A 57,671-nucleotide genomic window follows, 5' to 3' on the forward strand; every position below is an offset into this window, starting at 1 on the left:
GATTGCTCCTGTACTTGCATTGATTGATAATCCTGCGGTTGAACTAAAGGTGCCTCCGCCTAATCCAGTTACGGTTGGTGTAGGGTCTGAATCATTAGTACAATAAGCCGCTGCCGAATAATTAAAGCTAGCATCGTCTAAAGCATTAACGGTTACGTTAACCGGTTCTATTTGAAAACATCCACCTGCACTTTCTAACCTAATATAATAAGTACCGCTAGTTGTCACCGCATTAGGATTAGCTAGAGTTGATGTTGCTCCTGAATCTGTCCAATACGTTAACGTACCTGAACTACTTCCTGCTGTAACACTTGAATCTGTAATATCAACATTTTCGCAAGCAGCTGGTGGGTCTGTAATAACTAAATTTAAAGGATTTGATGTAGTACTTTGTCCTGTACCTTGACCTTGATCTGCACCTACATCAGCACTACCTCCTGAATTAACTAAATTAGGAACACCGTCTCCATCAACTGTACCTGATATTCTATCAGCACCATCTAATTGTGCTTCCGTTATATTTTCATCACCTTCAACTGCATCAGGACATCCATCTCCATCACTATCGTTATCTAAATGATCGGGTATTCCATCTCCATCAGAATTTTTAGCTACACAATATGACATTTCATATAACTGCATAGTTACCGCTCCCGCATTTCCATTATTTTTACCAGCTACTATTACAACTTCATCAACCGGTGTATTAAAACTTACTGATAAACTATTGTTAGGAGCATTAGCTCCTCCTGCTGTACTTACAGCAAAGTTTTCTACAATAGTAACATTTGCCCCTAAATTTATATCTGAAATAATAATTCTACTAGCATCAACAGGATTACCATTATAGGTTGCCGTTACTCTTATGGCATCTTGATTATCCATACCACCCCATTTAAAGTTCAAATTATAAACGGTTTCTGAGAAAGTGTATGTATATTCTGCTACATCACCATTTTGAAAATTAGTGGTATTAGGTTGTGTATTTAAATAATTTCCATCAGGTGCTATAGATCCATTATTTAATATTCTAACTCCTGATTGCCATACTGCTGTTCCTAATAGTTGATAGCTAAAATCAAAACTTGATCCTGAAAATGCTCCTAAACCTGTTAAAGGTGATGATGCTGAGTAATCAGTATTTAACGCATAGCCATTATTAATAGGTACATTAGTAACACAGTCCATTTCATCAACATCTAAAATACCATCATTATCATCATCTAAATCACAAATGTTACCGATGGTATCTAAATCAGAATCTATAAAATTTATATTATTTGAGTCACATGGATCACAAATTGTTGATCTTGTATTTATATCATATGCACTCACATTATTTTGACCTGTAGTGCCTGCCCCTGCTGTTCCTGGTCCAACAGGTATTCCGTTGTCATTTACTGAATTATTAATAGAGCCATCAGTATTCAATTGCGTATATAAGATACCTCCATCACCTTCTAAGGCATCAGGACATCCATCATCATCACTATCTAAATCTTCTCCGTTAGGAATACCATCATTATCAATATCATTGTTACAACTAGTAGTAAATTCAAAATTAAAAGTATAACTCCCAATGTATCCAAGGTTTGTAAATCGTATTTCAACTTGGTCTCCTGCGTTAATAGTTTGAGATACTGGAATTGCTGGCGAAGATGCACCACAACAAAAACCTATAAAACTAACCCTAGTACCATTAATAAAAACTTCAAGAATATCATCAATACCAAAGCCTACACCTCCATAATTTAATTGACCAGCTAATGTAAATTGTCTTTTAAATATGGTTTGGTAGTATGGTTGAAATGGTACATTATCTACATTAGTACCAACATAATTGCTAGGCACTAAACCTGTGCTTGTATTGGTATCAAATGGTCCTAATTGGTTGTAAGACCTTGAATCTGTAAAAGAAAAAGAATTTATTCCTAAATAAGCTTCGCCCCTAAAAACTGGTGTACCTGGAGTTCCGTTTAATTGACTATTTTGATTACTATTTCCGAACGTAGAGCCTGCTATAGCAAAATGTCCTTCGTAATATTCTGCATCCCAGTAACCTATTCCAAAACTACCATCTTCAACACCGTCAGGTAATACATTACCTGGATTTGATTCATGACATTCATCAACATCTAAAATACCATCATTATCATCATCTAAATCACATCCATCTGGATAAGCATCTCCATCAGTATTAACAGTGTCATCAAAACCTTGGCAAATATCGGCACTGTTAATAACACCGTCGCCATCATCATCACATTCTCCACCTGTTACTGAGGCATTTGTGCTACTAACATCATTTTGCCCTCCTGCGCCTACTGCATTTGGAACACCGTTTGTATATGGGCCATTTATTTGCCCATTACCATTTACTTGAGTTAATGTTATTGCTCCATCTGCTTCTAGAGCATCAAAACACCCATCTCCATCACTATCATTATCTAATTGATTTGATATTCCATCACCATCGGTATCTGGACAAATAGTTACTGAAAATAAATCTATAAAATTCCCCGTAGCTATACTACCTCCAGCTGTAGATACACTTTCAAAACCAAAACGCGTTGTTGTTTGTCCTGCTGGTACTGTGTAAGTTCCTGTATAATTAACCCAAGCAGTATTATCTGTGCTCATTAATTGTTGAACTACAAGAGTTCCTCCAGCAGGCCCAATTAACACGTTAGCCTCATCTGTACCTCTTCTTCCTCTATGCCAAATAGACCATGTTATTATTGAACCAGGTGAAGTTGCTACATCTTGAAATAATTGTGAATTTGATGTTGCATTAATCTCAGCGTGCGAGCCTCCATCAAAAGAAGGTGTTGGTGCTGGGTCTCCTCCATTATGGCCAGATTCCCATATTTCAATATAATTATCACCTGATGTAGTTTCCCATCCATTAACATTTGTTTCATCAAATAAAAATGATCTGTTAGGCGCAGTTCCATATGTAATAACTGCATCAGAAACATTATAATCCTCAAAACTATCATTAATTAGAGCGCCTTCTGTACATTCATCAACATCTAAAATACCATCATTATCATCATCATCATCAGAACTATTAACAATACCATCATTATCACAGTCATTTAAAGGGCCTGTACATTGAGCGTTAGTTAATTGAATACTTGAAAATAAAAACAAACACAATAAAAGTACCCTGTAATCTTTTATTACACTCAATTTCAATACATAGTATAGCTTATTCATATTAATTAATTTTAAAAGAGATGGTAAATTTATTATAAACTTACTTAATATTATTTTTTGTTGTTCGAACAGCAATTTAGTGATGTTGAGAAACTATTTTCTATAGATGAAAAGATTCTCTTATTTTCAAAAATATTCTTTTTTAACAAATAATTATGATTTTATGACACCAAAAAAAAATAAAGTCACAATTATTTAAGTATAGCTACTAAAATATCTAGCCCGTATTTCTTTTACTTATATAAAACTATTAAACACTAATAAGTGTAGACCAAATGCACTTATGTGTAGATGAATGGAAAACCAGTAAATCCTACATTTTAACAAAAAGTATTTATATTACTTTAAGGTAGCAAGTATGCTACTTATTTATATTTTTGCATACTTTAAGATAGAACATGGAATTTTTAAAAGAAATAAACCGCAGGCGAACATTTGGCATCATATCGCACCCCGATGCTGGTAAAACAACTTTAACTGAAAAACTGTTACTTTTTGGTGGCGCCATACAAGAAGCTGGTGCTGTAAAAAGTAATAAAATAAAAAAAGGAGCCACCAGTGACTTTATGGAAATTGAGCGCCAGCGTGGTATTTCGGTAGCTACATCGGTTTTAGCTTTTGAGTATAATAACATAAAAATTAATATTTTAGATACGCCTGGGCATAAAGATTTTGCTGAAGACACCTTTAGAACTTTAACGGCCGTAGATAGTGTTATTGTAGTTATTGATGTTGCAAAAGGTGTAGAGGAACAAACTGAAAAATTAGTTGAAGTTTGTAGAATGCGCAACATACCCATGATTGTTTTTATTAATAAACTAGATAGAGAAGGTAAAGATGCCTTTGATTTGCTTGATGAAGTAGAACAAAAACTAGGTTTAAAAGTAACACCGCTTAGTTTCCCAATTGGTATGGGTTATGAGTTTAAAGGTATTTATAATATTTGGGAAAAAAACATTAATCTTTTTAGTGGTGATAGCCGAAAAAATATTGAAGAAACCATAAAAATATCAGATTTAGAATCTGCCGAATTAGACGAATTGGTTGGTGAAAAAGCTGCAAATACTTTAAGAGAAGAATTAGAATTAGTTCAAGGTATTTATCCTGATTTTGATAAAGAAGCTTATAAAAAAGGTGAGCTTCAACCCGTATTTTTTGGTTCGGCATTAAATAACTTTGGTGTTAGAGAACTTCTTGATTGTTTTGTAAACATAGCACCTACCCCCAGAGCAAAACAAAGTGATACGCGTTTGGTAAAACCTGATGAAAAAAACTTTACAGGTTTTGTTTTTAAAATTCATGCCAACATGGATCCTAATCATAGAAACAGGTTAGCTTTCGTAAAAATTGTTTCTGGAGAATTTAAACGTAACACCCCTTATTTACACGTTAGAAATAATAAAAAAGTAAAATTTTCTAGTCCTAATGCCTTTTTTGCTGAAAAGAAAGAAATTGTAGATATATCATACCCTGGAGATATTGTTGGTTTACAAGATACTGGAAGCTTTAAAATAGGTGATACACTAACGGAAGGCGAAATTTTAAATTATAAAGGTATTCCTAGTTTTTCACCTGAGCATTTTAGATATATAAATAACGCCGACCCCTTGAAATCTAAACAACTTTTTAAAGGCATTGACCAATTAATGGATGAAGGTGTAGCGCAATTATTTACACTAGAATTAAACGGAAGAAAAGTTATTGGAACCGTTGGTGCGCTTCAATATGAAGTTATTCAATATAGATTAGAGCATGAATACGGCGCTAAATGTACCTACGAAAACTTAAATGTAGCTAAAGCATGTTGGGTTGAACCCGAAGATGAAAAAAATGCCGAATTTAAAGAGTTTAAGCAAGTTAAACAGCGTTTTTTAGCTAAAGACAAACAAGGGCAACTTGTGTTTTTAGCCGATTCTCAATTTTCATTACAAATGACACAACAAAAATACCCAAGTATAAAATTTCATTTTACTTCGGAGTTTGATTAAAAACAAGAAACTATCGCATTTGAAAAATTTATAAATAATTACCCTAAAAAATCTACTAATGGAAGTAAATGCTAAAAAATTTAGTAATAAAGATATTACGGTTACTTATAACCCACAAAAATGCACACTATCTGGTATTTGTGCTAAAGAACTTTCAGAAGTTTTTAGCGACTCAATAATACCTTGGGTTAATTTAGATAATACCGAAAACTCAAAAATTATAGCACAAATTAAACGCTGCCCATCTGGAGCCCTACAATATTTTAAAAAAAAGGAAGAAGCATTGGTTTAATATTAAAAATGCCCTTTATAAATATTTATAAAGGGCATTTTTTTGATAAAACACCAAAAAATTATTTTAAACGCTTTTAACAGTTAAATAAAAACAAAACAATGATTTGTATACTGAATGATTTAAAATAAATTAAAACGCGTTTAAATAACTTGTTTCATATAAATTATACATATAAATAAATTAATATTCATAATATTAATTTATAATTTTATTTTTTAAGCTTCACCCGTAGGACCAAAATTTAGCGGTATTGGTGGTTGTTCATAATCTTTAATTTCACCATGCGCATTTTCAAATCTGTTTACATTATCGGCCAATGCATTAAGCAATCTTTTAGCGTGTTGTGGTGTTAATATAATTCTAGACTTTACTTTATTTTTAGGTACACCAGGCATTATGTTTACAAAGTCTACCACAAATTCAGATACAGAATGGTTTATAATTGCCAAGTTAGAATACGTGCCTTCTGCAACTTTTTCATCTAACTCTATGTTTAATTGCCCTTGCTTAGGCTTATTATTATCGTCTGCCATAGAAATTTTTATTTTTTAATTTCCACAAAAGTAGAAATATTATTAATAACTTAATTGTTTTACTTATACCTACAAGCTTAAAACCCTTGTATGAAATGCGTAATAAAAAAGCCTTCAAGTATTTTAATACATGAAGGCTTTTTGTTTTTATATTCTCGCCTTACTCATTGATACTTACCCTCATAATAAGGTGTTCGTGAATCTTAGATTTCGCGAGAATAACAAATATTAGTTGTAGTTCAACTCTTGTTTTACTTGCATCATTTCATCAAATTCTTCTTTTGACCCCACAATAATGTTAGAGTAGCTTCTCATACCTGTACCTGCTGGTATTCTATGACCAACAATTACATTTTCTTTTAAGCCTTCTAACGTATCAACTTTACCAGCTACAGCTGCTTCGTTAAGTACTTTTGTAGTTTCCTGGAATGATGCCGCAGAAATGAATGATTTAGTTTGAAGCGAAGCTCTTGTAATACCTTGTAGTATTGGCGTAGCTGTTGCAGGTTGCACATCTCTTGCTACTACAAGTTGTTTGTCTTCTCTTCTTAAAATTGAATTTTCATCTCTTAATTGACGTGGTGATACTATTTGACCTGCTTTAAGGTTTGTAGAATCTCCTGCATCTTCAACAACTTTCATTCCAAAGATATCATCGTTTTCTTTAATGAAATCTGCTTTATGAACTAATTGATCTTCTAAGAAAATGGTATCACCAGAATCTATAATTCTAACTTTACGCATCATCTGTCTTACAACAACCTCAAAGTGCTTATCGTTAATTTTCACACCTTGTAAACGGTATACTTCTTGTACTTCGTTTACTAAATATTGTTGTACTGCTGAAGGACCTTTAATATTTAAAATATCATTTGGCGTTATAGAACCATCAGATAATGGCATACCTGCTTTTACATAATCATTTTCTTGAACAAGAATTTGATTAGATAGTTTCACCAAGTATTTCTTAACATCACCTGTTTTAGATTCTACAATAATTTCACGGTTACCGCGCTTAATTTTACCAAATGATACAACACCATCAATTTCACTTACTACTGCTGGGTTTGATGGGTTACGAGCTTCAAATAACTCGGTAACACGTGGTAAACCACCCGTAATATCACCTGCTTTAGCAGATTTACGAGGTATTTTAACCAACACCTTACCTACATTAATTTTCTCACCATCATCAATCATTAAGTGTGCACCAACTGGTAGGTTGTATGAACGGATTGTTTCACCATTACCATCTTCAATATGAATAGTTGGTATAAGCTTTTTATTTCTAGATTCTGAAATTACTTTTTCTTGGAAACCAGTTTGCTCATCAATTTCAACTTGGTATGTAATACCTTGTTCAATATTTTCGTATTTAATTTTACCAGCAAACTCTGAGATGATTACACCGTTGTATGGATCCCAAGAACAAACAACATCTCCTTTACTTAATTTTTGTCCGTTTTTAATCATTAAATGCGAACCGTAAGGAATATTGTTAGTACTTAAAGTAATACCTGTTTTCTCGTCAATTAACTTAATTTCTGATGTTCTTGAAATAACAATATCAACTTCGTTACCATCGTTATCTGATCCTTTAACCGTTTTTAAGTCTTCAATTTCAGCAACACCATCAAATTTAACGGCTAATTTATTTTCTTCAGAAATGTTACCAGCAATACCACCTACGTGGAATGTACGTAATGTTAACTGCGTACCAGGTTCTCCAATTGATTGTGCAGCAACAACACCAACAGCTTCACCACGTTGTACCATTTTACCTGTAGCTAGGTTACGGCCGTAACATTTAGCACAGATACCTTGTAATGCCTCACAAGATAATGGCGAACGTACTTCAACACTTTCTATTGGCGTATCTCCAATAGCTTTTGCTATTTTATCATCAATTAAATCACCAGCTTTAACTAGTAATTCATCTGTTAATGGGTTATGTACATCGTTTAATGAAACACGTCCAACAATTCTATCTTCAAGTGTTTCAACAATTTCATCATTTTTCTTTAATGGTTCAACTTCAACACCTCTTAAAGTACCACAATCTTCAGTGTTAATAATAACATCTTGAGATACATCAACTAAACGACGTGTTAAGTAACCTGCATCGGCTGTTTTTAATGCCGTATCTGCAAGACCTTTACGAGCACCGTGTGTTGAGATAAAGTATTCTAAAATTGAAAGACCTTCTTTAAAGTTAGAAAGAATTGGGTTTTCAATAATTTCACCACCTCCTGCGTTAGATTTTTTAGGCTTAGCCATTAATCCACGCATACCGGTTAACTGACGAATTTGTTCTTTAGAACCACGCGCACCAGAATCAAGCATCATAAACACCGAGTTGAAACCTTGCTGATCTTCACGAATACGTTTCATAGAAAGCTCAGTTAATTCAGCGTTGGTAGATGTCCAAATATCAATAACCTGGTTATAACGTTCGTTATTGGTAATAAGTCCCATGTTATAGTTACCCATAATACCATCAACTAAACCATTGGCTTTATCTATCATTGTTTGTTTTTCAGCAGGAATAATAATATCTCCTAAACTGAATGATAAACCTCCTTTAAAAGCGAAGTTGAAACCTAAAGTTCTAATAGAATCAAGGAAATCTGCCGTTTCAGGTACCGATGTAACTTTAAGAATATTACCAATAATATCTCTTAATGATTTTTTAGTAAGTACCTGATTGATGTAACCTGCTGCTTGTGGTACGTGCTGGTTAAATAATACACGTCCAACTGTAGTAGCAAGAACCATAGGTGCTAACTTACCATCTTCATTAATATCAATAACTCTTACTTTAATACCAGCATTTAAATCTACTCGTTTTTCGTTAAAAGCAATTTCTACTTCCTCTGGCGAATAGAATGTTAAACCTTCACCTTTAATAGGTACTTCTGGTGTAGATTTACGTTCTTTGGTCATGTAATAAAGACCAAGAACCATATCTTGAGATGGTACTGTTACTGGCGAACCATTGGCTGGGTTTAAGATGTTATGTGATGCCAACATTAATAATTGACACTCTAAAATGGCTTCTGGCCCTAATGGTAAGTGAACCGCCATTTGGTCACCATCAAAATCGGCATTAAATGCCGTACACACTAATGGGTGTAATTGAATTGCTTTACCCTCAATTAATTTAGGTTGAAAAGCTTGAATACCCAAACGGTGTAATGTAGGAGCACGGTTTAGTAATACTGGATGCCCTTTTAGAACATTTTCCAAGATATCCCAAACTACTGGCTCTCTTTTATCTATAATTTTCTTTGCAGATTTTACAGTTTTTACAATACCTCTTTCAATTAATTTTCTAATTACAAAAGGTTTGTAAAGTTCTGCTGCCATATTTTTTGGCAATCCGCACTCAAATAATTTTAATTCTGGCCCAACAACAATTACAGAACGTGCTGAATAATCTACACGTTTACCAAGTAAGTTTTGACGGAAACGCCCTTGCTTACCTTTTAAACTATCTGATAATGATTTTAACGGACGGTTAGAATCTGTTTTTACTGCTGAAGATTTACGTGTGTTATCAAATAAAGAATCTACAGATTCTTGTAACATACGTTTTTCATTACGTAATATTACCTCTGGTGCTTTTATTTCAACTAACCTTTTTAAACGGTTGTTACGTATAATTACACGACGGTATAAATCATTTAAATCTGAAGTAGCAAAACGGCCACCATCTAATGGTACTAACGGACGTAATTCTGGTGGAATTACTGGTACAACCTTCATAATCATCCATTCCGGACGGTTTTCACGGTTATTGTTAGATTCGCGTAATGCCTCAACTACTTGTAAACGTTTTAATGCTTCAGTTTTACGTTGTTTAGATGTTTCAGTATTTGCTTTATGACGTAATTCGTATGATAACGTTTCTAAATCAATTCTGGCTAAAAGTTCAATTAAACATTCGGCCCCCATTTTAGCAATAAACTTTTCTGGGTCTGAATCATCTAAATATTGATTTTCTTGTGGAAGCGATTCAAGAATATTTAAGTATTCTTCTTCTGTTAAGAAATCCATTTTTTGTAATGGTTCACCTTCTTCATTTTTAGCATTACCTGGCTGAATTACTACATAGCGTTCGTAGTAAATAATCATATCTAATTTCTTAGACGGCAACCCTAATAAGTAACCAATTTTGTTTGGTAAAGAACGGAAATACCAAATGTGTGCAACAGGCACAACTAAATTTATGTGACCAACTCTGTCTCTACGAACTTTCTTTTCAGTAACTTCAACACCACAACGATCACAAACTATACCTTTATATCTAATACGCTTATACTTACCACAAGCACATTCATAATCTTTTACAGGACCAAAAATGCGCTCACAAAATAAACCATCGCGTTCTGGTTTATGTGTACGGTAATTAATAGTTTCTGGCTTTAAAACTTCACCTCTAGATTCTGCTAAAATAGATTCTGGAGAAGCTAAACCAATTGAGATTTTATTAAATCTCTTAACTGTATTTTTATCTTGTTTTCTTGCCATGTTTTTTTAAGTCTTCAGTATCCAGTTTTCAGTACGCAGTGCTTACGGCATACTGAAAACTGTGAACTATTAATTTTACTCTTCTAATCTAATGTCTAATCCTAAACCTTTTAATTCATGCATTAATACATTGAATGATTCTGGTAAACCAGGATCTGGCATTGGTTCACCTTTAACAATACTTTCGTATGTTTTAGCTCTACCAATAACATCATCAGATTTTACAGTTAATATTTCGCGTAAAGTACTTGATGCACCGTATGCTTCAAGTGCCCAAACTTCCATCTCACCAAAACGCTGACCACCAAATTGTGCTTTACCACCAAGTGGTTGTTGCGTAATTAATGAGTAAGGCCCTATAGAACGTGCGTGCATTTTATCATCTACCATGTGGCCTAATTTAAGCATGTAAATTACCCCTACAGTAGCTGGCTGATCAAAACGTTCACCTGTTCCTCCATCATATAAATATGTATGACCGAAACGTGGAATTCCTGCTTCGTCAGTCAATTCATTAATTTGATCTAATGATGCGCCATCAAAAATTGGTGTTGCAAATTTGCGTTCTAATTTTTGACCTGCCCAACCTAAAACGGTTTCATAAATTTGACCAATATTCATACGCGATGGTACACCTAATGGGTTTAATACAATATCAACCGGTGTTCCATCTTCTAAGAATGGCATATCTTCTTGACGAACAATACGTGCTACAATACCTTTGTTACCGTGACGTCCTGCCATTTTATCACCCACTTTAAGTTTACGTTTTTTAGCTATGTAAACTTTAGCAAGTTTAATAATACCTGCTGGTAATTCATCACCAACAGAAATGGTAAACTTCTCACGGCGTAAAGCACCTTGTAAGTCGTTTTCTTTAATTTTATAATTGTGAATTAAATCTGCTACTAACTGGTTAGTGTGGTCATCTGTAGTCCATTTACCAGATACTAAGTGTGCATAATCATCAACAGCATTTAACATTTTTAATGTGAACTTTTTACCTTTTGGTAATACTTCTTCACCTAAATCATTATAAATACCTTGAGCTGTTTTACCATTTACAATAGCAAATAGTTTATCAACTAATACATCTTTTAATTCATCAAATTTTCTATCGTATTGTGCTTCTAAAGCTAAGATATCATCTTTATCTTGGGCACGTTTACGTTTATCTTTAACGGCTCTTGCAAATAATTTTTTATCAATTACCACACCGTTTAATGATGGTGATGCTTTTAATGATGCATCTTTTACATCACCAGCTTTATCACCAAAAATAGCACGTAATAATTTTTCTTCTGGAGTAGGATCAGATTCTCCTTTTGGTGTAATTTTTCCAATTAAAATATCACCTGGTTTTACCTCTGCACCTACACGAATCATTCCGTTTTCATCTAGATCTTTAGTTGCTTCTTCAGATACGTTAGGAATGTCATTAGTTAACTCTTCGTTACCTAATTTTGTGTCTCTAACTTCTAATGAATACTCATCAATATGAATAGATGTGAAGATATCTTCACGAACAACTTTTTCAGAAATTACAATGGCATCCTCAAAGTTGTAACCTTTCCAAGGCATGAAGGCTACTTTCATGTTTCTACCTAAAGCTAATTCACCTTGTTGGGTTGCATAACCTTCACATAACACTTGCCCTTTAGTTACTTTATCTCCTTTAATCACAATTGGTTTAAGGTTAATAGATGTACCTTGGTTGGTTTTTCTAAACTTAATTAATGGATATGTTTTAACATCAGAATCAAAGCTTACTTTAGCTTCATCTTCTGTTCTATCGTATCTAATTTTTATTTCGTTTGCATCAACATATAATACTTCACCAGTTCCTTCGGCATTAATTAATACCCTAGAATCTTTAGCTACTTGACGTTCTAAACCAGTTCCTACAATTGGAGAATCTACTCTTAATAAAGGTACTGCTTGACGCATCATGTTTGACCCCATTAATGCACGGTTTGCATCATCATGCTCTAAGAATGGGATTAACGATGCTGAAATTGACGAGATTTGGTTTGGTGCAACATCAGTGTAATGTAAATCAGATGGATCAATTACAGGGAAATCACCTTCCATTCTGGCAATTACCTTATCGTGTAATATTTTACCATCGTCATCTACATTTACAGTAGCTTGTGCAATTAACTTCTCTTCTTCTTCTTCAGCACTTAAATATGTTGGCTCATTTTTAATATCTACAACACCTTCTTCAACTTTTCTGTAAGGTGTTTCAATGAAGCCCATTGAGTTAACTTTAGCATATACCGAAAGTGACGAGATAAGACCAATGTTTGGCCCCTCTGGTGTTTCAATAGGACAAAGTCTTCCGTAGTGTGTATAGTGAACGTCACGAACCTCAAAACCTGCTCTTTCACGAGAAAGACCACCTGGACCTAAAGCTGATAAACGACGTTTGTGAGTGATCTCAGCTAATGGATTTGTTTGATCCATAAATTGAGATAACTGGTTGGTACCAAAGAATGAATTAATTACAGACGATAATGTCTTTGCGTTAATTAAATCTATTGGTGTAAATACTTCATTATCACGAACATTCATACGTTCACGAATGGTACGTGCCATACGAGCTAAACCAACACCAAACTGCTGGGATAATTGTTCACCAACTGTACGTACACGACGGTTTGATAAGTGATCAATATCATCAATCTCTGCTTTAGAGTTGATAAGCTCAATTAAATATTTTATAATAGTTATGATATCTTCTTTGGTAAGCACTTGCTTGTCCATACCGATATCTAACTGTAATTTTTTATTCATTCTGTAACGACCAACTTCTCCTAAAGAGTAACGTTGATCTGAAAAGAATAACTTGTCAATTATACCACGAGCAGTTTCCTCATCTGGCGGTTCTGCATTACGTAATTGACGGTAAATGTGTTCAACAGCTTCTTTTTCAGAATTTGTTGGGTCTTTTTGAAGCGTGTTATGAATGATGGCATAATCACCTTGTTCAGAACTTTCTTTGTGTAAAAGAATAGTTTTAACATCGGCTTCAATAATTTCTTCAATATTATCTTTATCTAAAATAGTATCACGATCAAGCACAATTTCGTTACGCTCAATTGACACTACTTCACCAGTATCTTCATCAACAAAATCTTCGTGCCATGTGTTAAGTACACGTGCCGCAAGTTTTCTGCCTAAATACTTTTTTAATCCCGTTTTTGATACTTTAACTTCTTCAGCTAAATCAAAAATTTCTAAAATATCTTTATCGCGCTCAAAACCGATAGCACGGAAAAGCGTTGTTACAGGTAATTTTTTCTTTCTGTCAATGTAAGCATACATTACTTGGTTGATGTCTGTAGCAAACTCAATCCAAGAACCTTTGAAAGGAATTACCCTTGCTGAATATAATTTTGTTCCGTTAGCATGGAATGATTGTCCGAAAAACACACCTGGAGATCTGTGTAACTGAGACACAACAACACGTTCTGCACCATTGATAACAAATGTACCACTAGGTGTCATGTAAGGAATAGTACCTAAGTAAACATCTTGAACAATGGTTTCAAAATCTTCATGTTCAGGGTCTGTACAATATAACTTTAACCTTGCTTTTAAAGGAACACTGTATGTTAGTCCTCTTTCAATACACTCATCAATAGCATACCTTGGTGGATCTATAAAGTAATCTAAAAATTCTAAAACAAATTGGTTTCTGGAATCTGTGATTGGAAAATTTTCCATGAAGGTGTTATAAAGGCCTTCATCACCGCGTTCTTCAGACTTTGTTTCTAATTGGAAAAAATCCTGGAAGGATTTGATTTGAATATCCAAGAAATCTGGATATTCTGTTCTATTTACAATAGACGAGAAATTTAATCTTTCAGCTTGTGTTGACAACATCAATGAACGGAATTTTGATTAAAAAAAAATTATAAAAACGTATATACTTTTATATACGCAAAATGGTTTAGGTCTTTGAGAGGCACTCTCAAGACCTAAACCTTTGTTCTGTTTGGTTGTTAAGCTTACTTAAGCTCAACCTCAGCTCCAGCCTCTTCTAAAGAAGATTTTAAGCCTTCAGCTTCATCTTTAGATACACCTTCTTTAATTGCGCTTGGTGCATCATCAACTAATCCTTTAGCTTCTTTTAAGCCTAAACCAGTTAATTCTTTAACTAATTTTACAACTGCTAATTTAGAACCACCAGCTGCTTTAAGGATTACGTCAAATTCAGTTTTTTCTTCAGCAGCTTCACCACCACCAGCAGCACCTCCACCAGCAGCAACAGCTACAGCTGCAGCAGCAGGCTCAATACCGTACTCATCTTTTAATATAGTAGCTAACTCATTAACTTCTTTTACTGTTAAGTTAACTAATTGTTCTGCGAAATCTTTTAAATCTGCCATTTTTCTATCGTTTTAATAATTTTTTAATTTAATATAATTGTAATAAGTGCGTACTGCTTTGAACTATCCTTCTTTTTCAGATAGTGTTTTAATAATACCAGCAAGTTTTCCACCACTTGATTGAAGTGCTGAAACAACGTTTTTAGCAGGTGATTGTAATAATGTAACAATTTCACCAATAAGTTCTTCTCTAGACTTAATATCTACTAATGCGTCTAACTGATTATCGCCAATGTAAATAGCTTCCTCAATAAAAGCACCTTTTAATAAAGGTTTTTCAGATTTTTTACGGAAGGTTTTAATTAACTTTGCTGGTGCATTACCTGTTTCAGAATACATCACAGATGTATTTCCTTTTAAAACAGTAGGAAGGTCTCCAAAATCTTTATCTGAAGCTTCCATTGCTTTTTCAAGTAATGTATTTTTTACTACAGCCATTTTTACGTTTGCTTTAAATGCAGCACGACGTAAATCTGAGGTTGTTCCTGCGTTTAGGCCACTAATATCTGTTAAATAGATATTTGTGTTATTAGCTAATTCACCAGTTAACTCCTCAATTACTTGTGATTTTTCTTCTCTTGTCATAATAAAAGTTTTAACGAGTTTTATTAACCAATTTTAGGATCAACAGCAACACTAGGACTCATTGTTGAAGACATAAAAATGCTTTTTACGTAAGTTCCTTTTGCAGCAGTTGGCTTAAGTTTCATTAATGTTTGTAATAATTCATTTGCATTACCTGCAATTTTATCAGCGCTAAATGATGCTTTACCAATAGCAGCGTGTACAATACCGGTTTTATCAACTTTAAAGTCAATTTTACCAGCTTTTACTTCTGTAACTGCTTTAGCAACATCCATAGTTACTGTTCCTGTTTTTGGGTTTGGCATTAAACCACGAGGACCTAACACACGTCCTAAAGGACCTAATTTACCCATAACACTTGGCATGGTGATAATTACATCTACATCAGTCCAGCCCCCTTTAATTTTATCAAGGTATTCATCTAAACCAACATAATCTGCACCAGCTTCTTTAGCTTCTGCTTCTTTATCTGGAGTAACTAATGCCAATACTTTCATATCTTTACCAGTACCGTGAGGTAATGAAACCACACCACGTACCATTTGATTTGCTTTTCTAGGATCTACACCTAAACGAACAGCAATATCAACTGATGCGTCAAACTTAGTATTGGTAATTTCTTTTATTAATGCTGAAGCTTCATCTACTGAATAAAGTCTTCCTTTTTCAATTTTCGCTACAGCTTCTTTTTGTTTTTTTGTTAATCTTGCCATTTTTGAATGTTTTAAAGATTAATTAGGGAATTGCCCTGTTACAGTTATTCCCATAGATCTTGCTGTACCAGCAACCATTTTCATAGCAGATTCAATTGTAAATGCATTTAAATCTTGCATTTTATCTTCTGCAATGGTTTTAATTTGATCCCAAGAAACTTTCGCTACTTTTTTTCTGTTTGGTTCACCAGAACCCTTTTTCACCTTGGCCGCTTCTAATAATTGTACTGCAGCTGGAGGGGTTTTAATAACAAAATCAAAAGATTTGTCTTTATAAACCGATATAACAACTGGTAATACTTTACCAGCTTTATCTTGGGTTCTAGCATTAAACTGCTTACAGAACTCCATGATGTTAACACCAGCAGCACCTAGAGCGGGTCCAACCGGTGGCGAAGGATTCGCTGCACCTCCCCTAACTTGTAGCTTAACTACTTTACTTAACTCTTTTGCCATTTTTAATAATTTATTTTGATACTAAATCTTAAATGTTGGAAGCTAAAGATTGTGTATCTATTTAGTGTAACAATTATTATACTTTTTCAACCTGCATATAACTTAATTCTAATGGTGTTTTTCTTCCAAAAATTTTAACCATTACTTCAAGTTTACGCTTTTCTTCATTAATTTTTTCAATGGTACCATCAAACCCATTAAATGGACCATCAATAACCTTAACGGTTTCACCTTTTGTGTAAGGTATAGCCACGTTTGTTGTTTCTTCAACAGATAACTCATCAACCTTGCCTAACATTCTGTTTACTTCAGATTGTCTTAAAGGCACAGGATCACCACCTTTAGTTTCACCTAAAAAACCTATTACGTTAGTAACAGATCTAATAATATGAGGAACCTCTCCTGATAAATTGGCTTGTATCATTATATAACCAGGAAAATAAACTTTTTCTTTGCTTATTTTTTTTCCGTTACGTATCTGAATAACCTTTTCTGTAGGCACCAATACTTGGTCAACATAATCTTGCATTCCTAATCGAGCAATTTCATTCTCAATATAGGTTTTGATTTTGTTTTCTTGACCACTTACAGCCCTAACTACATACCATTTTTTTTCACTTACTTCAGACATACTCACCTTACATTTAACTAGTTTATCAAATCAAAATAAGCCGAAATAACCTTACTAAAAACTGTATCTACTCCCCATATAGCTAATGAAAAGATTATAGAAAAAACAGCTACTAGAACTGTTAAGTTTTGAGCTTCTGCCCAAGTAGGCCAACTTACGTTGGTTTTAAGTTCGTTAAATGATTCTTTTATATAATTTACAAATCCTGCCATTTATATACTTATTTGCACGGGTTGCGAGACTCGAACTCACGACACCTGGTTTTGGAGACCAGTGCTCTACCAACTGAGCTAAACCCGTAAATATAAATCAAGATATTCCAAACAGGAATATCTTGATTTATTATATTTAACTGTATTAGTCTAAAATTTCTGTTACCTGACCAGCACCTACAGTTCTACCACCTTCACGGATTGCGAAACGTAAACCTACGTTCATTGCAATTGGTTGAATTAATTCAACAGTAATAGTTAAGTTATCTCCAGGCATTACCATCTCAACACCATCTGGTAAAGAAATATTACCAGTTACGTCAGTTGTACGTACGTAGAATTGTGGACGGTAGTTATTATGGAATGGCGTGTGACGACCACCTTCTTCTTTTTTAAGGATATAAACCTCAGCCTTAAACTTAGAATGTGGCGTTACAGATCCTGGTTTAGTTATAACCATACCTCTTGAGATTTGAGTTTTCTCAATACCTCTTAATAAGATACCGGCGTTATCACCAGCTTCACCTCTATCTAATATTTGACGGAACATTTCAATACCTGTAATAGTAGAAGTTAATTTCTCAGCACCCATACCAATAATCTCTACAGGATCACCAGTTTGAGCAATACCAGTTTCTATTCTACCAGTAGCAACAGTACCACGACCTGTAATAGAGAATACATCTTCAATTGGCATTAAGAAAGGCTTATCCATATCACGAACAGGCTCTTCAATCCACTCATCACAAGCTTCCATTAATTCTAATACTGTATCTACCCATTTTTGCTCACCGTTAAGTGCACCTAAAGCAGAACCAGAAACTACAGGACCATTATCTCCATCATATTCATAGAATGATAATAAATCTCTAACTTCCATATCAACAAGCTCTAAAAGCTCTTCATCATCAACCATATCAACTTTGTTTAAGAAAACAACGATACGAGGAATACCTACTTGACGACCTAATAAGATGTGCTCACGAGTTTGTGGCATTGGACCATCTGTTGCAGCAACAACTAATATAGCACCATCCATTTGAGCAGCACCAGTTACCATGTTCTTTACATAATCGGCGTGACCTGGACAGTCAACGTGTGCGTAGTGACGCTTTGCTGTTTGATACTCTACGTGCGAAGTATTAATAGTAATACCTCTTTCTTTTTCTTCAGGAGCATTATCAATCTGATCGAATGATCTTGCTTCAGAGAAACCTGCATCAGCTAATACTTTAGTAATAGCAGCTGTTAAAGTTGTTTTACCGTGATCTACGTGTCCAATAGTACCTATATTTAAATGTGGTTTTGAACGATCAAAAGTTCCTTTTGCCATGTTAAAATAATTTAATCTTAGTTATATAATAATATTAGTGTATCCTAATTAATTTTTCTTTTTTTGAGCCAATGACGGGATTTGAACCCGTGACCTCTTCCTTACCAAGGAAACGCTCTACCCCTGAGCTACACCGGCCTTTCATTTACGAATACCGATTTTTATTTTACGACTTTGTAATTTTCGTAATTCGCAACTTTTTTTGAGCGGGAGACCGGGTTCGAACCGGCGACATTCAGCTTGGAAGGCTGACGCTCTACCAACTGAGCTACTCCCGCATTATGCAAGCTTTAAAACTTGCTTGGTTTTATTAAGGATTCGCTCACTTTGTTCGCGCATCCTGTTCGGGTAACCCCGAACATAAAATTTTATTAAAAAGTCTTACAAAAGCGAACTTCTGATGACTTCTGAATCTGATGACTTTTGAATAAAATTTCAAGTGGGAAGAGCAGGATTCGAACCTGCGAAGGTAAAAACCAACAGATTTACAGTCTGTCCTCGTTGGCCGCTTGAGTATCTTCCCAATTTTCCAATATTTTAAAGAACTTGTTTTCTTTTTGAGCCGATAGAGGGACTCGAACCCACGACCTGCTGATTACAAATCAGCTGCTCTAGCCAGCTGAGCTATATCGGCGTTTTTTATACATTTTTTCGCATAAAAAAAGTCCGCTATTTCTAACGGACTGCAAATGTATTGATTTATTTCTTTATTCAAAACATTTTTTGAAAAATTTTACTTAATTATTTGTTATGAATATGCTCTTAATTTTTCTTTTCGTTTTTTTAATTGCCTTTCTAAGGATGATGCTGCCATATCTGCGCCTTCTTCAAAAGATTTACATTGCTTTTTTACAACGAAACTATCTCCTGGTACGCTTACTCTTGCTTCAAACACTTTGTTGACTTTGTCATTGGTATTTTCTAATTTTAAATACACATCAGATTTAATGACTTTGTCATAAAACAAATCTAATTTATCCATTCTTTTTTGAATGAAGTCTATTAATTTTTTGTCTGCATTGAAGTTAACAGATTGTGTGTTTACTTTCATACTCTTTATTTTATGGTTAGACAATATTTTTTGCTGTTATTTTTTACTTCTTGGGTGTGCTTTTATATGTACTTTTTTTAGTTCTGCTATACTGTTATGTGTGTAAACTTGCGTAGCAGCTAAGCTAGAGTGACCCAAAAGTTCTTTTACAGCATTTATATTTGCACCTTGATTAAGTAAATGTGTTGCAAATGAGTGCCGCAGTATGTGAGGACTCTTTTTAACTTTTGAAGATGCCCTACTAAAATAGCTATTTATTATTCTGTAAACAAGTGTTTCGTAAATTTTAACGCCTTTTTTTGTTAAAAAAAAACTATCAACATCTTTTATTTCACTTAATTGATTCCTTAGCGTTATATATTTTTTTGCTGTTTGTTGTACTGTTTTTAATAACGGCACAAAACGCTCCTTATTTCTTTTACCTAATACTTTTACCGTTTTATTATTGAAGTTTATATTTTCTAACTTTAAATTTACTAGCTCTATTCTTCGTATTCCTGTTGAGTAAAATAATTCTATTATTAATTTGTCTCTAACACTTTCAAAATCTGTTTCATCATAAAAATCATCTAAAACTGTGGTTATTTCTTTTTCTGAAAAAGGTATTTGAACTTTTTTAGTTGTTTTTAGAGTTTTATGTTTTGCTAAAGGATTACTATTAATAAGCCCCGTTTTTAAAAGAAATTTATAATAGGTGTTTAATGCTGATATTTTTCTATTGACTGTTTGATTTGATATTCCGTTTTCAACCAACTCAACTATCCAACGTCTAATTTGGGCATAATTAACAGTGTTTATCTGGTTGTTTTGATATTCATTTGATATAAAACTACTAAAGCTTTCTATATCATTTTGATACGCATTTACTGTTAATTGCGAATAGTTTTTTTCTAATAATAAATAATCTGTAAATGCAGCTAAATTCATTTTAAAAAATAGTTGTTAGTTTTGAATATACAAATACTAGTTTAATTTTAGGCAAAAAAAATCCCGCTTAGTTAAGCGGGATTTTTTTTATTAGTGTGCTGTTATACTTCTTCAGCATCTCTTAAGCCTTGTATATATTGCGCTTTTTGTACTTGCGCTCTACGAGCTACAGAAGGTTTTGTAAACTGCTTACGTGTTTGTAATGCGCGTTTTGTACCTGTTCTGTCAAACTTACGCTTGTAACGTTTTAACGCTCTATCTATATTTTCGCCTTCTTTAATAGGTATTATTAACATAGTATCTTAACCTCCTCTCTTTTAAAGATTTCCGTTTTTTTACGTAACGGGCTGCAAATGTAAAAATTATTTAATAAGTAACAACTATAAAAATATTTTTTTAAGTAGCTGGTTTATAATCTTTACCGTCTATAATTATTTTTGAGAGTATTTCTCTTAAAATTTCTGAGGTTCCGCCACCAATTGGTCCTAATCTACTATCTCTAGAAAGTCTTGCCAACGGGTACTCTTCCATGTAGCCGTAACCACCTAAAAACTGTAAACATTGATAGATTACATCATCGGCCATTTGTGTTGATTTTAATTTAGACATGGTAGCTTCTTTCACAACATACTCACCTCTATTCAATCTGTAGATTACTACATAATTAAATTGTTTACACACCTCCATTTCAGTGTATAAATCTGCCAGTTTATGCCTTAATGCTTGAAACTTATCAATGGTTTTTCCAAAGGCAGAACGTTCTGCCATGTATTTTTGGGCGTATTCTAGTGCAAATTCTGCTCGTGCATGAGCATTTACTCCCATTATTAAGCGTTCTAATGAAAAATGCTGCATTATATATGAGAAGCCTTTATTTTCTTCGCCTAATAAATTAGTTGCTGGTACTTTTACGTTATCAAATGCAATTTCACCAGTATCAGATGCTCTCCAACCTAATTTATCTAGTTTTGTAGCGCTTATTCCGGGAGTATTTCTATCTAAAACAAAAATACTTATGCCTTTATTACCAAGCTCTGGGTTTGTTTTTGCTGCAACTACTAAATAATTACTGTAAACACCATTGGTAATGAATGTTTTTGAACCATTAAGCACATATACATTGTCTTGTTTAACAGCCGTTGTACGCATGCCTGCTACATCACTTCCGCCAAAAGGTTCTGTTATACAAAGGCAACCAACTTTATCTCCAGAAATACTTGGTACTAAATATTGTTGTTTAATGGCCTCGTTCCCTTCGGCATTTAAATGCGTCATAGCTAGGTATATGTGAGCCCAAACAGCTGCTGCAAACCCTCCTGAATTAACTTTTTGAAGTTCTTCTAAGAGAATAACCATGTAAAACATATCTAAATTTAAACCGCCGTAGGTTTCAGGATAACTTATACCTAAAAAACCCATATCACCAAGTTTCTTCCAAATAGAAGTATCAATTTCCCCTGTTTTTTCCCATGTATTTACATGAGGAACTACTTCTTTTTGTAAAAAATCTTTTAAACTTTCGCGGAAGAGATTATGTTCTTCGCTGAAGTACATATTGTTCATTTGCATTTTTTTTAATAGAACGACAAATATAATTTAATTATATCAATTTTGTTTAACGGAAAACTCTTAACTTTCAACAATTGTTCAAAGTTTTTATAGCCTTCAAGTAAAGTTCGTTGTTCTATAATGTTATGAGCTACTTCATAATCTATGTATTGAATAGTAACTAGCTCATTAACAGTGGCGGTATTTATATTTATTTTTTTTATTTGTCTTGGTGTTTTTACAGTAAATTTTTGCTTAATATTATTAATAACTTGGGATGTTAAGCCATACACCTCTTGCAGTTGCACATCTGCAATAAAACCGCCTGCAAATTTATTTCTGTATTTAATAATACGTTTTGAAAGTACATTGCCTACCCCGTTTACGGTTTGCAATTGAATAGCAGTTGCTTTATTTAAATCTAGTTTTTGATTAGATGTTTTTGATGTTTTTTGTGGGTATTTATGTAAACTATTTGAAGTTGTATGACGCTTCCACTCTGGGAATTTAAAATATGGTGAAATAATATTTAAAAGTGAATCTGAAACCAAGGTTACTTTTTGAAAATCTTCTGAAGAATTAACCCATTTATCTTGCTTTCGGTATGCCAATAACCTGTCTATTTCTTCATTAGTCATTCCTAAAGTTTCTGCTTTAAAATCGGTTATAAAATTAGGATTAAATGGAAATATTTTAGGTGTTCTAGCTGCAAGTTCTGCTTGCTTTAAAGAATCTATTTCTTTTTGAAATGCATTATATAAATTTTTGTCAACCGCTATTGATTTTGCTGTATGCGGTATAAAAAAATAAACTGTTTGTAATGCGGCTATAATTAACAATAATAAAAAAATCCCATTTCGTTGTTTTTTTGTGAACGTGAAATGGGATTTCATAATATTTATAATTTAAATTAATTACATATGCTTTGTAAGGTCTTCGGCACCTTCATCTAAAGCTTCTTCCTTTACATTAATGGCTTTCATGTACTTTTTCAATTCTTTACTAATTATTGGTGAAAGTACAATTACACCTATGATGTTTGGAACAACCATAGCGAATATCATGGCGTCTGAAAAATCAACCACAGCACCTAAGCTAATTGATGCTCCTAAAACTACGAAAAGTAAGAATAAAATTTTATATACTAAATCACTAATTTTCCCTTTTCCGAATAAAAATATCCAACCTTGCATGCCGTAATAAGACCATGAAATCATGGTTGAAAAAGCAAACAGTATAACAGCTATAGTTAACACAATTGAAAAATGTGGTATTACGGTATCAAAAGCAGTTGCTGTAAGTTCTACACCTTCTTTAATTGGCACACCGTACTCCATAAACTGACCATCAAAATTGGTAATTACAATAACTAAAGCCGTCATTGTACAAATAACAACAGTATCAACAAATGGCTCTAAAAGCGCTACAATACCTTCACTTGCTGGATATTTTGTTCTTACGGCAGAATGCGCTATAGCTGCACTACCAACACCAGCCTCATTTGAGAAAGCACCACGCCTAATTCCTTGAATCATGACACCAATTAAACCACCTGCAATACCTAAACCAGAAAAAGCACCTTCAAAAATAAGCCCAAAAGCATCATCAATTAAATGCCAATTAGCACCTAAAATTATTAATGCAGCCAACACATAAATTCCTGCCATAAAAGGCACTACTTTTTCTGTTACTGAAGCAATACGCTTTATACCACCAATAATTACGATGGCCACTAAAAATGCCATTACAATACCAAAGTACATACCAGCATTAGAGTTTTCAAAATTAAAAAGCTTTGTAAACTGAGCAGCAGCTTGGTTGGCCTGAAACATATTACCGCCACCAAAAGAGCCTCCAATAACAAAAATGGCAAATAAAACAGCCAATACTTTACCAAAACCTTTCATACCCTTTTCACCAAAACCTTTGGTTAGGTAATACATTGGGCCTCCGTAAACGGTACCATCTTCACCAACATCTCTATATTTAACACCTAATGTACATTCTGCAAATTTAGAGGCCATACCTAATAAACCGGCAAGTATCATCCAAAAGGTAGCTCCTGGGCCACCAATTGATAATGCTACTGCTACACCAGCAATATTACCTAAGCCAACAGTGGCAGACAATGCTGCTGTTAGTGCCTGAAAGTGAGACACTTCACCATGCGCACTATCATCTCTTAATGTCTCTATTATATTATGGTCTTCGTTTGGAGTTTGGTCACCATACAAAGTATCTGCACCATGTTTTTCTATATCTTCATATTTACCTTGAACCACTCTAATAGCGGTTCTAAAACCTGTTATATTAATAAACCTAAAGTATATTGTAAAAAAAAGGGCGCCACCTATTAAAACGATTAGCACCCACGGAATTTTGTATGTTTCAGAAAACGGAATTTCGTAAAAAATGGCTTCAACAAACCAACCTGTATAGTCTTTAAAAGCACTATCAATTTTTTCAGAAGTTGTTTCTTGTGCAAATGTTAATAATGGAAAAATAATTGAAGTTATTGCTAGAAGATATTTCTTCATTTGAATATTATAATTAGTAAGTTTTTGTTAATAAATTGTTATTAATGGTAGCAAGATGCTAAAAATTATTGAATATTTAAAATAAGTAACGTTAATTATGGTGCTTCAATGTCAATATCAAATGTTGAATTAAGCTCATTAATTTGTTCTGGGCGGCCTAAAACTATTATTTTAGAATTTGGTTCTAACACCATTTCTGCTTCAGGATTTACAGTATAAACTCCTTTTGAGTTTTTGTAACCTATTATATTACAGCCAGTTCTTTTTCTAATATCTAAATCTTTAATTGTTTTTGGTATTTTAGATTTATAAAGTTTTTCAATACTAACTTCTTCAATATTAATATTGGCTTCGCCTACTATAGATAAATTATCAATAAACTCCATTAAACCTGGTACAACTACTAAAGATGCCATGTGGTCTCCACCAATCATGTCTGGCAAAATAACATTATTTGCACCTGCAAGTTTTAATTTATTATATGATGATTCTTGCGACGCTCTACTTATTATATTGATATTTTTATTCATTTGACGAGCTGATAGAACTACAAATAAATTATCGGCATCATTGGGTAAGGCAGATATAAAGTTTGAAGCCCTATCTACACCTGCAAGCTGCAATATTTCATCTTCATTGGCATTACCAATAACGTATGGAATATTATCTGCTCTTAATTTTTCTTCAATTTCTTTATCTTTTTCAATAACCACAAAAGATTTATTATGCACCATTAATTTTCTTGCAGCCTGTTTACCATTTCTTCCGTACCCGCAAATAACTACATGGTTTTTAAAACTATCAATTTGTTTTTGCATCTTTTTATGTTTTAGTTCTTCAACATCATTTTTGCTTAAAATATATTCAGTTATAATAGAAATGGCGTAACCAACAATTACTACACTTGCTAAAATTAAAAATATAGTGAACACTTTGGCTTGGTCATCTAATGGCACAACTTCACCAAAACCAACAGTAGTCATGGTAATAACCGTCATGTAAAGTGCATCTACCCAAGTATAACCCGAAATAAATTTATAACCAACAACACCTACCAACATTAAAATTAAAAGTAAGGTTAGTGCTGTGTATATTTTAGATCTGAAAAGTCTTATTAACGGATTCATACAATTATAAATCAAAAACCGATGAGCGTTTGGTATAAATTAAGTCTTTAATACGCATCCAAAAGGCTAAAAACAAGTATAAAGCAAAACCAAAACCTACTGTTACAAAGGTTAAATACATAAAAGATAACCTTACTACTTTTGCCCTAATGCCTAACCTATCTGCAATACGTTGGCACACATAGTAACCATGTTTTTGAAAAAAATATAGTGGCTTGTACTTATTCATGCCTGCAATTTAAAATTTAGTTTACTAATTTAGAAGTTTATTTATTTAAAATTGAATTACCTATAGCACACTGCAAGCATTTATTTTTATTACAGTACTCTTTTTTAAGCTGTAATAGTGCCTGAGATTGTAGTGCAGATTTTGACACTTTTTTTAAATTATTAAATGCCGAAATAATACTATTCTTTTCTGAAGTTATGGCTAGAGCAATTTCAATAATTTCATCATTAATAACGTTGCCTTTTTGCTTAGCATAGCAAAACTTTATTGGCAAAATAGTATTTATTAATAGTAAGTCTATAAACGATTTTGTTAGTGCTTTTTTAGTTTCTTTTGATGTTTTTTGAAAGGTATAATGTGTTTTCCAAAATTCACTTGTTTCTACTGAAAACAGGTTGTAAAAATCTTCAAGTGTATTATTTTCAATTACTTTTGAAAACAAATTTTGATGTTTGTTATATAAACTAGCCAATTGTGATAACCTTATGGTAGGAAAATTTAATGGCCTCAACCTAAAAAACTGCACAGGAAAAACGCCTGTATTGCTTAAACCAAACTTTTGTTTTAAAAACGTATAATGATTTTGCAAATTTATGTAATAAGGTTCTTGTACCGTATCTTGCAATAAACCTGCTTGCCCAAAAAATAAAGCCTCTAAGTATTTTTTGTTATTTTGCGTTTTTCGTATAACTGAAAAATCTACAGATTGTGCAATGCTAAAAAAAGCATCGGCATTAACTTTGAGGCCAAAATTTTTTGCTAATTGATTAAATAAAACAGCCTCCCAATTATTTTTTGATGTTTTTAGTAAAGCTTCAATAGCTTCTGTTTTTTGCTGTAAACGTTCAAAAAATAAGCGTTCTAACCAATTATTTAATAAAAACACATCGGTTTTTGCAAAATCATGCTGGCAATTAATCCATTTATCTTCTTTACTAAAAAGCGCTCTGTAGTCGTTTAAAATACTTTCACCTATGTACTCTTTTAATTGTAGTGTTGGTATTGTAGTGTTATCACTTCTAAAAATCTCAGTATCATCTTCCCAAACTACATGCAATATAACATTATCATAATTTTTATCGGTTTCATGATTATGCAAAAACCAATCTGAGGCTTTTACATGAATTTCAACATTACCTGCCCATAATTGGTTGTTAATGGTTATTTGTGCATTAAAAAAATCTGGACCTGTATTAGTATTATATTGCCCAACACGGTTTATTGTAACAGTTTCTCCTTGGGTTGTTAGCAACTTAGAGCTATTAATTTTTTTATGTTTCCAGAGGTAATGTAAAAAATTTTCTTGCATGCTTCAATATAAATAATTTATACTTTCTGTTTTAATTATACTGAAAACAAATTGTATTTTTAAATTAAAAATTACAATTTTTAAGTTTGTAACTTTGTTGTAAATCACATTTTTAATGGAAGCACTTACACTAACTACACCTGCCTTATTATTTTCGGCAATATCATTAATTATGCTAGCCTATACTAACAGGTTTTTAGCTTACGCTGCCATAATTAGAAGTTTACACGATAAATATACTGTAAACAAAAACAGTGTTTTAAAAGCACAAATACAAAATATAAAAAAAAGATTATACTTAACACGGTCTATGCAAATATTAGGCATTACTAGCCTACTTTTATGTGTACTTACCATGTTTTTAATTTACATAAACCAACAAACCATTGCTGTGTGGATTTTTGGTTTAGCACTACTGTTACTTATTGGCTCTTTAGCTCTTTTAATTGTTGAAATTCAAATATCTGTTAAAGCTTTAGAACACCATATAAGTGATATTGAAAAAAATTAAATAGTAAAATTTATGAAAACAACACCAGAACACAATGCCCGTATAGCTAATTTAAAATTTGGATCTGTATACCCACATTACGTAGATAAAGTTGTAAAAAAAGGACGCACTGTTGAAGAATTACACCAAGTAATAGAATGGCTTACAGGTTTTAATAAAAGTGATATTGATACTTTTATTGAAAGTAAAGTTACTTTTAAAACATTTTTTGAAAAAGCCACAATACACCCAAATGCTAAATTAATTAAAGGAGTTATTTGCGGTTACAGGGTTGAAGATATTGACAACAAACTAACACAACAAACACGTTACTTAGATAAATTGGTTGATGAATTAGCTAAAGGTAAAAAAATGGAGAAAATTTTACGTAGTTAAACTAAAAACAACCATTACATAAAAATAACCTTACACAAAAAGGTTGTTCGTCGGTTATATTTCTTACATAGAAAAAGTTTTTATATATTTAAGTAAGAAATACAATTTTTATGAAATCCAACCATAATAAAAAATTGTATGACTTAATTAAAGAAGACGCCTCCTTTTTTTCAACCATTCAAGAAGGTTTATTAGAAGGTTTACAATCATGGAATATAGATAGCCCTATAGACCAATGGATTACCCCACGCATCTTACTTTTTTTAGGTTATGCCCCATCACAAATGCCCTTTTTATCAAGCGCTATTCTTGATATTATAAATGCCCACGACCTACAGTTAGCCTTACAAAGTTTTAAAACACATTTAGAAAACGAAAACCACCCGTATGATGAAGAAATAAGGTTTACCCATAGCAATGGAAACATTGTTTGGATTAGAAGCAGAGGGTTTGCCTCGCGAGACAGCAAAGGCAAACCAGAAAAAATGTTTGGCTTTCATCAAGATATTACAGAGTTAAAAAAACTTCAGCAAAAATTAGAATCAAAAGAAGACTCCACAAACAAAAAAGAGCAAATATTCATTAATATTTTTGAGCAATCACCTCTAGCTATTCAAATTTATAATAGCGAAGGCAAACTAACTAACGCAAACAAGCAAACACTTACACTTTTTGGTATAAAAAACATAAGTGACATTATTGGTTTTAACCTTTGGGAAGACCCTAACCTTACACCTGAATATCGTGAACAATTAAAAGCCGGTAAAACAATAAAAATTCCGGCTACTTTTAATGCAAACCCGCAAAACCCTTCAAACATTATTTATGTTGAAAATTTGGTGCTTCCTATATATTCTAAAAACAAAATTACAGGCTATTTAGTGCAAGTAACCGATATAACCGAAAACAAATTAGCCCAAGATGAATTAAAACATAACGAAAAGAAATTCAGGAGTATTTTTGATAATTCAAATATTGGTATGATGTTGTGCACACCAGAAGGCATTATTACCGAAATTAACAGTGAATTTTTAAATATTACTGGTTACACAAAAAATGATTTAATAAACACGGCATACAAAAACATACCTTCATTTAAGGTATTTGAAAATGACATTGAAAAGCTAAAACAGCTCATAAAAAAAGAAATAAAAAACTACCGCCTTGAAAAACAATTAATAAAGAAAAATGGCAATCCAATTTGGCTAGACATTGTAATTACTGCCAGACAAAATAAAGAAGGTAGAACAGATATGCTCATTATTATGGCTAGTGATATTTCTAAAAGTAAAAAAACAGAAACATCATTACAAAACATGCTTAATGAGCTTAAAATTATTTATGACCACAATCCTTCTTACACCTACCTTAAAGACACAAAAAATAATATTCTAAAAATAAGTAACACTGCTGCAAATGCTATTGGCTTAAAAAAAGAAGATATAGAAGGTAAGCATGCCTCAGAAATTTATCCAAAAATGGCTGACACCTATTACAAATCTGATTTAGAAGTTATTAATTCTGGCAAACCCAAACTCAATTATTTAAACACATTACACCATAAATCTGGCGAAGTTAGGTGGACAATTACCAACAAAATACCTATTAAAGAAAACGGCAAAGACGTAAGTGGTCTTTTAGTTGTATCAACAGATATAACGGAATTAAAACTAAACGAAGAAAAATTAAATGTTGCCATTGAGGGCGCTAACCTTGGAACTTGGGAACTAAACTTAAAAACAAATGAAATTTACACCAATAAGTATTGGTTAGACCACCTAGGTTATGAGCAAAATGAAATTACCCTAAAACTAGATTGGTGGTATAGCATAATGCACCCTGATGATATTGAATACTGCAAAGATTTAATGATACAACATTTACAAGGAAAAACAGATATTTATAGAGCCGAAATACGCATAAAAAATAAAGCAGGCCAATATATTTGGGTACATGAACGAGGTAAAGTGGTATCTAGAAACGCTAATAATAAACCCATTTTAGTAAGCGGTATACATGCAGATATTACAAAACGTAAGACAAACGAACAAAAACTTATAAAACAAAATTACGATTTAAAAAAAGCCATTGAAAAGGCAGAAGCCAGTGAAAAAACATTCAAACAATTATTTTATGAGCACTCTGCAATAAAACTTATAATTTGTAAAGAAACAGGCACTATTTATGACGCTAACCCAGCAGCAGCAAATTTTTATGGTTGGACTGTTGAGCAGCTTAAACAAAAGAAAATTACAGATTTAAATTTATTATCGCCTTCTGAAGTTAAAGGCGTAATGGCCAAAGTTGCTAATAAAGAAAAACTACATTTTGAATTTAAACACAAAATAGCAGATGGTAGCATTGTAGATATTGAAGTGTACTCAAGCAACATTGTTATTAACAACAAATCTTATTTTTATTCTATTGTTCATGATATTACAGAAAAGAAAAAGCAAGAACAAAAAATTAAGTTATTAGGAAAATCTGTTGAACAAAGTCCGGTAGCTATTTTCATAACAAACAAAAATGGTATTATAAACTATATAAACCCAGCTTTTACTAAAATAACAGGTTACACTTATAATGATGTTAAAAACAGCACACCTAATATTTTAAATTCTGGTTTGCACTCACAAGCATTTTACAATAATTTATGGAATACCATTAAAAATAATAAAAAATGGACTGGTGAAGTACAAAACAAGCGCAAAAACGGTGCGTTTTATTGGTGTAGTTTAGCCATTTCACCTATTGTGAATGAAAAAAATGAAATAACCAACTTTGTAGCAGCGAGCGAAGATATTACAGACAAGAAAAAGATGGTTGATGATTTAATTTTAGCCAAAGAAAAAGCTGAAGAAGCCAACAAGCTTAAAACAGAGTTTTTAAATAATATTTCTCACGAAATTAGAACCCCTGTTAACGGTATAGTAAACTTTTCTGAATTTTTAAATGAACCTAATTTAGAAACCGAAAAACGCATACACTATGCCTCTGTTTTAAAAAATAGTAGCCAGCAGTTATTACATATAATTGATGATATTTTAGAAATTTCTACATTAAAAACTGAAAATATTAAGGTTTTAAACAAGCCTTTTAATTTAAACAGTTTCATGTTTGATATTTATTCTATTTACAATTTAAAATCAAAAGAAACTAACATACCTTTTAACCTAAATAAACCTAAATCTAAAGATGTTATTTTTATTAATTCTGATAAATCTAGAATTCAAAAAATACTCAAACACATATTAAATAATGCCTTTAAATTTACTCATAACGGTTATATAGAATTAAACTACACTGTTTCTAGTAACAATGTTTCAATTTTAATTAAAGACACAGGTATAGGTATTGAAGCCAAACAAATTAATCAAATTTTCAATCGTTTTTCTCAAGAAAACAAAAGTATAGCACAAAACTATGGCGGACTTGGTTTGGGGCTTTCAATTGCCAAAGAAAATGCAGAACTTTTAGGGGCCACAATATCAATAAAATCTACCAAAGGCGCCGGTACAACATTTTGTATAGATTTGCCAACTACCGTTGAAATTAAAAACATTGATGATACTATTTCAAAAAACAGTGTTGAAAAAATTGATAAAAACCCTGTTAATATTTTAATTGTTGAAGATGAAAGTTTAAACTTCATAATTTTAAAAAAGCTTCTTTTAAAGACAGATCAAAACTTCAATATAATACATGCTTTAAATGGACAACAAGCTATAGATTATTGCAATAACCAAACTATAGATTTTATTTTTATGGATATGAACATGCCTGTAAAAAATGGCTATATTGCCACCAAAGAAATTAAGGCTATCTACCCCAAAAAACCAATAGTTGCGCAATCTGCTTACACTTTAGATAACGATGTAAAAAAAGCATTTAATGCTGGTGTTGATGATTTTTTAGCAAAACCTATTGATAAGAAAATACTATACAAAATTTTAAACAAGTATATAAAACTTAAAAGCTAATCAAACCTAATAGCTTTTACTGGCGATATTTTTGTAATTAAATATGATGGTACTAAAAGCATAATTAAGCACAATAGCAAAGTGCCTATATTTAAAGCTATAATATAGCCTAAACTTATGTAAACTGGCGCCTCGGTTACATAATAAACGCTTGGGTCTAGTGTTAAAATTTTAAAATATTTTTGGGCAAACAGTAAACCCAAACCTAAAATGTTACCCCAAATTAACCCTAAAATAATTAAGTAAGAAGCGTTATATAAAAACACCTTTCGTATACTCCAATTACTAGAACCTAATGCCTTTAAAATACCTATCATTTGTGTGCGCTCTAAAATTAAAACTAAAAGCGCCGTAATCATATTTATTCCAGCTACTAAAATCATGATACCAATAATACCGTAAATATTAGTATCAAAAATATTAATCCATTCAAAAATAGAACTGTATTTATTTGTAATAGTTTGTGTGTTTAATATTGAGGGTGTGTTTTCATAAACCTCAACACCTTTTTGGTTCAACTCACTATAATCATCAATAAAAACTTCAAAATTACCAATTTGGTCATCGTCCCACTTGTTTATACGTTGAATGTGCCTAATATCACCAATTATATAATTTGCATCAAAATCTTGAAAGCCCGAATTATAAATACCAACAATTTTGTAAGTAATTATATTGGGTAATTTTTCAGGATCTTCTTTAATAAAAACCATTTGAAATTTATCATGTAATTTCAAATTAAGCCTGTTAGCTAAATATTGAGAAATTAAAACATCTTCATTTCTTTTGTTAGAGAAATCTGGCAATGCTCCTTCAACTAAAAACTCATTGAAATATTTCCAATTATAATCGGCACCCACGCCTTTTAAATACGCAGCTTCAAAGTACTTATCAGTTCTTACAACACCATATTTTGACGCCACTGCTTGTATGTGTTTTATACCATCTACAGCTTTAAATTCTGGGTAAAAATCTTGATTTTTTGAAATAGGTAAAATACTTTCTTCAGATGTGTTACTATCATAATTAGTAATAACAATATGGCCATTAAAAGCTACCACTTTATCTCTAATTTTTTGTTGCAAACCAATGCCTGTAGCAATGGTAATCATCATAACCAAAACCCCAATAGCTATTGCAGCAATACCAATTTTTATTATTGGTGCCGAAACACTACTTTTATACGATTTACTGCTAATAATACGTTTAGCTAAAAAATACTCGAAATTCAATATAACATGCACTTTACCTTTGCCAAAAATACAGTTTTATTATTTGTTTTAGCATTAATTTCTTGCGGAAACACAAATAGCAAAAAAAACCAAGATAACAACCAAACTATTACACACAACATAATTAAAAAGCAAGATACATTACCTATAGTTGGTGCCAACCAAACACACTTGTATTTGCCTTTTTTAAAAGAAAAACGCGTTGGTATTGTGGCCAACCAAACCAGTGTTATTTTTAAAAACAACAACCTTAAAAACGCTAATAATAACTATGTGCATGTAGTTGACTCTTTATTGGCTTTAAACATTAACATTGAAAAAGTATTTGCTCCAGAACATGGTTTTAGAGGAAAAGCTGATGCTGGTGAAATTGTAAAAGATGGTATTGATACCAAAACCAATATACCCATTGTATCATTGTATGGAAACAATAAAAAACCAAAACCCGAGCAATTAACTAATTTAGATGTTGTAGTTTTTGATATTCAAGATGTTGGGGCTCGTTTTTACACATATATTTCAACATTACATTATGTTATGGAAGCCTGTGCCGAGGCTAATATTCCTGTTGTAATTTTTGATAGACCAAACCCAAACGGACATTATATTGACGGACCTATTTTAGAAACCGAACATAAAAGTTTTGTTGGTATGCATCCAATTCCGGTGGTTCATGGGTTAACCATTGCTGAATACGCTAAAATGATTAATGGCGAAAAATGGCTTGCAAACGGTATAACATGCAAGCTTAAAATTATACCTGTAAAACACTACACGCACAAAACATCATACAACTTACCTATTAAACCTAGCCCTAATTTACCAAACCATATGGCCATAAATTTATACCCTAGTTTATGTTTTTTTGAAGGAACAAACGTTAGTGCTGGCCGCGGTACAAACAAACAATTTCAAATATTTGGCAGCCCTTTTTTAAATAAAAAAACCTTTAATTTTGAATTTACACCACAACCAAACGAAGGTGCAAAATACCCCAAACATCAAAACAAAATATGCTACGGAAGTAATTTAACTACAACAAAAAAATTAGATGGTTTAAACCTACAATGGCTCATTAAAGCTTATAAAAACACTACAGATAAAGCCGAATTTTTTAATACCTTTTTCACAAAACTAGCAGGAACAAAAGTTTTACAGCAACAAATTGAATCTGGCATGCCTGAAATCCAAATTAAAGCCTCATGGCAAAAAGGTTTACATGCTTTTAAAAACGTTAGAAATAAGTACTTAATTTACAACTAACGTGTTAGTTTAACATTTTGTAACCTTCAAAAAGAATTAGCGCTTATTTTAATAAAGCAATCAACCTATCTGGGTAATCTGTAATAATACCATCAACTCCTAAGGCAATCATATGTTTTAAATCTTCGGTTTCATTAATGGTCCAAGGTATTACTTTAAAATTTTCAGTTTGCAAACTATCAACAACTTTATTATTTAGCAACTCAAAATACGGACTTATAATTTCTGGTTTAAAGCTTAAAAGGGTTCTTTTTTCATTAATAGATTCATTCTCATCAACCAATAAAGCTACTGGCATTTTAGGAGCTTGCTTTTTTATTTCTTCTAAAATGCGTGTATCAAAACTTTGTAAATTGGTATAATTAAAAGCTTCATTAGTATTTATAACCTTTAAAACTAAACGCACAAACTCTTTGGGCTTTGGTGTAAAAACATCATCATATTTAGGTTTTGCTTTTAGTTCAATATTAAATTTTATTTCAGGGTTTAATTGTTTTGCTGCTTTAAAAACAGCATCTAAAGCAGGTTTATGAGCTTTTATTTTTTTCTGAAAAGGGAAACGTTCATGGTGTTTTAATCCGCAATCAAATTGTTTTATACTATCAAAATGCATGTCGTATAAATTAAATTGCATATCTAAATCTTCAGGAATTTCGGTACCATCGGCGTTTAAACAATAAACTCTACTAATAAATGGTTCATGCGAAACTATTACAACACTATCTTTACTTACAACAACGTCAAGTTCTAAGGTATTAACACCTAAGTTTATAGCTTTTGTAAAAGCTTCAATAGTATTTTCAGGCATTAAACCACGGCATCCTCGGTGGCCTTGTATGTCTATTGTTTTTTTATTACTACAGCTCATTATTACCAAGATTATAAAATAATAACAAATTTTATTCTGGTGTAATAGTAGGTTTTTCATAAGGCTGAAACGGTTGTTTTAAAAGCTCTGCAATGCGTCCGTTTTTTTCTTCATCAGGAAACACATCAACACCATAGATTAAATGATCTCTATCATATTCCATGTATGTACCCAATAACCTATCCCAAATTGAAAAAATATTTCCGTAGTTTGAGTCAGTATAAGGCAACCTATAATGGTGGTGCACTTTATGCATATCGGGCGATACTAATATATAACTCAATGCTTTATCTAAGCGTTTTGGTAACTTTATATTTGCATGATTAAATTGTGAACACACCAATGACAGTGATTGGTATAACATTACAATACCTATGGGTGCACCAACCAAAATAACACCAAAAAGCGTAAATGTAAAGCGTATTACACTTTCAATTGGGTGGTGCCTATTGGCTGTGGTAGTATCTACATTATGATCTGTGTGATGTACTAAATGAACCATCCAAAGCATACTTACTTTGTGTTCTACTAAATGAGCTAAGTAAGCTCCAAAAAAATCTAATAATAAAACACCAAGAAATATGTATAAACCTAGAGACATTTTTGGTAGCCAATTTATAATACCAAAGTTATTTGCACTAACCCAATCAGCAGATTTTAACAATAAAAAAGCCAACACAAAATTAATTACAACCGTAGTTAGTGTGAAAAAAAAGTTTGGCCATGCATGTTTCCATTTTTTGTAGTTGAATTTAAAAAGAGGTACAGCGCTTTCAAGCAACCAAAAAAATGTTAATCCGCCCACTAAAATAAGGCTTCGGTGAGAAGACGGAATGGTATTAAAATAGTTTATAAAGTCTTGCATTTTTCAATTTAGTTTTCACTAAATATACAACACAAAAATAAACTATGCATGCATAGTTTATTTTATACGTTGTTTCATGGCTTCAACAATATTAAAAGCCGCAGGACAAATAGCTACATTTTTTAATGTTAAGTTTGAAATTTGCTGAAACTTTTTCCTGTCTGTGTGCGGAAATTCACGGCATGCTTTTGGCCGTACATCATAAATTGAACAGTAATTATCTGCGCCTAAAAATATACAAGGCACGCTTTGCAATACGTAATCGTTCTCCTCATCAACACGCAAATATTGTTCAATGAATTGTTGTGGCTTTAACCTAAAAAATTTCGATATTCGCTCTATATCTTTATCTGTAAACAACGGCCCCGTGGTTTTACAACAATTGGCACACTCTAAACAATCGGTTCTTTCAAATTCATCTTCATGCAAATCTTGCATGATATAGTCTAAATTTTTTGGAGCCTTCTTTTTTAATTTCTGAAAGAACTTCTTGTTCTCGTTATGCTTATCTTTGGCCTGTTTTGGAAGATTATCTATGATGTCTTGCATGGAGCAAAAATAGTGGTTTTAGTTATTACGAAAGAAAAATGACTGAAGTAATCTATTAAAAATAAAAAGAAGATTACCACATACTATGTCTTTGCAATGACAAAAAAATAGATTCAACACGCATTCAGTTCCTCTCAATGATGAAACGGAAATGACAACAAATAAACTATGAAAGACATTTTTGGAAAAGCATTGCTTGATTTTTTTAACGGATATTATACTGAAGACATCATAACATCAACTAGTATTTCTGCGGAAGACGAGTTACCACTACCCTATTTATTTAGAACATTTCCTGAAATGCCTGCTTTAGAAAAAAAAGCATTAAAATTAGCTAAAGGCACTGTTTTAGATGTTGGCTGTGGTGCTGGCAGCCATGGCTTATATTTACAAGAAAAAAGCTTAAACGTTAAAGCTATTGATATATCAAAAGGTGCTATTGAGGTTACCAAAAAACGCGGTGTTATTAATGCTGAAGTTTTGAATATTTTAGATGAAACCAATACGTTTGATACCATTTTATTATTAATGAATGGCACCGGAATTTTTAAAGAACTAAAACAAGTTGCTACGTATTTAAAACACTTAAAAACGCTTTTAAAACCAAACGGACAAATACTTATTGATTCTTCAGATATTAAATATATGTATGAAGATGATGATGGTGGTTTTTGGATGGATACCAACAGTAATTATTACGGTGAATTAGATTATTTTATTAGTTATAAAGGCGAAAAAGAAATACCCATGAAATGGTTGTATTTAGATTTTAACACCTTGAAATTAGCTTGCGAAACCGTTAATTTACATTGTGAACTTGTTTTAAAAGGCGAGCATTTTGATTATTTGGCTAGGTTGTATTAAACTGATGTTTTTATTATGAAATATTCAGTTTATATTTAAAAAAAATCAATAAGAATGTTCACAGCAAGATGAATATAGAATATCATTTTTACATTTTAAAAAACGGAGCAACAACAAATAAACAAAGCTTAAAGGATGGGGCAATTATAGTTCGTGTTCCTATGCATTTCCCTTTTAATTTTACGGATAGTAACGGCCCTTATAATTCTTTAAGAGCTTTAAAAAAATATTCTTCTATTTATAGTTCACTTAAAAAAACAAATCCAAAAAGATCTCAGCAAATTATCATTCAAAAAAATATAATAAAACCTGAAAAACTACTACTAGTCCCAAAAGGTACTGAATTGGAAACAAACTCCATAGATGGTTTTATGCATGCAGCCTTTGGAAGAATAAAAAGAGGAGATTTAACTGGAATTCATTTTTATGATCCTGCAAGTATTCGAATTTTAGAAATACTCGAAACAAATCCAACAACCTCCGTTTTTAAAGCTAAATTTGAATTTTACGATACTAAAACAAAAAAGTGGATAAAGAAAAGAAATTGTAGTACATTTTTTCCTAAAAGCTGGAATTTGGGAATACTATTATTAGAATGTAAATATGCACTTGATAATTTAAAAAAAGAGGATTTAAAAGATGGAAAATTAAAATCTATTACCAAGTCTAATATCAAAGTGGAAATAATAATTAAAAACGGGAAGTTAAAATCTTTATACCCTTTAATCTAAAAACTAAATTTCCCATTCATTTCAACTGCACTCATTGAAACACCCGGGAATGATAAAACAAAACTCTGAAATACTTTAATTAAGTTTACCATAGATTCCCGCCTTAGCGGGAATGACAAATAAGATTATTTAAAAATCAAACTTAAAAGTAGCTCCTGCTAAAAACTGAATACCTTGCACCGGGAAATTTTGCCAACGCTGGTATTCATTATTAGCTATGTTATTGGCTTTTGCAAATACAGATATCTTATCGTTTATATGGTAACCCACATGAGCATTTGCATCAAAAAAACTATCTAAAGTTACTGTAAAAGGTGTGGTTAAAGTTACGCCATCATTTAAAAAATATTGGTCTTTACGTTCGCCAACATAAAAAATATTTGCGCCAGTAAACCAATGTTCATCAACTTGATAATCAAAAAACAAAGAACCCTTTATGTCTGGTAAATTCCAAGCTTCTTCTTCAACATCAGTAGAGTAGTTAAAATATTCAGCTTTAATACCTAATTTAAAATTTCGGCTTACATCAACATTAATTTCGCCCGAAACTCCAAAAGTATCAACATCATCATAAACAATACCATATGAATTTCCGTAGGAATACGGCTGATTTGCCATTAAAGTTATGTCATTATTTTTAAACAAAGCCTTGTTTCTATCTGCTTTATAAAGTCCGCTAACATTATAACTCATGTTGCTAGAAAGCTTTCCTTTTAAGCCAACGTAGGCATTATACTGTTGGTCTGTGGGAGTTATAAACAAGGTTGGAGATACAAACGGGTTTTCATAAGCAAAATCAAAATATGAATTTTGAAGAAGCTCTCCTTCAATACCGCCGTAAGCTATTAAAACATCATTAACCAACCTGTAAGTAGCGGTAATATTGGGGTAAATGTAAAGGTTACTTTCTTTGTTTTCAGAATCTCTTGAAAAGGCTGCAGTTAAACCTAGATTTACCGTTAAATCGTCTTGTTTTAATTGAAATTGAGGTGATGCACTCACAATAAAATTGCCATATCCTAAAGATTCTTCATTGTAAAAACTTCTATCAAAATCGCCTTTTAAATAATCTATTTTAAAACTTGTAGAAATTTCTTCTCTGTTTATAGGAATATCAATTTTTGCATTGGCAATAAAACGGTTTTCGCCAGAGCCTTGGTTATCACCAAAACGCCTAAAAATAAATCCTGCCGAATTTATATACGTATCTTCAAAATTAATATCGCCTCCAAAATATGCGTTATAAAAGGTATGTTTTTCATCAATATCATCATTTATAGCTGTAGTAGTAAATGTTTCTGGCACACCGTACCAATTATACATTTGATGCTCAAAACCACCGTTAACTTTCCATGATAAATCGCGTAACTTGGTAGTGTAATTTACATTTAATTTTGAAATGGAATAATTATCATCAAAACTTACCCCATTAATACCACCTTGCGATGAATTGTGGCTTACGTAACCACCAACACTCTCGGTTCTATTAATGGCATGGTTTAAATATACTTCGCCCAAAATGGTTGTATAAGTACCAAAACCTAATGTGGCGTAATTGTCATACAATTTTATGGGTTTGCGTTTTTCAACAACAGCTGCTTTCCCTTTGGCAGGTGTAAAAGTTGAAGCCACCGGAAAAGAAAAAATATTATATTTTACTTCTTTTTTAGTTTGTGTGGTTTCATCATCTAGTGTTGGCGTTTCTTTAACTTTAAAAGCATCGGAAATTGTAGGTGTGTAAGGTTTCACAACATCTATAACCCCTGTATTTATGGTGTCTTTACCTCTAGTTTGCGAAAAACCACAAGTTACACTTAATGTAAAAATTATACTTAATATATGAATGTGCTTACGCATATGTTTTGATTTACTATTTACAATTTTTTATTTGCTACTTTACTTTTTTACTCTGGCTGAATTGAAGAATTAGTTTTAGCCTCTTCAATTTTAATTTTGTTTAATGTTTCTTTTGCTTGTGTTACAACATCATCAAATTCGGCAAAATTTTCAATAACACTTTCTAAAATATAAGTGGCTTGAAATGCATCATTTAGTGCATAAAAATTCTTAGCCATTACAACCAAACCTTTGGCACTGTAATATTTATATCCAGAAAAATCTTTGGCTAATTTTTGTACTGTTGTGTTTGATGCTTCATACTTACCTTCTTTATTTTTAAAATATGCATTGTAGTATAAGGCTTCGGCAGCAGTTTCGCCAGTGGCTACTTTTTCAACATTAGCATAAGCTGTTTTTGCTTTACTTTCGTTGCCAGTTTTTATGGCAGAACGTGCAATAATTATATAAGCGTCACTTTTAATTTTATTATCAATTGTTGAGCTTGCCAAAACTTTATCGGCATAAATAACAGCAGCTTCATAATTTTCTAATTGATAATTAGCTTTCATTAAGTTTGATTGCGCAAAAACCACATTTTGCGGAAAATTAGCTTCGGTCTCTAAGCGTTTTAAAGTTGGTATGGCTTGTTGCCATTTTTTTCCTTCTAAGTAAAACTGAGATAAACGCAACAAGGCTTCCTCTGTATATTCATTTTGCGTAGTTTCAACAATGTATTTGTAATGTGGTGCCGCATTTGCCATTAAATCTTTTTTATAATACAATTGGCCTAAATAAAAGTGCGCTTGTAAAATATGAAGACCCTTTGGAAACTCATTAACGTAACCATTAAATTGTTTAATGGCACGGTCTGTATTTCCATCTAAATACTGTTTTTCTGCGGCAGTGTAGGTGGCGTTATCTAAATCGGCATCAGTAACTTCAACAAAATCTAGTGTTTTTACCCAAGCAGCATAATCATCAACACGCCCCATATCAATATAAATTAGTTTTGCGGTTGAAACAGCTTGAACCGCCTCTGGCGTTCCTGGGTAATTACCTGCTACGTTTTTAAATTTATTTAAAGCTTTTTGGTTTTCATTACCATTATAATACACTAAGCCTTGGCGCAATAATGATTTTGGTACAAATGAACTCATTTTATAAGCTTCATTCAACTTATTATACATTGATAACGCCTTGTTTATTTGATTTGCTTTTACGTAAGAATTACCTAATTCATACATAGCATCATCACGAAGTTTAGACGTTTGGTAGTTGTTAATAAACTGCTCTAATTCTTGTATTTTTTGTGAAGATTGCCCCATATAACCGGCACTTATTGCTTTTTGAAACGCCGGATAATCGGCATTTATTTCACCAACTTCTATGGCCTTTTGGTAAGCTTTTATTGCTGCATTATAATTACTGGTTACAAAATAGGCATCGCCCAAACGCAAAAATGCATCATTAAGTCTAACTTTATCATTAGTGGCTGTTTTGGTAAATGTACTAAAGTGCTCTGTGGCGCTATTATAATTTTTTAATTTAAAATAGGTGTAAGCCAAGTTATAATCTAGATTTTCAGATTCTGGAGCAGTTATATTCATTTGTTCAAATTGCTTAAAGCCCACTAAGGCATCATCATAATTTGTTAAATTATAATCTGTTTCAGCTTTCCAAAATGTAGCACGGGCTGTATAATTTTCATCTCTTGGTTCTTTTAATGAAGCATCAAATAATTTTTTGGCTTCTAAATATTTGTTGTCATTATAAAGCTCAATTCCTCTGTAAAAAGCAACTTTTTGGTAAGCCGTTTTATTTTCAAAACTCTTTTTACCTTCTAATAAACTTAATGCTTCTTTGTAGTTTTTTGATGTAATGTAAGAATCTATCAACAACGTTTCAATTTCTTCACGGTAACTTGTTTCGGGGTATTTTTCTAAATATCTGGCCAAAACTTGTGGTGCTGGTTGGTATGGGTTACCTATTTCGTAACTAATTTTGGCATAGTTTAACCAGGCATCTTCTTGAATTTTTAAGTCAAAACTCATTTGAGAAGCATTTCTAAAAGCATTTAAAGCTTCTTGTTTTTTATTTAAGTGCACATAACTTTCACCTAAATGATAATAGGCATTTTGCGCAATGCCATTTTTACCTCCAATTATTTTATTAAATTCTGAAATGGCTTTTTCATAATCTGCTTGTTTGTAATGTGCATAACCAAGTTGATAAAAATCGGTATTATTCCATTTGGCCGTATTATCGCGTTTTCCTTTTTTACCTTTATAGGCCGTTAAATATGGAATGGCAGCTTGGTATTCTTCTAAATTAAAATAACTTTCACCAATAATTTTTGAAAGTTCAGATACTTCGTTTTCATCACTATTTGGCAATTGTTGTTTTGCCAGTTCAATGGCTTTTTCAAAATTTCCTAATTTAAAGTTTAAATCGGCTTGGTAATATGATAGTTTTTCTTTGTAGCGTTCTTGGTCACTAACTTGGTTAAAATACTCGTTAGCTTCATCATAATCATCACCTTCATAAGCCATAAAACCAATATAGTATTTGGCTTGCGAACCGTATTCTTGCGAGCTTTCTACTTTTGAAAGGTATTTTTTTGCTTCTTTATATTGTTTTGTTGTGAAAGCGGTGTAACCGTTATTGAAATAGAATTTTTCTTTATCGGCTCTTCCTAAACCAGCTTCATTTACCTTGCTGTACCATTTTCTTGCATAGGCGTATTTTCCGTTTTCAAAATAGTAATCGGCCACATCAACAAAAGCGGTGTTGCGTTTTGTACTTGTTGGGTATTCTTCAACAAAATGTTCAACCAAATCATCAGCATTTTGCTGGTTTAACCTTACTGCGCAATTGGCAATGTAATAGGCACAATCTGACTTTAAAATGTCTTCTTTTGTTGTTTTTTTTACATTTTCAAATAACGACTGTGCTGCTAAATACTGATTATTATTGTAAAGTGATAAGGCTTTTTGGTAATCTACCATATTGTTTGTGTATGCGGCAGATTGTTGTGCAGAAAGCGTTAAGGTAAAACTAACGCTAAGTATAAAGGAGATAAAACTTTTTTTAGTCATTAACTAGTAGTTTTTAATTTTAATCAAAGATAAAAGTTTGGTTTTTAATCATGCTGTAACAGATATAAATTTCTGTTAAAATAAAGACTAAAAACACGCTTTAATTATGTTTCTTCTATAACGAAATAATCATGCCATAATTATAAAGCTTACATTATTTTGTTGAAAAAGTTTTTATTAATTACAGTAATAACACAACAAAAAACATACTTTTGGGTTTGTAATTTATAACAATACCATTAAACTTGTAATTTAAACTTAGTTTTTATGCCAAATACCATTTTACAATTAAAAGATGCAGCCATTTACCAAGGTGATAGCTTGGTTTTATCAAACGTTAATGTTGAAATTAACAAAGGTGAATTTGTATATTTAATTGGAAAAACGGGTACAGGAAAAAGTAGTTTTATGAAAACACTTTATGGCGATTTACCTTTAAAAGAAGGTAATGGCCATATTGTTGATTACAACCTTAAAGCTTTAAAAGAAAGAGATATTCCTTTTTTACGCCGAAAATTAGGCGTTGTTTTTCAAGACTTTAAATTACTTGTTGATAGAACGGTTAATGATAATTTATTGTTTGTTTTAAAAGCTACAGGTTGGAAAGACAAAGATAAAATGAAAAACCGTATTGAAGAAGTTTTAACTAAGGTTGATATGAAAACCAAAGGTTTTAAATTTCCGCATGAATTATCGGGTGGAGAGCAACAACGCGTTGCCATTGCCAGAGCTTTACTTAATGACCCTGAGCTTATTTTAGCTGATGAACCTACAGGAAATTTAGACCCGCAAACTAGTGTTGAAGTTATGAAAGTATTGCAAGACATTAATAAAAATGGCAATACTATTTTAATGGCTACACATGATTATGCTTTGCTTTTAAAATACCCAAGTAAAACTTTAAAATGTGATGAAAACCAGGTTTACGAGGTGGTGCAGCGTAAAGGTTAAAATAAAGTAGATTCTATTAAATTTTTCCATTGACTCCCTATATTTTCCATTGTTAAATGCTGTATGGATTTTTTTGAATTTAATTGACAGGTTTTGTACAAAACATCATTATTTAAAAACTCATTAAAAGCATCTAACAATTTACTTTTATTCTGAGCTTCAACTAACAATCCGTTTTCACCATTTTTTATAATTTCATTTGGCCCTGTTGGACAATCATATGAAATAACTGGAGTTTCACAAGCCAAAGCTTCAAGCACTACCAAAGGATAACCTTCATATTTACTTGTTAAAACAAAAAACTTTGCTTGATTCATATATTTATAAGGGTTTATTTGAAAACCTTTAAAATGAATTTTATCTTTATTGGGTAAAGTTTCTCTATACTCCTCTAATACTGATTGATATTTACCCTTACCCAAAATAACCAAATGTATATTTTTGCTTGGTAGCATTGAGTTGGAATAAACTTCCATTAAATGATCAAATTGTTTAATATTATCATCCATTCGGCCTACCCCGATTATGTATTCAAAATCGAACAACTTTTCACTTTCAACCCTATCTTCAATAAATTTAAAATCTATCGGGTTTAGTATCACTTGAGAGTTTTCCAGACCAATTTCCTCTATTTTCTGTTTAATTCCTTTAGAAACACATACTATCTTTTCTGCTTTATTATATATATTCCTAAATAAAGACCAAGGTTTAGGGATATACTTATCCATCAAAGGTAAGTGGAAAGTATAAATCATGATATCTAATCTAGGAATTACAAAGTAGGTAAACACTAATTCTGTAAGAAAGCGTCTTCTAGACCTAAAATCTATAATAGCCTCAAAATTATGACGTTTAACATACCTTTTAAGCTTTATGAATCCAAAAAACTGGTGCACAAAACTAAACTTGGTTCCTTTAGGCACCTGAAGGCAATAAAACTGCCCCCCAACTTTAAAGTCTTTTAAAGTATAGGCAGCAATGAAGTGTACTTCATAATTTAAGTTTTCTAGCATTAACGATAATAATGTCGATGCTTTTTCAGCACCTCCATTACCTGCCGAAGGTGATATAATAGCTATTTTTTTTAACTTCATATTTTAATTTAAACTTAAAAACTAACCGTTTTCAATTATATCCTTCCATGTTTTAGCAATAATGTTAATATCATATTTCTCTACACTTTTTAATGCATTTTGCTTACAGTTTTCATATAATTTTTTGTTTATTGAAAGTTTTGTAATAGCCGCCTCTAATTGTTCAAAATTCTGGTTTTCTACCAACAAACCGTTGTATTCATTTTGAATCATTTCCCTAGGTCCAGTTTTACAATCAAATGAAACTACGGGTGTGCCACAAGCTAGCGTTTCCAAGATAACATAAGGAAAACCCTCCATTTTACTACATAAAACTAAAAACTTAGCTCTAGCCATATATTTATATGGGTTTTCTTGAAAGGATAAAAAATGGATATCTTTAGATAATCCTCTAGATTTCACTTCATGTTTCATCGCTTCTTTAAGAGAACCATCACCCATTATAAATAATTTGATTTGCTTTTCTTTTAAACTCGTTTTAGGATAACAATCAATTAATTTGTTAATTTGTTTAATATCATCATCCATTCTTCCTACTATTAAAATAAAATCTTCAAGCTCATTAATAGCATCTTGTTTTAGTTTTTGAATGCTTTCAATATTAATAGCATTATGAATTAAAGCTGTATTTTTTAAATTATACGTATGCTTTACATGCACTCTTATGGCATTAGAAACCGTAACTATTTTTAAGGCTTTTGCATAGTTTTTTTTAACTAAAAAAAATGGTTTTGGTATGTATAGATGCAACTGTGGTAAATGAATAGTAAAAACTACATGCTTAATTTTTTTATAAATAAATTTATAAATTAATAATTCTCTTAAAATGGAGTTTCGCGTTCTAAAATCTATAAGATAATCAAAATGATTTTGTGCTACATAATTTCTAAAATTAAAGAAGAAGGAAAATCTGGTTATAAAATTCTTCTTAATTCTTTCTTTGTTTAGTACATAACACGTGCCATGATATTCATAACTAATTTTATTATCTAATATAACTAAATTCACATCATAATTAAACGGCTTTAACATTAATGAAAGTATAGCCGCAGCACGTTCTGATCCGCCTTCGCTTAAACTTTTAGCAACTATTAATACTTTTTTTTTATTCATTTTTGAACAGAAAACACTGTTTTTAGTTTACTAAGTGTTTTAATTTGAATGGTAATCATCAAAAATACACGTTTATTTTAAAAAAGCAGATTCTACTATGTCATTTCAAATATAAAAATTACATTTAAAAATACTTTTTCTATTACTTTATGATTGAATTATCGGTACATCTTATAACATTTAATAATGCTAAACATATTGAAGCAACCTTGCAATCTATTCTAACACAAAAAGTAAATTTTAACTATGAAATTGTGGTTGGTGATGATTGTTCTACTGATGAAACTTTAAAAATTATAAATTCATATAAAGAAAAACATCCGAAGCTTTTCAATGTCATAAGAAATGAATCGCAATTAGGCATTTTAAAAAATTTTAAAACCACGCTTGACAGATGTCAAGGCACCTATATTTTTGATATTGCTGGCGATGATTTATTTAAAAGTTCAAACACTTTACAAATATTGGTTGACACTTTAAGAAGTGATGCTAGTTTAGGGTTTGTGGATTCTGGATACGATTTACTTTTAGAAAGTAAAAATAAAACAGTTGATTTTGATAATGCCCGCTTCATTAATATTTCAAAAGAAGACTATAAAAACAATGTTTTATTAGGAAATATAACTCCTATAGGTGTTTGTTATCATAGAGATTTTTTATACAAGTATGTTGATTTTGAAAAATACATGCATATGAATGTTACTATTGAAGATTACCCAATTTTGGTGGATTTAGTAATGCATACTAATTTTGAAACTATTAATGAATCTTTACATATTTACAGAGTTCATGATGCTTCTTGCTCACATCAAAAAAGTTTTAATCGTCAATTATTTTTGTTAGATCAAATGCATATGTTGTTTGACTATTTTTCAAAGAAATACCATATTTCAGGAACCATAAGAGAGATTTTTGAGACCAATCATAATAAACAATTACTTTATTATGCTGCTATCTACTCTAAAAAAGACATTGGTAAATCTACATTTAAAAACATTGAAAATAAAAAAATTAAGGATTATATTTTTTTCATTGCAAGTCAAAATATACTTTTAAAAAAAACATTTTTATTTATAAAAAGATTTCTAATGAATTGAGCTAAAATCTTCATAATTTCTTATATAGTCATTTTCATCAAAAAAATCTGACGCTATCACTAAACAAACTGATCCTGAAGAAAAGTCTTCCAATTCCCTCCATATTAAGTTAGGTATTAATAAACCTACATTAGGTTTATTTAAGGTAATTGTTTGTTTTATACCATTAGTATCTTCTAATATGACATTAAAACTTCCACTAATAGCTATTAAAAATTCATATTGTTCTTTATGTGCATGCCCACCTCTATAAGCTCCACTAGGAACATCATACAAATAATACACTCTTTTTAATTGATAAGGTAAAACTTCTTTTTCAATTACCGATAAATTCCCTCTGTAATCATGAATTTTTGGAATATTAATTAACTTAACTCTTTTCAATGTATATAGTTATTTTTTTCTTATCAAAAAGTTTTCTAAACTTACTTTTTCACCGTCCCAATCTCGTGATAAATTTTCTCTGATAAGTTTTGATGGAACTCCCCCTATAAGAATATTTTCTCCTAAATTAGTATAATCTTTATTACACAAACTATTTGAAGCAACAGTACAGAAATTTGGTGTTTTAGTTTTACTCATTATTGATACTCTGTTACTTATATAGTTATAAGCCCCTATAATTATTGGATTAGAATTTGGATATTTATACCCTGTTTTTGTATCAATCATTTGATGAAAAGTGGTATCTATTATTTGAGATTCAGAACCTATTCTAGCATAATCATTTAAAATAACTTTGTTTACACATATTAGTTTGCCACTTCCACCTAATGAGGACATATTTCCAAATTCAGTGTATGCATTTTCATGAATACAAATAAAACAATCTTTTCCAAACTGGCAGTACCCTTTAAATACCAATGTACCTTGAATATTTATTTCTAAAACTCCTTTAGATTTTTTATTCATTTCATATGCTTGCCCAAAACCTATCATACTTCTCTTTATTGGTGCAATAATTTGGACACTTCCTTTAAGAGCTGAAAATCTTACTCTACCATAAAAGTATACAGGTAATTTAATAGCTATTTTAAAAGGAAACATCTTAAAATTAAAGTAAAGTGTTTTAAGCCAGTTTACAGATAGTTGGAATTTTATCCAATGATAAATATTTTTTAAAAACTTAATCACCTATTATTCTTTAACAAGCTAGTCATTAAATCTTTTAAAGGCACTTTATTATTTAATGCCTTCAACACATAAACAATAGAAATAACGGCTACTAACCACATTAAAATATATTTATAAATACCCAAATTTAAAAAACTTAATAAAAAAACAATAATACACAAAAGGCTACATTTAAAAAACACTATATATAATTCTCTACTTAAGTTTATTTTATAGAAATATTTTACCACAAAATTAATACCTAAAAAATGAACAATAAAATAACCTAAGAAAGCTACACCTATACCTTTTAACCCTGCAATGGTATACCCTAAAACTAAAAAAACAAAATACAAAACACTATAAAATACACTAGTTTTTATTAATAGCTTTGTATCTCCTTTAGTTATAATTATGTAGCCTAAAGTCCATGATAGAGTTTTAAAAAGCATAGCCAATATACCCCATGAAACCATTTTTGTTATTGGTATAAACTTAGACGAAAAAATTAATTGTATTATTTCTGGAGCTAAAATTATGAATAGTATTATTATTGGAGTAATAATTAATATGGTCAAATAAGCTTGATGAAATGCTAACTTCTTTATTTCATTATTATTGGAAGCTATTTCTGATAATCTTGGGAAATAATTTTTACTCATCACTATAAAAATAAACCCTGCATAAGTGTTCAAAACAATTAATCCCGCTCCATATAAACCTACTTCATTTAAAGTGCCTTTATAGCTAATTACTATTTGAACCAAGTATTCGCTAAGCATTCTAAATAAATCGCTAATACTTAAAGCCAAACCTAAATACAAAATAGATTTCCCTTCCAAGAATATATTTTTATTAAATATTCTTATTTTTTTAGGTTCAGTTACTTTCTTTGTGTAAAAGTAAGCAAGTGCAAAACTAATACTAGTAGCTATCATAATACTTGGTGCTATAGCATTAATTTCCCAATAAAAATACATAGGCAAAACAATACAAAGTGAAACTATATTTGCATATAAATTAGCTTTTGCATACAACCTCAAAACTCTTAAACTTTGTAAAATTGAAAGATATCCAGATGATAATTGCTTAAAAAAGACAGCTAAACCTAACCATATGAATGCGTACTTAAAATCTGTATTTCCAAATGTAATATTACTTAAATAAGATGAAAACACTAAAGTTATTAAACACCCTATTAAGCCTGTAATAAAAATTAAATATTTATATATTGAAATAGTTTTATAAAGCTTGGAATCATTTTTCAAATGCGTTGAAATGTTTTTTATACCACTTGATTCTAGGCCAAAACCTGTTATACTAAATATTAAATTTAATGAACTATTTAACAATGTTAAAATACCAACTCCTGTTGTACCCAATATGATTGCTACAAACTTGGACTTTATTATTGAAAGAATGATATTAATAAATTGAACACCTCCAAATAATGTTGTTGCTTTAATTATCTGTTTATAAGATGTTTTTATTTGATCCACTATAAAGAAAAATCATTTATTAGTGAAACAATTTTTTCCATATCGTTTATTGCTAAATTTTGATTACATGGTATACTTAAAATTTCATCACAAATACTTTCAGTTATTGGTATGTTTAATTGCTTAAACTCATTATAAGCCTTTTGTTTGTTAATAGGAATGGGATAATGTATCAATGTTTGAACACCATTTACTTTTAAAAAATGCTTAAGTTCATTCCTAAATTTACTCCTCACAACATATAGGTGAAAAACATGCTGATTTATATCTTCAAACTTTGGTAATTTAATTTTATTAGATTTTATTGTTTTTTGATAATACTTTGCTACAACTCTTCGTTTATCATTATCAATATCTAAATTTTTCAACTTTAATCGTAAAAAAGTAGCCTGCAATTCATCTAGCCTACAATTAAAACCTTTAAGTTCATTTTGATAAGTAGATTTCCTACCATAATTTCTTAATTTTAATATTGTAGAAGCAAGCATTTCACTGTTAGTTGTAATAGCACCTGCATCTCCTAAGGCTCCCAAATTTTTAGTTGGATAAAAACTAAATGCTGCTGCATTTGATAAATTACCAGCTCTTCTACCGTCTTTAAAAACAGCTCCATGTGCCTGAGCAGCATCTTCTATTAACAATAAATTATATTTTTTTGAAATTTTTTCTAACTCTAAAACATCATATAATTGCCCATATAAATGAACGCCTAATATTGCTTTTGTTTTGGGAGTAATTGCTGCTAAAATGTTTTCAGGGCTTATATTAAATGTATTAATGTCTGGCTCAACTAATCTGGGTTTTAAACCGGTATTGCTAATAGCTAAAACTGTGGCAATGTATGTATTAGCAGGAACAAGCACCTCATCTCCATCATTTAAAAATTTTAATATTTTATAAGAATTAAGTATTAAATGAAGTGCATCTAAACCTGAACTTACACCAATACAAAATTTAGTACCACAATAAGCCGCAAATTCTTTTTCAAATAAATTAACTTGATCACCTAAAATATATTGCCCTTTACTTAAAAAATCTTTAAATATATTTAAGAATTCTATTTCATAGTTGTTGTTAATTCCCTTTATGTCTAAAAATTTTATCATTTAAATATTGCTTCAAGCAAATTATATTTTTTTACATCAACTTTATAGTAACTTTGTGCTACAGTTCTAGCTCCAAAACCTTCTTTCCAAGATTGAACACCAAAATTTATTTGTTTACCTTCATTAATATTTGAGCTACCAAAATCAAAAAAAAGCTTACTTTTATATACTTTACTAAGTAAATGAAAATGCAATACATCTAAACTTCCAAGCTTACTTCTTTCTAAATCAGCAGATATGTATTGAGAGTGTGCAACATTTTTACTTTCAAAAATTACAGTGCCTGCTACTAATTTTCTATCTTTATATACTCCAAATAATTTTATTTTTTCAGGAAATTTCGCTTTTAATTCAAGTATTTCCTTTAAGGAATGTACTGGTGCAACACCATACCTTTGTTTAATATTTTTTATTAAAATTGAATTCCAAAACAGCTCAAAGTCTTCAGTTTCTTTTACAATTAAATTTTGCTTCTGTGCTCTTTTTAAACCTAAGATTCTATCTTTTGAAACATTACTTATATCAAATTCACTTATAACTGAAAGTGTTTCTTTTTTTAATAATTCAGCTTTTAATATAAATAATAAATAATCTAATTCATCACTTGGTGCTATTTTGTATATAGAAGGTATTGGCTTTACATAAAAAGTTTTAATTTTATTAAAATCTAAAAATTTTAAAATGGCATAAACACTATTTAAAACCGCCTTAAATTTAATTGTCTTGTTAAGAATTAACCCTCCATAGGTTAAACCTTGATGAGAATGAATAGAATTACCTACTTTATTTGCTGGTAATAATGCAACTAATACATTTTTTTTAAAAATTAGTAAAGAAAAATCAAGAAAACGATCAGAATGATATTCTAAAAAATCTCTATTAAATAAGAAAGTAGCGTTTTTTGATTTTGACACAAAATCATTCCAAACTTGATAATAGGACTGATTGTATTTCTTTACTCTATAGTCACTTTGCATTTTATTTAACTAAATAGTTCAATTGGTAAAATAAATTTATCTATTTTTTTTATACCCAAAAAGTGAGGTCCAAAAAATACATAAAATTAATATATAATACCCTAAATAGCTTACAAAATGTGCTACAACTGCACCTTTAACATTATCATAATAATCTATAAAATAAACACTGGTAAAATATAATGCTATTATTAAAAATGCTTCGGTTAAAATATAATACCAGAACATTTTTTTTGCAATAAACTGAAAGGCAACAACCATAGATAGTACTTTAATAAAATCTCCTAAAAGTTGCCAAATAAATAGGTTTTCAACAGGTATAAACTCTTCAGTAAAAACTAAAATTACAATTATATGTTTTAACAAATAAATTAGTAATAACCCAAGAGCCAAAAATGGCATTACAGTTTTATAAAATGCAAATACTTCTTTTTTAAAATCTCTTTTGTTGCTTATTTCGGTAAACCTTGGTAAAATATAAAGCGCCATTAAAGAGGTAATAAACATTAAATAGTATTTAGATATTCGTGTCATAGCCTCCCAAAAACCGGCGTCTTCATACCCTATATTTTCAATTATATAATTACGTATAGCAATAGCTACCAAAGGCAACAATACCGCCGAAAACATAGCCATTATTGAATATGGTGTAAGTTTTCTTAAAAAACGTAAACTTACATTGTTAACCTTAATTAAAGGCATTAAACTTCTTCTATTTATAATACCAACCAAGGTTATTAAAAATATTAAAGATTCTGCTATAGCTACCGATATTAAAGCGCCTTTTAATTTTTCTTGATAAATTAAAAGCAGTGCAATGGCCACACTTAAAATTTGCCCTATAATGTTTATTATGATTAAGATTTTATATTTTGAAAATCCATTCATAATAGAAAAAGAAAATAAATTTAAAGCATAAAAAGGGAGTACAATAGCAAAAACTTTTATAGCTAGTGTGTAATTATTATAACTAGGAAAAATAACATCTTTTATAAGCTCTGCATTGTAGTAGCAAATTGCGGATAATAAAATGGTACAAATAAAACCACAATAAAAAACAGTTGATACAGTTTTGCTTAACTTAACCGCATCATCCTTAAACTTGCTTATATATTTTACAACCCCTTTGTAAGAACCTACAATAGATAGTGTTTGAAATGAACTAACAAAGTTTTGAAAGTTTCCTATTAATGCTAAACCTTCAGCCCCTATAAAAACAGCTATGGCTTTTGAAGTTAACAAACCCGCTATAATTCTGGTAATTACAGAAACTATTTGCAAAGAAGCAACATTAACTAAAACGTGTTTGTTTATATAATCAATTAACTTTTTCAATTGATATTTTTTATCTCTTAAAATAGTTACAACTATTTTTTTTTTTGAGTGACTTTACCTATTAAATCAAATATACAAAATACATATACGTATAAACTAGTATACTTGGTTTAATAGATAAAGTGTACCACAATATCTTTATTTTACCTTTTTAAGTAAATAATACAGGTTTATACAAAGTATAGCTGTATTAGTTATTATAATTGGTTTAGATATTGGTGTTAATAATATACCGTAAACCACAAAGAACAAACATCCTACAAGGTTTACAAGCCTTAACTTAACAACAGATTTCATTAAAAATGATAACAACACTGTTGCCATGGCTAAATAACCTACCCATTCAGTTAAAGGCATTCCTAAAAAATCCATTAAATAGATTTGTTTCGTTTACGATCTACTTCTTTAAGTAAAATTTTTCTAATACGTAAGTGGTTTGGTGTAACCTCAACGTACTCATCTTTTTGAATATATTCTAAAGCTTCTTCTAATGAAAACTTAATAGCTGGTACAATTTTGGCTTTATCATCGGCTCCAGCAGAACGTACGTTACTTAACTTTTTGGTTTTAGTTACGTTAACTGTCATATCATCGCCTCGTGAGTTTTCACCAATAACCTGTCCTTCATAAATATCTTCACCCGGATCTATAAAAAACTTACCACGGTCTTGTAATTTATCAATAGAATAAGGAATAGCTGTACCGTTTTCCATAGATACTAAAGAACCATTTTGTCTTTCAGGAATACCTCCTTTTACTGGCTGATATTCTTTAAAACGGTGTGCCATAATAGCCTCACCAGCAGTAGCTGTTAATAATTGATTACGTAAACCTATAATGCCGCGTGATGGCACAATAAATTCACAAACCATACGCTCTCCTTTGGCTTCCATACTTAACATTTCACCTTTACGCATGGTTACCATTTCTATGGCTTTACCTGATACTTCTTCAGGTAAATCTATAGTCATTTCTTCAACAGGCTCACACTTAACGCCATCTACTTCTTTAATAATAACTTGTGGCTGACCAATTTGTAACTCATACCCTTCTCTACGCATTGTTTCAATTAAAACAGATAAGTGTAAAACACCACGACCAAATACCATAAATTTATCGGCACTGTCTGTTTCTTGCACACGTAGCGCTAAGTTTTTTTCTAACTCTTTAGTTAATCTATCTTTAATGTGGCGTGAGGTTACGTATTTACCATCTTTACCAAAGAAAGGCGAATCGTTAATAGTAAATAACATGCTCATTGTTGGCTCATCAATAGCTATGGTTTTTAAGCCTTCAGGATTTTCAAAATCAGCCACTGTATCACCAATTTCAAAACCTTCTAACCCAACTATAGCACAAATATCACCGGCTTGTACCTCATCAACTTTTATACGTCCTAAGCCTTCAAAAACATGTAATTCTTTAATTTTAGACTTAACAATACTTCCATCGCGTTTTACTAATGATATGTTTTGGCCTGCTTTTAAAGTACCACGCGTTAATCTTCCTATGGCAATACGTCCTGTAAAGCTTGAAAAATCTAACGATGTTATTAACATTTGTGTAGTACCTTCAGCAATTTTTGGCTCTGGTATATGTTCAATAACCATTTCTAAAAGTGGTTCAATATTTTCAGTTGGTTTTTGCCAATCTTCACTCATCCAATTGTTTTTGGCCGAACCGTAAACTGTTGGAAAATCTAATTGCCACTCTTCTGCACCCAATTCAAACATTAAATCAAACACCTTTTCGTGCACTTCTTCTGGTGTACAGTTTTCTTTATCAACTTTATTAACAACCACGCAAGGTTTCAAACCTAAATCTATAGCTTTTTGTAACACAAAACGTGTTTGTGGCATAGGGCCTTCAAAAGCATCAACTAATAAAAGAACACCATCGGCCATGTTTAAAACACGTTCTACTTCGCCACCAAAATCGGCGTGACCTGGCGTATCAATAATATTAATTTTTGTGTCTTTATAAGTAACCGAAACGTTTTTTGAGGTAATTGTAATACCACGTTCTCGCTCTAAATCGTTGTTATCTAGTATTAAATCGCCTGTATTTTCGTTTTCACGAAATAACTGACAGTGATACATAATTTTATCTACCAACGTAGTTTTCCCGTGATCTACGTGAGCAATAATGGCAATATTTTTTATTTTTTTCATTTTAAGCCCTATTTTAAGCGTGCAAAGATACTCATAATTAATGGATATATAACACATTAAATGTATTTTGAATTTTCTTTTTTGTGAAACACGCCAACCACGCTAAATGTTTAAAAACCGTTATCTTTTTACTGTTATAAACAGCGTTTATGCCAAACAAAAAATCATTAAATTATATTACAAAGTAGTATATTTGTGGCCTAAAATTCTCAAAAAACGTTTATGAAACTTCAAGATATACCAAAATTAAAACACACCAATTCAAACAACTTTTTCTTGCTATGTGGCCCTTGTGCTATTGAAGGCGAAGATATGGCTTTAAGAATTGCCGAAAAAGTTGTTGAAATAACAAATAAACTTGAAATTCCGTATGTTTTTAAAGGAAGTTTTAAAAAAGCAAACCGAAGCCGTATAGATAGTTTTACAGGTATTGGCAATGAAAAAGCCTTAAAAATACTTAAAAAAGTATCTGATACTTTTGATATTCCTACCGTTACCGATATACATGAAGTTACTGATGCCAATTTTGCTGCACAATATGTTGATGTTTTACAAATTCCTGCATTTTTAGTGCGCCAAACAGATTTGGTTGTGGCTGCGGCTAAAACCGGTAAAGTTGTAAACCTTAAAAAAGGACAATTTATGAGTCCGGAAGCCATGAAACACGCCGTACAAAAGGTTAAAGATTCTGGCAGTAATAAAGCTTGGATAACAGACCGCGGTACTATGTTTGGCTACCAGGACATGATTGTAGATTTTAGAGGCATACCAACAATGCGCCAATTTGCTCCAACAGTTTTAGATGTAACACACTCATTACAACAACCAAACCAAAGCGCCGGCGTTACAGGCGGGAGACCAGATATGATTGAAACTATAGCACGCGCTGGTGTGGTTAATAATGTTGATGGTTTATTTATTGAAACACATTTTGACCCTGCAAACGCAAAAAGTGATGGCGCTAATATGTTGCATTTAGATAATTTAGAAAAATTACTAACAAACCTTGTAGCTATTAGAAAAACCATAGTTAATCTTTAATTGTAGTTTTAATAACCATAACTTAAAAACACAAGTAAACATTGTAAACCAAATTATTGCTTAATTCGTGAATGCTACTTTTACAAGAAAATTCATGAACATTAAGCATATTTGTTTGTTTACAGCATTAGTTTGTACCAGTATAGGTGTTTCACAAAAAACCAATACCAATTTAGAATTTAGCACCTCAAAAAAAGGAAAGTTTTATGTGTATTGGGGCTGGAACAGAGCCAACTACACTAAAAGCGATATTACCTTTGAAGGACCAGACCATAATTTTACTTTAAAAAATGTTGTTGCGCATGATAATCCACAAGATAAATTTGGTTTTAAAGAACATTTAAATCCGGCACGGGTTACTGTACCACAAACAAACTTCAGAATT

At 31.4% G+C, this 57,671-nt stretch carries 47 protein-coding genes, 5 tRNA genes and 1 pseudogene (1 of these 53 running past the window's edge); 12 read left to right on the forward strand and 41 right to left on the reverse strand.

The features are described 5' to 3' along the window. A pseudogene (locus tag ACXAG4_RS06310) lies at positions 1-3,219 on the reverse strand (hypothetical protein); the annotation flags it as partial. Positions 3,220-3,617: 398 nt separating this feature from the next. Between ACXAG4_RS06310 and ACXAG4_RS06315 the strand changes: the two are divergent. Both ACXAG4_RS06315 and ACXAG4_RS06320 read left to right on the forward strand, forming a co-directional pair. Continuing rightward, a complete protein-coding gene (locus ACXAG4_RS06315; protein WP_475295247.1) occupies positions 3,618-5,207 on the forward strand; it encodes a peptide chain release factor 3 in 1,590 nt (529 codons plus the stop codon). 58 nt (positions 5,208-5,265) lie between these two features. Then, positions 5,266-5,499, forward strand: a complete 234-nt coding sequence (locus ACXAG4_RS06320; protein WP_475295248.1) for a (4Fe-4S)-binding protein — start codon at positions 5,266-5,268, stop codon at positions 5,497-5,499. 218 nt (positions 5,500-5,717) lie between these two features. Here ACXAG4_RS06320 and ACXAG4_RS06325 read toward each other — a convergent pair whose 3' ends face one another. The 24 genes from ACXAG4_RS06325 to ACXAG4_RS06440 all read right to left on the reverse strand — a co-directional run bounded on the left by ACXAG4_RS06325 (position 5,718) and on the right by ACXAG4_RS06440 (position 27,617). Beyond that, entirely contained in the window at positions 5,718-6,035 is a 318-nt protein-coding gene (locus tag ACXAG4_RS06325) for a DUF3467 domain-containing protein (RefSeq protein ID WP_475295249.1), read from the reverse strand. A 228-nt stretch (positions 6,036-6,263) separates the two neighbouring features. Next, positions 6,264-10,565, reverse strand: a complete 4,302-nt coding sequence (rpoC, locus tag ACXAG4_RS06330; protein ID WP_475295250.1) for a DNA-directed RNA polymerase subunit beta' — start codon at positions 10,563-10,565, stop codon at positions 6,264-6,266. Positions 10,566-10,640: 75 nt separating this feature from the next. Then, positions 10,641-14,453 carry a DNA-directed RNA polymerase subunit beta gene (gene rpoB / locus ACXAG4_RS06335; protein WP_475295251.1) on the reverse strand — a complete coding sequence of 1,271 codons (3,813 nt, stop codon included), beginning with the start codon at positions 14,451-14,453 and terminating at the stop codon, positions 10,641-10,643. 125 nt (positions 14,454-14,578) lie between these two features. Further along, the gene (gene rplL / locus ACXAG4_RS06340) at positions 14,579-14,959 is read right to left on the reverse strand and encodes a 50S ribosomal protein L7/L12 (protein ID WP_148540181.1); all 381 of its coding nucleotides are present in this window, start codon (positions 14,957-14,959) and stop codon (positions 14,579-14,581) included. Between the two features lie 63 nt (positions 14,960-15,022). Then, entirely contained in the window at positions 15,023-15,544 is a 522-nt protein-coding gene (gene rplJ, locus ACXAG4_RS06345) for a 50S ribosomal protein L10 (protein WP_475295252.1), read from the reverse strand. Between the two features lie 23 nt (positions 15,545-15,567). Continuing rightward, on the reverse strand, positions 15,568-16,257 hold the full coding sequence (gene rplA / locus ACXAG4_RS06350) for a 50S ribosomal protein L1 (RefSeq protein ID WP_475295253.1): 690 nt from the start codon (positions 16,255-16,257) through the stop codon (positions 15,568-15,570). An 18-nt stretch (positions 16,258-16,275) separates the two neighbouring features. Beyond that, the gene (gene rplK / locus ACXAG4_RS06355; RefSeq protein ID WP_147136403.1) at positions 16,276-16,713 is read right to left on the reverse strand and encodes a 50S ribosomal protein L11; all 438 of its coding nucleotides are present in this window, start codon (positions 16,711-16,713) and stop codon (positions 16,276-16,278) included. 76 nt (positions 16,714-16,789) lie between these two features. After that, a complete protein-coding gene (nusG, locus tag ACXAG4_RS06360; protein ID WP_475295254.1) occupies positions 16,790-17,344 on the reverse strand; it encodes a transcription termination/antitermination protein NusG in 555 nt (184 codons plus the stop codon). Between the two features lie 17 nt (positions 17,345-17,361). After that, a complete protein-coding gene (secE, locus tag ACXAG4_RS06365; RefSeq protein ID WP_475295255.1) occupies positions 17,362-17,556 on the reverse strand; it encodes a preprotein translocase subunit SecE in 195 nt (64 codons plus the stop codon). 15 nt (positions 17,557-17,571) lie between these two features. Continuing rightward, positions 17,572-17,644 (reverse strand) — tRNA-Trp (locus ACXAG4_RS06370). Between the two features lie 57 nt (positions 17,645-17,701). Further along, a complete protein-coding gene (gene tuf, locus ACXAG4_RS06375; protein ID WP_475295256.1) occupies positions 17,702-18,889 on the reverse strand; it encodes an elongation factor Tu in 1,188 nt (395 codons plus the stop codon). A 66-nt stretch (positions 18,890-18,955) separates the two neighbouring features. Then, a tRNA-Thr gene (locus tag ACXAG4_RS06380) sits at positions 18,956-19,027 on the reverse strand. Between the two features lie 67 nt (positions 19,028-19,094). Continuing rightward, positions 19,095-19,167: transfer RNA gene (locus tag ACXAG4_RS06385), tRNA-Gly, on the reverse strand. Positions 19,168-19,329: 162 nt separating this feature from the next. Then, positions 19,330-19,412 (reverse strand) — tRNA-Tyr (locus tag ACXAG4_RS06390). 37 nt (positions 19,413-19,449) lie between these two features. Next, a tRNA-Thr gene (locus ACXAG4_RS06395) sits at positions 19,450-19,523 on the reverse strand. A gap of 114 nt (positions 19,524-19,637) precedes the next feature. Next, positions 19,638-19,940 carry a ribosome hibernation-promoting factor, HPF/YfiA family gene (gene hpf, locus ACXAG4_RS06400; RefSeq protein ID WP_475295257.1) on the reverse strand — a complete coding sequence of 101 codons (303 nt, stop codon included), beginning with the start codon at positions 19,938-19,940 and terminating at the stop codon, positions 19,638-19,640. Positions 19,941-19,976: 36 nt separating this feature from the next. After that, a complete protein-coding gene (locus ACXAG4_RS06405; RefSeq protein WP_475295258.1) occupies positions 19,977-20,867 on the reverse strand; it encodes a tyrosine-type recombinase/integrase in 891 nt (296 codons plus the stop codon). A 101-nt stretch (positions 20,868-20,968) separates the two neighbouring features. Continuing rightward, complete coding sequence (rpsU, locus tag ACXAG4_RS06410) at positions 20,969-21,163, reverse strand: 30S ribosomal protein S21 (protein ID WP_475295259.1); 195 nt, start codon at positions 21,161-21,163, stop codon at positions 20,969-20,971. A gap of 100 nt (positions 21,164-21,263) precedes the next feature. Continuing rightward, positions 21,264-22,430 (reverse strand): acyl-CoA dehydrogenase family protein, encoded by a 1,167-nt coding sequence (locus ACXAG4_RS06415; RefSeq protein WP_475295261.1) that lies wholly within the window; start codon positions 22,428-22,430, stop codon positions 21,264-21,266. A gap of 11 nt (positions 22,431-22,441) precedes the next feature. Beyond that, positions 22,442-23,308, reverse strand: coding sequence for a ComEA family DNA-binding protein (locus tag ACXAG4_RS06420; protein ID WP_475295262.1), 867 nt, complete (start codon positions 23,306-23,308; stop codon positions 22,442-22,444). A gap of 21 nt (positions 23,309-23,329) precedes the next feature. Beyond that, positions 23,330-24,952 carry an alanine/glycine:cation symporter family protein gene (locus ACXAG4_RS06425; RefSeq protein ID WP_475295263.1) on the reverse strand — a complete coding sequence of 541 codons (1,623 nt, stop codon included), beginning with the start codon at positions 24,950-24,952 and terminating at the stop codon, positions 23,330-23,332. 95 nt (positions 24,953-25,047) lie between these two features. Beyond that, positions 25,048-26,079: a potassium channel family protein gene (locus ACXAG4_RS06430; protein ID WP_475295264.1), complete on the reverse strand. Its 1,032-nt coding sequence runs from the start codon at positions 26,077-26,079 to the stop codon at positions 25,048-25,050. A gap of 4 nt (positions 26,080-26,083) precedes the next feature. Further along, the gene (locus ACXAG4_RS06435; protein ID WP_147136433.1) at positions 26,084-26,308 is read right to left on the reverse strand and encodes a PspC domain-containing protein; all 225 of its coding nucleotides are present in this window, start codon (positions 26,306-26,308) and stop codon (positions 26,084-26,086) included. A 37-nt stretch (positions 26,309-26,345) separates the two neighbouring features. After that, on the reverse strand, positions 26,346-27,617 hold the full coding sequence (locus ACXAG4_RS06440; RefSeq protein ID WP_475295265.1) for a DUF2851 family protein: 1,272 nt from the start codon (positions 27,615-27,617) through the stop codon (positions 26,346-26,348). 115 nt (positions 27,618-27,732) lie between these two features. On the opposite strand from ACXAG4_RS06440, the gene ACXAG4_RS06445 reads away from it, so the two are divergent. From ACXAG4_RS06445 to ACXAG4_RS06455, 3 genes are all read left to right on the forward strand, one after another. Next, positions 27,733-28,128, forward strand: coding sequence for a DUF2721 domain-containing protein (locus tag ACXAG4_RS06445; protein WP_475295266.1), 396 nt, complete (start codon positions 27,733-27,735; stop codon positions 28,126-28,128). Between the two features lie 12 nt (positions 28,129-28,140). Further along, positions 28,141-28,503 (forward strand): DUF2200 domain-containing protein, encoded by a 363-nt coding sequence (locus ACXAG4_RS06450; RefSeq protein WP_475295267.1) that lies wholly within the window; start codon positions 28,141-28,143, stop codon positions 28,501-28,503. Between the two features lie 110 nt (positions 28,504-28,613). Further along, positions 28,614-32,483: a PAS domain S-box protein gene (locus ACXAG4_RS06455; RefSeq protein ID WP_475295268.1), complete on the forward strand. Its 3,870-nt coding sequence runs from the start codon at positions 28,614-28,616 to the stop codon at positions 32,481-32,483. Here ACXAG4_RS06455 and ACXAG4_RS06460 read toward each other — a convergent pair. Then, positions 32,480-33,715 carry an ABC transporter permease gene (locus ACXAG4_RS06460; RefSeq protein WP_475295269.1) on the reverse strand — a complete coding sequence of 412 codons (1,236 nt, stop codon included), beginning with the start codon at positions 33,713-33,715 and terminating at the stop codon, positions 32,480-32,482. The genes ACXAG4_RS06455 and ACXAG4_RS06460 overlap by 4 nt on opposite strands. Before the next feature lie 6 nt (positions 33,716-33,721). Here ACXAG4_RS06460 and ACXAG4_RS06465 point away from each other — a divergent pair, with 6 nt between their 5' ends. Beyond that, positions 33,722-34,978, forward strand: a complete 1,257-nt coding sequence (locus ACXAG4_RS06465; RefSeq protein WP_475295270.1) for an exo-beta-N-acetylmuramidase NamZ family protein — start codon at positions 33,722-33,724, stop codon at positions 34,976-34,978. Between the two features lie 43 nt (positions 34,979-35,021). On the opposite strand, the gene ACXAG4_RS06470 is transcribed toward ACXAG4_RS06465, so the two are convergent. From ACXAG4_RS06470 to ACXAG4_RS06480, 3 genes are read right to left on the reverse strand one after another with little or no spacing between them, the layout of a single operon-like run. Continuing rightward, on the reverse strand, positions 35,022-35,846 hold the full coding sequence (locus ACXAG4_RS06470) for a glycerophosphodiester phosphodiesterase family protein (protein ID WP_475295271.1): 825 nt from the start codon (positions 35,844-35,846) through the stop codon (positions 35,022-35,024). A gap of 31 nt (positions 35,847-35,877) precedes the next feature. Continuing rightward, positions 35,878-36,711, reverse strand: a complete 834-nt coding sequence (locus tag ACXAG4_RS06475) for a sterol desaturase family protein (protein WP_475295272.1) — start codon at positions 36,709-36,711, stop codon at positions 35,878-35,880. Positions 36,712-36,768: 57 nt separating this feature from the next. Next, complete coding sequence (locus tag ACXAG4_RS06480) at positions 36,769-37,260, reverse strand: YkgJ family cysteine cluster protein (RefSeq protein ID WP_475295273.1); 492 nt, start codon at positions 37,258-37,260, stop codon at positions 36,769-36,771. A gap of 168 nt (positions 37,261-37,428) precedes the next feature. On the opposite strand from ACXAG4_RS06480, the gene ACXAG4_RS06485 reads away from it, so the two are divergent. Then, the gene (locus tag ACXAG4_RS06485; protein WP_475295274.1) at positions 37,429-38,124 is read left to right on the forward strand and encodes a class I SAM-dependent methyltransferase; all 696 of its coding nucleotides are present in this window, start codon (positions 37,429-37,431) and stop codon (positions 38,122-38,124) included. A 68-nt stretch (positions 38,125-38,192) separates the two neighbouring features. Continuing rightward, positions 38,193-38,855 carry an EndoU domain-containing protein gene (locus ACXAG4_RS06490; RefSeq protein WP_475295275.1) on the forward strand — a complete coding sequence of 221 codons (663 nt, stop codon included), beginning with the start codon at positions 38,193-38,195 and terminating at the stop codon, positions 38,853-38,855. 129 nt (positions 38,856-38,984) lie between these two features. Here ACXAG4_RS06490 and ACXAG4_RS06495 read toward each other — a convergent pair whose 3' ends face one another. Beyond that, the gene (locus ACXAG4_RS06495) at positions 38,985-40,712 is read right to left on the reverse strand and encodes a TonB-dependent receptor (protein WP_475295276.1); all 1,728 of its coding nucleotides are present in this window, start codon (positions 40,710-40,712) and stop codon (positions 38,985-38,987) included. Positions 40,713-40,759: 47 nt separating this feature from the next. Continuing rightward, complete coding sequence (locus ACXAG4_RS06500; RefSeq protein ID WP_475295277.1) at positions 40,760-43,789, reverse strand: tetratricopeptide repeat protein; 3,030 nt, start codon at positions 43,787-43,789, stop codon at positions 40,760-40,762. Positions 43,790-44,056: 267 nt separating this feature from the next. Here ACXAG4_RS06500 and ACXAG4_RS06505 point away from each other — a divergent pair, with 267 nt between their 5' ends. Next, positions 44,057-44,740 carry a cell division ATP-binding protein FtsE gene (locus tag ACXAG4_RS06505; protein ID WP_475295278.1) on the forward strand — a complete coding sequence of 228 codons (684 nt, stop codon included), beginning with the start codon at positions 44,057-44,059 and terminating at the stop codon, positions 44,738-44,740. On the opposite strand, the gene ACXAG4_RS06510 is transcribed toward ACXAG4_RS06505, so the two are convergent. Continuing rightward, a complete protein-coding gene (locus ACXAG4_RS06510) occupies positions 44,737-45,834 on the reverse strand; it encodes a glycosyltransferase (RefSeq protein WP_475295279.1) in 1,098 nt (365 codons plus the stop codon). The genes ACXAG4_RS06505 and ACXAG4_RS06510 overlap by 4 nt on opposite strands. Before the next feature lie 21 nt (positions 45,835-45,855). Then, the gene (locus ACXAG4_RS06515; protein ID WP_475295280.1) at positions 45,856-46,947 is read right to left on the reverse strand and encodes a glycosyltransferase; all 1,092 of its coding nucleotides are present in this window, start codon (positions 46,945-46,947) and stop codon (positions 45,856-45,858) included. Between the two features lie 149 nt (positions 46,948-47,096). Here ACXAG4_RS06515 and ACXAG4_RS06520 point away from each other — a divergent pair, with 149 nt between their 5' ends. Beyond that, positions 47,097-48,044: a glycosyltransferase family 2 protein gene (locus tag ACXAG4_RS06520; protein ID WP_475295281.1), complete on the forward strand. Its 948-nt coding sequence runs from the start codon at positions 47,097-47,099 to the stop codon at positions 48,042-48,044. On the opposite strand, the gene ACXAG4_RS06525 is transcribed toward ACXAG4_RS06520, so the two are convergent. The 8 genes from ACXAG4_RS06525 to typA form a co-directional block, all read right to left on the reverse strand. Next, positions 48,033-48,428, reverse strand: coding sequence for a sugar 3,4-ketoisomerase (locus ACXAG4_RS06525; protein ID WP_475295282.1), 396 nt, complete (start codon positions 48,426-48,428; stop codon positions 48,033-48,035). The two genes, ACXAG4_RS06520 and ACXAG4_RS06525, sit on opposite strands and share 12 nt — an antisense overlap. Before the next feature lie 9 nt (positions 48,429-48,437). After that, positions 48,438-49,178, reverse strand: coding sequence for an acyltransferase (locus tag ACXAG4_RS06530; RefSeq protein ID WP_475295283.1), 741 nt, complete (start codon positions 49,176-49,178; stop codon positions 48,438-48,440). Then, entirely contained in the window at positions 49,175-50,656 is a 1,482-nt protein-coding gene (locus ACXAG4_RS06535) for an oligosaccharide flippase family protein (protein WP_475295284.1), read from the reverse strand. The genes ACXAG4_RS06530 and ACXAG4_RS06535 overlap by 4 nt, the downstream gene beginning before the upstream one ends. Next, positions 50,656-51,762, reverse strand: a complete 1,107-nt coding sequence (locus tag ACXAG4_RS06540) for a DegT/DnrJ/EryC1/StrS family aminotransferase (RefSeq protein WP_475295285.1) — start codon at positions 51,760-51,762, stop codon at positions 50,656-50,658. The genes ACXAG4_RS06535 and ACXAG4_RS06540 overlap by 1 nt, the downstream gene beginning before the upstream one ends. Beyond that, positions 51,759-52,676, reverse strand: a complete 918-nt coding sequence (locus tag ACXAG4_RS06545; protein ID WP_475295286.1) for a GNAT family N-acetyltransferase — start codon at positions 52,674-52,676, stop codon at positions 51,759-51,761. Before ACXAG4_RS06545 ends, ACXAG4_RS06540 begins: the two co-directional genes overlap by 4 nt. A 99-nt stretch (positions 52,677-52,775) precedes the next feature. Continuing rightward, positions 52,776-54,074 carry an O-antigen translocase gene (locus ACXAG4_RS06550; RefSeq protein ID WP_475295287.1) on the reverse strand — a complete coding sequence of 433 codons (1,299 nt, stop codon included), beginning with the start codon at positions 54,072-54,074 and terminating at the stop codon, positions 52,776-52,778. A 138-nt stretch (positions 54,075-54,212) separates the two neighbouring features. Then, positions 54,213-54,446 (reverse strand): uroporphyrinogen decarboxylase, encoded by a 234-nt coding sequence (locus ACXAG4_RS06555; protein WP_475295288.1) that lies wholly within the window; start codon positions 54,444-54,446, stop codon positions 54,213-54,215. After that, positions 54,446-56,245: a translational GTPase TypA gene (typA, locus tag ACXAG4_RS06560; protein WP_475295289.1), complete on the reverse strand. Its 1,800-nt coding sequence runs from the start codon at positions 56,243-56,245 to the stop codon at positions 54,446-54,448. Before typA ends, ACXAG4_RS06555 begins: the two co-directional genes overlap by 1 nt. Before the next feature lie 222 nt (positions 56,246-56,467). Here typA and kdsA point away from each other — a divergent pair, with 222 nt between their 5' ends. Both kdsA and ACXAG4_RS06570 read left to right on the forward strand, forming a co-directional pair. Then, positions 56,468-57,286: a 3-deoxy-8-phosphooctulonate synthase gene (kdsA, locus tag ACXAG4_RS06565; protein WP_475295290.1), complete on the forward strand. Its 819-nt coding sequence runs from the start codon at positions 56,468-56,470 to the stop codon at positions 57,284-57,286. A gap of 94 nt (positions 57,287-57,380) precedes the next feature. After that, positions 57,381-57,671: the beginning of a hypothetical protein gene (locus ACXAG4_RS06570; RefSeq protein WP_475295291.1), read on the forward strand. 555 nt of this gene lie beyond the right edge of the window; the window shows 291 of its 846 coding nt (coding positions 1-291); the start codon lies at positions 57,381-57,383; its stop codon lies beyond the right edge, outside the window.

The sequence above is a fragment of the Seonamhaeicola sp. ABD4_175 genome, from assembly GCF_056160885.1.

Bases quoted from the DNA above. Each gene is read 5' to 3' on its own strand.
- ACXAG4_RS06315 (WP_475295247.1), top strand. From the start codon at position 3,618: ATGGAATTTTTAAAAGAAATAAACCGCAGGCGAACATTTGGCATCATA.
- ACXAG4_RS06320 (WP_475295248.1), top strand. From the start codon at position 5,266: ATGGAAGTAAATGCTAAAAAATTTAGTAATAAAGATATTACGGTTACT.
- ACXAG4_RS06325 (WP_475295249.1), bottom strand. From the start codon at position 6,035: ATGGCAGACGATAATAATAAGCCTAAGCAAGGGCAATTAAACATAGAG.
- rpoC (WP_475295250.1), bottom strand. From the start codon at position 10,565: ATGGCAAGAAAACAAGATAAAAATACAGTTAAGAGATTTAATAAAATC.
- rpoB (WP_475295251.1), bottom strand. From the start codon at position 14,453: ATGTTGTCAACACAAGCTGAAAGATTAAATTTCTCGTCTATTGTAAAT.
- rplL (WP_148540181.1), bottom strand. From the start codon at position 14,959: ATGGCAGATTTAAAAGATTTCGCAGAACAATTAGTTAACTTAACAGTA.
- rplJ (WP_475295252.1), bottom strand. From the start codon at position 15,544: ATGACAAGAGAAGAAAAATCACAAGTAATTGAGGAGTTAACTGGTGAA.
- rplA (WP_475295253.1), bottom strand. From the start codon at position 16,257: ATGGCAAGATTAACAAAAAAACAAAAAGAAGCTGTAGCGAAAATTGAA.
- rplK (WP_147136403.1), bottom strand. From the start codon at position 16,713: ATGGCAAAAGAGTTAAGTAAAGTAGTTAAGCTACAAGTTAGGGGAGGT.
- nusG (WP_475295254.1), bottom strand. From the start codon at position 17,344: ATGTCTGAAGTAAGTGAAAAAAAATGGTATGTAGTTAGGGCTGTAAGT.
- secE (WP_475295255.1), bottom strand. From the start codon at position 17,556: ATGGCAGGATTTGTAAATTATATAAAAGAATCATTTAACGAACTTAAA.
- tuf (WP_475295256.1), bottom strand. From the start codon at position 18,889: ATGGCAAAAGGAACTTTTGATCGTTCAAAACCACATTTAAATATAGGT.
- hpf (WP_475295257.1), bottom strand. From the start codon at position 19,940: ATGAAAGTAAACACACAATCTGTTAACTTCAATGCAGACAAAAAATTA.
- ACXAG4_RS06405 (WP_475295258.1), bottom strand. From the start codon at position 20,867: ATGAATTTAGCTGCATTTACAGATTATTTATTATTAGAAAAAAACTAT.
- rpsU (WP_475295259.1), bottom strand. From the start codon at position 21,163: ATGTTAATAATACCTATTAAAGAAGGCGAAAATATAGATAGAGCGTTA.
- ACXAG4_RS06415 (WP_475295261.1), bottom strand. From the start codon at position 22,430: ATGAACAATATGTACTTCAGCGAAGAACATAATCTCTTCCGCGAAAGT.
- ACXAG4_RS06420 (WP_475295262.1), bottom strand. From the start codon at position 23,308: ATGAAATCCCATTTCACGTTCACAAAAAAACAACGAAATGGGATTTTT.
- ACXAG4_RS06425 (WP_475295263.1), bottom strand. From the start codon at position 24,952: ATGAAGAAATATCTTCTAGCAATAACTTCAATTATTTTTCCATTATTA.
- ACXAG4_RS06430 (WP_475295264.1), bottom strand. From the start codon at position 26,079: ATGAATCCGTTAATAAGACTTTTCAGATCTAAAATATACACAGCACTA.
- ACXAG4_RS06435 (WP_147136433.1), bottom strand. From the start codon at position 26,308: ATGAATAAGTACAAGCCACTATATTTTTTTCAAAAACATGGTTACTAT.
- ACXAG4_RS06440 (WP_475295265.1), bottom strand. From the start codon at position 27,617: ATGCAAGAAAATTTTTTACATTACCTCTGGAAACATAAAAAAATTAAT.
- ACXAG4_RS06445 (WP_475295266.1), top strand. From the start codon at position 27,733: ATGGAAGCACTTACACTAACTACACCTGCCTTATTATTTTCGGCAATA.
- ACXAG4_RS06450 (WP_475295267.1), top strand. From the start codon at position 28,141: ATGAAAACAACACCAGAACACAATGCCCGTATAGCTAATTTAAAATTT.
- ACXAG4_RS06455 (WP_475295268.1), top strand. From the start codon at position 28,614: ATGAAATCCAACCATAATAAAAAATTGTATGACTTAATTAAAGAAGAC.
- ACXAG4_RS06465 (WP_475295270.1), top strand. From the start codon at position 33,722: ATGCACTTTACCTTTGCCAAAAATACAGTTTTATTATTTGTTTTAGCA.
- ACXAG4_RS06470 (WP_475295271.1), bottom strand. From the start codon at position 35,846: ATGAGCTGTAGTAATAAAAAAACAATAGACATACAAGGCCACCGAGGA.
- ACXAG4_RS06475 (WP_475295272.1), bottom strand. From the start codon at position 36,711: ATGCAAGACTTTATAAACTATTTTAATACCATTCCGTCTTCTCACCGA.
- ACXAG4_RS06480 (WP_475295273.1), bottom strand. From the start codon at position 37,260: ATGCAAGACATCATAGATAATCTTCCAAAACAGGCCAAAGATAAGCAT.
- ACXAG4_RS06485 (WP_475295274.1), top strand. From the start codon at position 37,429: ATGAAAGACATTTTTGGAAAAGCATTGCTTGATTTTTTTAACGGATAT.
- ACXAG4_RS06490 (WP_475295275.1), top strand. From the start codon at position 38,193: ATGAATATAGAATATCATTTTTACATTTTAAAAAACGGAGCAACAACA.
- ACXAG4_RS06495 (WP_475295276.1), bottom strand. From the start codon at position 40,712: ATGCGTAAGCACATTCATATATTAAGTATAATTTTTACATTAAGTGTA.
- ACXAG4_RS06500 (WP_475295277.1), bottom strand. From the start codon at position 43,789: ATGACTAAAAAAAGTTTTATCTCCTTTATACTTAGCGTTAGTTTTACC.
- ACXAG4_RS06505 (WP_475295278.1), top strand. From the start codon at position 44,057: ATGCCAAATACCATTTTACAATTAAAAGATGCAGCCATTTACCAAGGT.
- ACXAG4_RS06510 (WP_475295279.1), bottom strand. From the start codon at position 45,834: ATGAAGTTAAAAAAAATAGCTATTATATCACCTTCGGCAGGTAATGGA.
- ACXAG4_RS06515 (WP_475295280.1), bottom strand. From the start codon at position 46,947: ATGAATAAAAAAAAAGTATTAATAGTTGCTAAAAGTTTAAGCGAAGGC.
- ACXAG4_RS06520 (WP_475295281.1), top strand. From the start codon at position 47,097: ATGATTGAATTATCGGTACATCTTATAACATTTAATAATGCTAAACAT.
- ACXAG4_RS06540 (WP_475295285.1), bottom strand. From the start codon at position 51,762: ATGATAAAATTTTTAGACATAAAGGGAATTAACAACAACTATGAAATA.
- ACXAG4_RS06555 (WP_475295288.1), bottom strand. From the start codon at position 54,446: ATGGATTTTTTAGGAATGCCTTTAACTGAATGGGTAGGTTATTTAGCC.
- typA (WP_475295289.1), bottom strand. From the start codon at position 56,245: ATGAAAAAAATAAAAAATATTGCCATTATTGCTCACGTAGATCACGGG.
- kdsA (WP_475295290.1), top strand. From the start codon at position 56,468: ATGAAACTTCAAGATATACCAAAATTAAAACACACCAATTCAAACAAC.